At 65.3% G+C, this 56,245-nt stretch carries 53 protein-coding genes, 1 tRNA gene, 2 pseudogenes and 1 riboswitch (1 of these 57 cut by a window edge); of the genes and pseudogenes, 10 read left to right on the top strand and 46 right to left on the bottom strand.

Going from position 1 to position 56,245, the window contains the following annotated elements; translation table 11 throughout:
* The first annotated feature begins 115 nt into the window (after window positions 1-115).
* On the top strand, window positions 116-436 hold the full coding sequence (locus tag VSR72_RS29550) for a DNA-binding protein (protein WP_342955824.1): 321 nt from the start codon (window positions 116-118) through the stop codon (window positions 434-436).
* A gap of 123 nt (window positions 437-559) precedes the next feature.
* Here the strand turns inward: VSR72_RS29550 and VSR72_RS29545 are convergent, their stop codons facing one another.
* Window positions 560-1,708, bottom strand: a complete 1,149-nt coding sequence (locus tag VSR72_RS29545; protein WP_342955823.1) for a class I SAM-dependent methyltransferase — start codon at window positions 1,706-1,708, stop codon at window positions 560-562.
* 259 nt (window positions 1,709-1,967) lie between these two features.
* Here VSR72_RS29545 and VSR72_RS29540 point away from each other — a divergent pair, with 259 nt between their 5' ends.
* Together VSR72_RS29540 and VSR72_RS29535 are read left to right on the top strand one after the other, a co-directional pair.
* Complete coding sequence (locus VSR72_RS29540; RefSeq protein ID WP_342955822.1) at window positions 1,968-4,736, top strand: N-6 DNA methylase; 2,769 nt, start codon at window positions 1,968-1,970, stop codon at window positions 4,734-4,736.
* 69 nt (window positions 4,737-4,805) lie between these two features.
* Window positions 4,806-5,756, top strand: coding sequence for a cation transporter (locus VSR72_RS29535; RefSeq protein WP_342955821.1), 951 nt, complete (start codon window positions 4,806-4,808; stop codon window positions 5,754-5,756).
* A 69-nt stretch (window positions 5,757-5,825) separates the two neighbouring features.
* Here VSR72_RS29535 and VSR72_RS29530 read toward each other — a convergent pair.
* From VSR72_RS29530 to VSR72_RS29500, 7 genes are all read right to left on the bottom strand, one after another.
* Window positions 5,826-5,901: transfer RNA gene (locus VSR72_RS29530), tRNA-Thr, on the bottom strand.
* A gap of 18 nt (window positions 5,902-5,919) precedes the next feature.
* Window positions 5,920-6,426 (bottom strand): ClpXP protease specificity-enhancing factor, encoded by a 507-nt coding sequence (locus tag VSR72_RS29525; RefSeq protein ID WP_342955820.1) that lies wholly within the window; start codon window positions 6,424-6,426, stop codon window positions 5,920-5,922.
* A 79-nt stretch (window positions 6,427-6,505) separates the two neighbouring features.
* The gene (locus VSR72_RS29520; protein ID WP_027797364.1) at window positions 6,506-7,117 is read right to left on the bottom strand and encodes a glutathione S-transferase N-terminal domain-containing protein; all 612 of its coding nucleotides are present in this window, start codon (window positions 7,115-7,117) and stop codon (window positions 6,506-6,508) included.
* A 114-nt stretch (window positions 7,118-7,231) separates the two neighbouring features.
* Entirely contained in the window at window positions 7,232-8,035 is an 804-nt protein-coding gene (locus VSR72_RS29515) for a cytochrome c1 (RefSeq protein WP_342955819.1), read from the bottom strand.
* On the bottom strand, window positions 8,036-9,424 hold the full coding sequence (locus VSR72_RS29510) for a cytochrome bc complex cytochrome b subunit (RefSeq protein ID WP_342955818.1): 1,389 nt from the start codon (window positions 9,422-9,424) through the stop codon (window positions 8,036-8,038).
* The gene (gene petA / locus VSR72_RS29505) at window positions 9,424-10,044 is read right to left on the bottom strand and encodes a ubiquinol-cytochrome c reductase iron-sulfur subunit (RefSeq protein ID WP_342955817.1); all 621 of its coding nucleotides are present in this window, start codon (window positions 10,042-10,044) and stop codon (window positions 9,424-9,426) included. The genes VSR72_RS29510 and petA overlap by 1 nt, the downstream gene beginning before the upstream one ends.
* Before the next feature lie 237 nt (window positions 10,045-10,281).
* On the bottom strand, window positions 10,282-11,028 hold the full coding sequence (locus VSR72_RS29500) for a Nif3-like dinuclear metal center hexameric protein (protein ID WP_342955816.1): 747 nt from the start codon (window positions 11,026-11,028) through the stop codon (window positions 10,282-10,284).
* 19 nt (window positions 11,029-11,047) lie between these two features.
* Between VSR72_RS29500 and VSR72_RS29495 the strand changes: the two genes are divergently transcribed.
* Entirely contained in the window at window positions 11,048-12,262 is a 1,215-nt protein-coding gene (locus tag VSR72_RS29495; protein WP_342955815.1) for a Do family serine endopeptidase, read from the top strand.
* A 106-nt stretch (window positions 12,263-12,368) separates the two neighbouring features.
* On the opposite strand, the gene tatC is transcribed toward VSR72_RS29495, so the two are convergent.
* From tatC to VSR72_RS29355, 28 genes are all read right to left on the bottom strand, one after another.
* The gene (gene tatC, locus VSR72_RS29490) at window positions 12,369-13,151 is read right to left on the bottom strand and encodes a twin-arginine translocase subunit TatC (RefSeq protein WP_342955814.1); all 783 of its coding nucleotides are present in this window, start codon (window positions 13,149-13,151) and stop codon (window positions 12,369-12,371) included.
* Window positions 13,152-13,196: 45 nt separating this feature from the next.
* Window positions 13,197-13,757 (bottom strand): Sec-independent protein translocase protein TatB, encoded by a 561-nt coding sequence (tatB, locus tag VSR72_RS29485; protein WP_342955813.1) that lies wholly within the window; start codon window positions 13,755-13,757, stop codon window positions 13,197-13,199.
* Between the two features lie 95 nt (window positions 13,758-13,852).
* On the bottom strand, window positions 13,853-14,086 hold the full coding sequence (tatA, locus tag VSR72_RS29480) for a Sec-independent protein translocase subunit TatA (protein ID WP_342955812.1): 234 nt from the start codon (window positions 14,084-14,086) through the stop codon (window positions 13,853-13,855).
* Between the two features lie 141 nt (window positions 14,087-14,227).
* The gene (locus VSR72_RS29475) at window positions 14,228-14,596 is read right to left on the bottom strand and encodes a histidine triad nucleotide-binding protein (protein ID WP_342955811.1); all 369 of its coding nucleotides are present in this window, start codon (window positions 14,594-14,596) and stop codon (window positions 14,228-14,230) included.
* Between the two features lie 43 nt (window positions 14,597-14,639).
* A complete protein-coding gene (locus tag VSR72_RS29470; RefSeq protein WP_342955810.1) occupies window positions 14,640-15,032 on the bottom strand; it encodes a hypothetical protein in 393 nt (130 codons plus the stop codon).
* A gap of 45 nt (window positions 15,033-15,077) precedes the next feature.
* The gene (locus tag VSR72_RS29465) at window positions 15,078-15,446 is read right to left on the bottom strand and encodes a phosphoribosyl-ATP diphosphatase (protein WP_028206578.1); all 369 of its coding nucleotides are present in this window, start codon (window positions 15,444-15,446) and stop codon (window positions 15,078-15,080) included.
* The gene (gene hisI / locus VSR72_RS29460; protein WP_342955809.1) at window positions 15,443-15,868 is read right to left on the bottom strand and encodes a phosphoribosyl-AMP cyclohydrolase; all 426 of its coding nucleotides are present in this window, start codon (window positions 15,866-15,868) and stop codon (window positions 15,443-15,445) included. The genes VSR72_RS29465 and hisI overlap by 4 nt, the downstream gene beginning before the upstream one ends.
* A 4-nt stretch (window positions 15,869-15,872) precedes the next feature.
* Window positions 15,873-16,646 (bottom strand): imidazole glycerol phosphate synthase subunit HisF, encoded by a 774-nt coding sequence (gene hisF, locus VSR72_RS29455; RefSeq protein ID WP_342955808.1) that lies wholly within the window; start codon window positions 16,644-16,646, stop codon window positions 15,873-15,875.
* A gap of 223 nt (window positions 16,647-16,869) precedes the next feature.
* Window positions 16,870-17,622 (bottom strand): 1-(5-phosphoribosyl)-5-[(5-phosphoribosylamino)methylideneamino]imidazole-4-carboxamide isomerase, encoded by a 753-nt coding sequence (gene hisA, locus VSR72_RS29450; protein ID WP_342955807.1) that lies wholly within the window; start codon window positions 17,620-17,622, stop codon window positions 16,870-16,872.
* Between the two features lie 174 nt (window positions 17,623-17,796).
* Window positions 17,797-18,438: an imidazole glycerol phosphate synthase subunit HisH gene (hisH, locus tag VSR72_RS29445; protein ID WP_342955806.1), complete on the bottom strand. Its 642-nt coding sequence runs from the start codon at window positions 18,436-18,438 to the stop codon at window positions 17,797-17,799.
* A 258-nt stretch (window positions 18,439-18,696) separates the two neighbouring features.
* Complete coding sequence (hisB, locus tag VSR72_RS29440) at window positions 18,697-19,284, bottom strand: imidazoleglycerol-phosphate dehydratase HisB (protein WP_028206573.1); 588 nt, start codon at window positions 19,282-19,284, stop codon at window positions 18,697-18,699.
* Between the two features lie 54 nt (window positions 19,285-19,338).
* Window positions 19,339-20,415, bottom strand: coding sequence for a histidinol-phosphate transaminase (gene hisC / locus VSR72_RS29435; RefSeq protein ID WP_342955805.1), 1,077 nt, complete (start codon window positions 20,413-20,415; stop codon window positions 19,339-19,341).
* 181 nt (window positions 20,416-20,596) lie between these two features.
* The gene (gene hisD, locus VSR72_RS29430) at window positions 20,597-21,916 is read right to left on the bottom strand and encodes a histidinol dehydrogenase (protein ID WP_342955804.1); all 1,320 of its coding nucleotides are present in this window, start codon (window positions 21,914-21,916) and stop codon (window positions 20,597-20,599) included.
* A 97-nt stretch (window positions 21,917-22,013) separates the two neighbouring features.
* Window positions 22,014-22,712 (bottom strand): ATP phosphoribosyltransferase, encoded by a 699-nt coding sequence (hisG, locus tag VSR72_RS29425; protein WP_342955803.1) that lies wholly within the window; start codon window positions 22,710-22,712, stop codon window positions 22,014-22,016.
* On the bottom strand, window positions 22,709-23,971 hold the full coding sequence (gene murA, locus VSR72_RS29420; RefSeq protein WP_342955802.1) for a UDP-N-acetylglucosamine 1-carboxyvinyltransferase: 1,263 nt from the start codon (window positions 23,969-23,971) through the stop codon (window positions 22,709-22,711). Before murA ends, hisG begins: the two co-directional genes overlap by 4 nt.
* Before the next feature lie 108 nt (window positions 23,972-24,079).
* Window positions 24,080-24,319, bottom strand: a complete 240-nt coding sequence (locus VSR72_RS29415; protein WP_028206568.1) for a BolA family protein — start codon at window positions 24,317-24,319, stop codon at window positions 24,080-24,082.
* Between the two features lie 27 nt (window positions 24,320-24,346).
* Entirely contained in the window at window positions 24,347-25,102 is a 756-nt protein-coding gene (locus tag VSR72_RS29410) for an ABC transporter permease (RefSeq protein WP_342955801.1), read from the bottom strand.
* Window positions 25,099-26,025 carry an ABC transporter ATP-binding protein gene (locus VSR72_RS29405; protein ID WP_342955800.1) on the bottom strand — a complete coding sequence of 309 codons (927 nt, stop codon included), beginning with the start codon at window positions 26,023-26,025 and terminating at the stop codon, window positions 25,099-25,101. Before VSR72_RS29405 ends, VSR72_RS29410 begins: the two co-directional genes overlap by 4 nt.
* Window positions 26,026-26,303: 278 nt before the next feature.
* Window positions 26,304-26,576 carry an STAS domain-containing protein gene (locus VSR72_RS29400; RefSeq protein ID WP_342955799.1) on the bottom strand — a complete coding sequence of 91 codons (273 nt, stop codon included), beginning with the start codon at window positions 26,574-26,576 and terminating at the stop codon, window positions 26,304-26,306.
* The gene (locus tag VSR72_RS29395; RefSeq protein WP_342955798.1) at window positions 26,573-27,205 is read right to left on the bottom strand and encodes an ABC transporter substrate-binding protein; all 633 of its coding nucleotides are present in this window, start codon (window positions 27,203-27,205) and stop codon (window positions 26,573-26,575) included. The genes VSR72_RS29400 and VSR72_RS29395 overlap by 4 nt, the downstream gene beginning before the upstream one ends.
* A gap of 191 nt (window positions 27,206-27,396) precedes the next feature.
* Entirely contained in the window at window positions 27,397-28,440 is a 1,044-nt protein-coding gene (locus VSR72_RS29390; RefSeq protein WP_342955797.1) for a VacJ family lipoprotein, read from the bottom strand.
* 14 nt (window positions 28,441-28,454) lie between these two features.
* Window positions 28,455-29,045 carry an outer membrane lipid asymmetry maintenance protein MlaD gene (gene mlaD / locus VSR72_RS29385; RefSeq protein WP_342955796.1) on the bottom strand — a complete coding sequence of 197 codons (591 nt, stop codon included), beginning with the start codon at window positions 29,043-29,045 and terminating at the stop codon, window positions 28,455-28,457.
* Between the two features lie 86 nt (window positions 29,046-29,131).
* Window positions 29,132-29,908 (bottom strand): lipid asymmetry maintenance ABC transporter permease subunit MlaE, encoded by a 777-nt coding sequence (gene mlaE, locus VSR72_RS29380; protein ID WP_342955795.1) that lies wholly within the window; start codon window positions 29,906-29,908, stop codon window positions 29,132-29,134.
* Window positions 29,905-30,726, bottom strand: coding sequence for an ABC transporter ATP-binding protein (locus VSR72_RS29375; protein WP_342955794.1), 822 nt, complete (start codon window positions 30,724-30,726; stop codon window positions 29,905-29,907). The genes mlaE and VSR72_RS29375 overlap by 4 nt, the downstream gene beginning before the upstream one ends.
* Before the next feature lie 167 nt (window positions 30,727-30,893).
* The gene (gene thiE, locus VSR72_RS29370) at window positions 30,894-32,006 is read right to left on the bottom strand and encodes a thiamine phosphate synthase (RefSeq protein ID WP_342955793.1); all 1,113 of its coding nucleotides are present in this window, start codon (window positions 32,004-32,006) and stop codon (window positions 30,894-30,896) included.
* On the bottom strand, window positions 32,003-32,818 hold the full coding sequence (locus VSR72_RS29365; protein ID WP_342955792.1) for a thiazole synthase: 816 nt from the start codon (window positions 32,816-32,818) through the stop codon (window positions 32,003-32,005). Before VSR72_RS29365 ends, thiE begins: the two co-directional genes overlap by 4 nt.
* 79 nt (window positions 32,819-32,897) lie before the next feature.
* Window positions 32,898-33,095: a sulfur carrier protein ThiS gene (thiS, locus tag VSR72_RS29360; protein ID WP_028206558.1), complete on the bottom strand. Its 198-nt coding sequence runs from the start codon at window positions 33,093-33,095 to the stop codon at window positions 32,898-32,900.
* A gap of 42 nt (window positions 33,096-33,137) precedes the next feature.
* Window positions 33,138-34,286: an FAD-dependent oxidoreductase gene (locus VSR72_RS29355; protein WP_342955791.1), complete on the bottom strand. Its 1,149-nt coding sequence runs from the start codon at window positions 34,284-34,286 to the stop codon at window positions 33,138-33,140.
* A 256-nt stretch (window positions 34,287-34,542) separates the two neighbouring features.
* A riboswitch (TPP riboswitch) is annotated at window positions 34,543-34,656 on the bottom strand.
* 299 nt (window positions 34,657-34,955) lie between these two features.
* On the opposite strand from VSR72_RS29355, the gene VSR72_RS29350 reads away from it, so the two are divergent.
* From VSR72_RS29350 to VSR72_RS29335, 4 genes are all read left to right on the top strand, one after another.
* A complete protein-coding gene (locus VSR72_RS29350; protein ID WP_342955790.1) occupies window positions 34,956-36,713 on the top strand; it encodes an ABC transporter ATP-binding protein/permease in 1,758 nt (585 codons plus the stop codon).
* A complete protein-coding gene (locus VSR72_RS29345) occupies window positions 36,710-37,477 on the top strand; it encodes an SDR family oxidoreductase (RefSeq protein ID WP_342955789.1) in 768 nt (255 codons plus the stop codon). The genes VSR72_RS29350 and VSR72_RS29345 overlap by 4 nt, the downstream gene beginning before the upstream one ends.
* A gap of 259 nt (window positions 37,478-37,736) precedes the next feature.
* Entirely contained in the window at window positions 37,737-39,032 is a 1,296-nt protein-coding gene (locus tag VSR72_RS29340) for an MFS transporter (RefSeq protein ID WP_342955788.1), read from the top strand.
* Between the two features lie 49 nt (window positions 39,033-39,081).
* Window positions 39,082-40,446 (top strand): D-amino acid dehydrogenase, encoded by a 1,365-nt coding sequence (locus VSR72_RS29335; RefSeq protein WP_342955787.1) that lies wholly within the window; start codon window positions 39,082-39,084, stop codon window positions 40,444-40,446.
* Window positions 40,447-40,479: 33 nt separating this feature from the next.
* Here VSR72_RS29335 and thpR read toward each other — a convergent pair whose 3' ends face one another.
* From thpR to VSR72_RS29315, 4 genes and pseudogenes are all read right to left on the bottom strand, one after another.
* Window positions 40,480-41,049, bottom strand: coding sequence for an RNA 2',3'-cyclic phosphodiesterase (gene thpR / locus VSR72_RS29330; RefSeq protein ID WP_342955786.1), 570 nt, complete (start codon window positions 41,047-41,049; stop codon window positions 40,480-40,482).
* A gap of 156 nt (window positions 41,050-41,205) precedes the next feature.
* Window positions 41,206-42,672 (bottom strand): glutamate synthase subunit beta, encoded by a 1,467-nt coding sequence (locus VSR72_RS29325; protein ID WP_342955785.1) that lies wholly within the window; start codon window positions 42,670-42,672, stop codon window positions 41,206-41,208.
* Between the two features lie 98 nt (window positions 42,673-42,770).
* Window positions 42,771-47,471, bottom strand: a complete 4,701-nt coding sequence (locus VSR72_RS29320) for a glutamate synthase-related protein (RefSeq protein ID WP_342955784.1) — start codon at window positions 47,469-47,471, stop codon at window positions 42,771-42,773.
* A 643-nt stretch (window positions 47,472-48,114) separates the two neighbouring features.
* Window positions 48,115-48,804: pseudogene (locus VSR72_RS29315) on the bottom strand (transposase); the annotation flags it as partial.
* Window positions 48,805-48,992: 188 nt separating this feature from the next.
* Here VSR72_RS29315 and VSR72_RS29310 point away from each other — a divergent pair.
* The gene (locus tag VSR72_RS29310) at window positions 48,993-49,712 is read left to right on the top strand and encodes an OmpW family outer membrane protein (protein WP_342955783.1); all 720 of its coding nucleotides are present in this window, start codon (window positions 48,993-48,995) and stop codon (window positions 49,710-49,712) included.
* A 375-nt stretch (window positions 49,713-50,087) separates the two neighbouring features.
* Window positions 50,088-50,462, top strand: a complete 375-nt coding sequence (locus VSR72_RS29305) for a DUF883 domain-containing protein (protein WP_342955782.1) — start codon at window positions 50,088-50,090, stop codon at window positions 50,460-50,462.
* A gap of 35 nt (window positions 50,463-50,497) precedes the next feature.
* Here the strand turns inward: VSR72_RS29305 and ugpQ are convergent, their stop codons facing one another.
* From ugpQ to VSR72_RS29275, 6 genes and pseudogenes are all read right to left on the bottom strand, one after another.
* The gene (gene ugpQ, locus VSR72_RS29300; protein WP_342955781.1) at window positions 50,498-51,253 is read right to left on the bottom strand and encodes a glycerophosphodiester phosphodiesterase; all 756 of its coding nucleotides are present in this window, start codon (window positions 51,251-51,253) and stop codon (window positions 50,498-50,500) included.
* Window positions 51,254-51,302: 49 nt separating this feature from the next.
* Window positions 51,303-52,436: pseudogene (locus VSR72_RS29295) on the bottom strand (deoxyguanosinetriphosphate triphosphohydrolase); the annotation flags it as partial.
* A gap of 127 nt (window positions 52,437-52,563) precedes the next feature.
* Window positions 52,564-53,646 (bottom strand): 3-dehydroquinate synthase, encoded by a 1,083-nt coding sequence (gene aroB, locus VSR72_RS29290; RefSeq protein WP_342955780.1) that lies wholly within the window; start codon window positions 53,644-53,646, stop codon window positions 52,564-52,566.
* Window positions 53,647-53,691: 45 nt separating this feature from the next.
* Entirely contained in the window at window positions 53,692-54,246 is a 555-nt protein-coding gene (gene aroK, locus VSR72_RS29285) for a shikimate kinase AroK (protein WP_342955863.1), read from the bottom strand.
* A 131-nt stretch (window positions 54,247-54,377) separates the two neighbouring features.
* Window positions 54,378-55,991 (bottom strand): type IV pilus secretin PilQ, encoded by a 1,614-nt coding sequence (pilQ, locus tag VSR72_RS29280; RefSeq protein WP_342955779.1) that lies wholly within the window; start codon window positions 55,989-55,991, stop codon window positions 54,378-54,380.
* On the bottom strand, window positions 55,988-56,245 hold the end of the coding sequence (locus tag VSR72_RS29275; RefSeq protein WP_342955778.1) for a hypothetical protein. 618 nt of this gene lie beyond the right edge of the window; the window shows 258 of its 876 coding nt (coding positions 619-876); the start codon falls outside the window, past its right edge; it ends in the stop codon at window positions 55,988-55,990. The genes pilQ and VSR72_RS29275 overlap by 4 nt, the downstream gene beginning before the upstream one ends.

Below are 56,245 nucleotides of genomic sequence, written 5' to 3'. Positions count from 1 at the left end.
GACAGGCGCGCATTGGGAGGTCGTACCGGCACTGCCGGTTGCGATGAATCAGGCTGGCGCAGTCCTCGCTGCGCGAAGAGCGCTCGACGCTGTGCGGCCTTGCATGGGGCATGCAATGAATACGATACCTGACGGAAACGCAGAGCAAAAATTCCAGGAACTGCTTACGAAACTCGTCACGGTTCCCGACTGGACCGAAAAGCAGCAACTGGAGCTGGAAATGGCGCGTGACATCTCGGTGGAGATGCTGCGGGTCGCGGAAAGCATGCGCGACGGCCCATCGGATCTCGAGACCTGCCTGATTCTGCTGAAGTACGCGAAGGTGCTCGATTTCGTGATGTCGGCGCTGGCGTCGCGCCGTGATATCAAGCCGCAAACGCTGCGCGTGATTTTCAAGCTGGCAGGCCTCCACGTCGACGAGGCCTATCCGGGGTGAAGCCGATGTGACCCGGACACATCCGGCGCGGCAGCTACGCCGCCGACGCCGATGCTCGACACACACACGGGCCGCTAGCGGCCCGGCTCCTTTTTTTTGCTATCGCTTTAACTCGCCGCCGGCTTACTCTGCGCGCACTTTGAGGCGCCACAGCGAAGTCAGCTCGGCCGCGCGCGCACGATAGAGCGGATCGCTGGGATCCGAGGCTTTCGGGTGGCGCGGGAGAATGTCCTCCCGGCCCACCACTTCGAGTCCGGCCTGCACGATCATCTCGACGAGTGATTCGCGCGTGCGCAGCCCGAGATGCTCCGCGAAGTCAGAGAGAATCAACCAGCCCTCGCCGCCCGGCTCGAGATGATCCTTGAGACCACCCAGGAAGCCGCGAAGCATGCGGCTCTCCGGATCGAACACGGCGTATTCGATGGGCGACGCGGGACGCGCCGGCACCCACGGCGGATTGCAGACGACGAGCGGCGCCCGCCCCGGCGGGAAAAGATCCGCCTCGACGACCTCGACCTGTGCGGCGTAGCCGAGGCGCACAAGGTTCTCCTGCGCGCAGGCGAGCGCGCGGGCATCCTGATCGGTTGCGACCACGCGCTTCACACCGCGCGAGGCGAGCACGGCGGCGAGCACGCCGGTGCCCGTGCCGATATCGAAGGCCTTTTCGAGCGACGGCAACGCCGTGCGCGCGACGAGATCGACGTATTCGCCGCGGACCGGCGAGAACACGCCGTAGTACGGATGAATGCGCGCGCCGTTCAGCGCGGCGATCTCGACGCCCTTCTTGCGCCACTCGTGCGCGCCAATGAGACCGAGGATTTCACGCAGCGACACTGCAGACGCTTCGCCATCGGGCGCACCCCACGCCTCCTCGCACGCGATCCGCACGTCGGGCGCGCGGCGCAGGTCGATGCCGTAATCGCCTTCGAGCGGGATCAGCACCATGCCGAGCGTGCGGGCGCGCTGCGACTGCGCCTGGCGATGCAGATGGAACGCTTCGAGCGGCGAAGCGGGCGCGTTGGCCGGCGCGGCCTTGCGCGGCTTGCGCTCCGCGCGGCGCGCCATGGCCTGCAGCAACTGACGCGCGTTCTGAAAATCGCCGTGCCACAGGAGCGCTGTGCCTTCGCAGGCGAGGCGGTACGCGGTGTCCGCAGTCGTGCGATCGTCGGCGATGACCACGCGCTTGGGCGCCGGCATGCCAGCCTCGGAGCGCCAGCGTACGGTGCGCGGGCCTTCGGTGTCGGGCCAGGTGAGAGTGGGATGGTCGGTCATAGGTTGGATATTCGGTGCGGCGGGCCAGTTCGTCGATTCGTACCTGGCCCGCGGGTTGGCGCCGTAGGGGCGCCTCGCGCGGCGCCATCATATAGCACGGCAACGTGGCGTGTCCCTCCGCGTCGCCTGTGCAAGGATCATCGCTCAGACAGCCGAGCGCGTCGACTCGGCCAGACGGCGTAGGACGAATCGCGCGCGGGCGGCAGTAAAATGTGCGCCGACCGCGCCCCGCCAGGCCACGCCCACCCTGCACGAGACCATGACAGAAGCCACCCAGCAGACCCGCCGCGCGCGCAAACCGCGCACGCGCCGCGCCAGCGCGGGTGCTGGGCTCGACGAAGGCTTTTACGCCGAACTGCTGCATATCGTGGGTCTGAGGGAGAGCGTTTCCGGCGTAAGGCGTACCGTCGCGCGCCTCGCGCCTGCGGAGCGGTTGAGCGGCGCGCTCATTGAACTCGCACTATCGCATCTCTCGGCCCGCGAGCTGGAGGCCGACCACTTCGAAATCGCGCTGCGGCTTTGCATCGCGTGGATCAGCCGCCTCGTTTTTCTCAAGGTCCTCGAAACGCGTCTCTTGACGCTCCATGACGGCGATTCGGCCTACACGTTTCTGAACACACGGCACATCCGCTCGTTCAGCGATCTCGACGCGCTGAGCGCCGCGGTACTAGGCGCCGGTGATGACACGCCACCGGCTCGCTTCGCTCACCTTCCCCGCTTCGACGGTTCGCTTTTCGAGCCGCAAGACCTGGACCAAAGCCTGCTCGACATGAGCCCGCTCGACGAGAGCGCGACGCTCCCGCTTTTCACGGCGACCGTGATCACCGATGCGAGCGGCGAGCGCCACGTGCTCGCGTATCTGCTCGACTTTCTCGCGGCGTTCGACTACTCCGCCGGTTTGGTCGGTTCGGTCGCGCAAGCGCCAGCCGCGTCGAACCGGCGCTGCCTCGACGCCTCTGCGCTTGGTCTCGTCTTCGAAAAACTCAACGGCTACCGCGACGGCGCCTGGTACACGCCGGGCAGCGTCGCGATGCAGCTCGCGCGCCCCGCCGTCACGCATGCGGCACTGAATCGCGTGAATCGCGCCAGGGGTTGGGGTTGCACGAGTCTTGATCAGCTATCCGAATCGATCGGCGAATCGATCGAAGACCGCGACGAAGTTCGGGCGATTCTGGACTCGCTGCGCATCTGCGATCCTGCCGTGGGCTCGGGCCATTTGCTCGTTTCAGCGCTCAACGAGTTGCTCGCGCTAAAAGTGCGTCTTGGCTTGCTGCACGCGTGCGATCGCGAAGCGCTCAGCGCTTGCCGCATCGACGTCACTGCGGATCGCCTTTGCGTCACGCACGCAAACGGCGAACCGCTCACGCGCGAGCGCGACGGCGACGCCATCCGCAAGATCGAAGCCGCGCTCTTTCGCGTCAAGCGAGACATCGTCGTGCACTCGCTTTTCGGTGTGGATATCAATGCCGATTCGGTCGGCATGGCGCGCCTGCGGCTGTGGATCGAACTGCTCGAACACGCGGATTTCACCGCTTCGCTGCCGAATATCGAGACCAACCTCAAGCAAGGGAACGCGACGCTCAGCCGTTTTGACTTCGGTGCGCGCCTTCGCGACAACGCCGAACGCGTGGCGAACTATCGCGCGAGCGCGGCAAGGCTGCGGACAACGGCCACTCCTGCCGCAAAGCGCGCCGAAGCCACTCGATTCGCCCGGCTGCGCGACGCGTTGCGCGACGCCCTCGCGAACAACGCGGCCGAAACGCCGCCCGAAGAAGCCACAGCGTTCGAGTGGCGCATCGAATTCGCAGACCTCCTCAGCGACGAAGGCGACTTCGAGCGTTTCGACGCCGTCATCGCGAACCCACCCTATATCGACTCCGAGCGCATGATCAACGAGGGCCAGCGTGCGCTGCGCGAGCGGCTGGCACAGCGCTGGCCGAGCGCGCGGGGCAACTGGGACCTCTACATCGTGTTCATCGAGCTAGGCCTCGCGCTCCTCCGCCCAGGCGGCACGATGGCGTATCTCACGCCCGACAAGTGGCTCTCGAAGCCCTTCGGCAATGCGTTGCGCGCACGGCATCTGGGGAAGATCGAACGCATCGTCGGGCTCGGGCGCGACGTGTTCGAACAAGCGCGTGTGGATTCGATCATCACAGTCTTTCGCGAGTCGGGTACGCCCGCCATCGCGACTGCGCGCATCGAAGGCGATACGCTCTCCGAGCTTGCGCAGACCGACAAAGCCGCGCTCGAGGCGCCGTGGCCGCTCGACGCCTTGCTCTCGCCGCACGCCGCGTTCGTACAGCGGATCGCCCGCGCGCACCCCACGCTCGGCGCCCTGCTGCCCTGCGAAAACGCATGCGCGACGTCGGACGCCTACCGACTCGCGCCGCTCGTCGAAGAGGCCAACGGGCATTGCCTCGCGGGCCATCACTACCGCGTGGTGAACACCGGCACGCTCGGGCGCTACATCTCGCGCTGGGGCAGCAAGCCGATGACCTATCTCGGGCGGCGCTACGACGCACCCGTGGTCGAGCGCGAGCGCTTCGCCTTGACATTCGCGAACGGCTACAGCGCGAAAGCGCAGGCGAAAAAGGTGATCGTGAAAGGCCTCACACGGCTCGACGCGACACTCGATCTCGCTGGCGACACGATCCCCGGCAAGACCACGCTAGTCCTGCGCTCGGACGACGAGAACCTGCTGAAATTCGCGGCGGCGCTGCTCAACTGCCCGCTCTCGGTTTTCCTGATCCGCGCGAAGTACGGTTCGTCGAGCTACAACGGAGGCGTCGCGTTCACGAGAGCGATGATCGATGCCTTGCCCGTGCCGGGCGGCGCTTCGGTGCGCGGCGAGATCGCCGGCTGCGTGACCCGGTTGCTGCGCGCTCACCAGTCCGGATGCGCTGCCACGGAAGTGGACAACATCGCGCGCGAGATCGATCGACGCCTCTACGCAGCATTTGGCTTGTCGGCACAGGAGATCGACCTCGTGGAAGGCCGCGCAGGCTCGATTGCTCGCGCGGCAAGCTGACCGGGCAGCCGGGCGACGGCGGCGCGGCGAGTCGGCTAGTCTTGCTCATCCTCGCGCAGAGCAGACATCATGGAACGGCTCCGATTCTTCAGCACTTCCGATGAGAGCAGCGTGCTGACGCTTTCGATCGCCACGACGCTGGTGATCGCCCTCATCGGCATTCTGTTCGGCCTGATCTCCGGGTCGTTTTCCATTGTGTTCGACGGCGTGTATTCACTCGTCGATGCGAGCATGAGCGCGCTTGCGCTCGCCGTCGTGCGCCTCATCACCTCGTACGCGGTCAACGTCGACTTGCCGCGCAAATGGCGCGAGCGCTTCACCATGGGCTTCTGGCATCTCGAACCCATGGTGCTCGGCTTGAACAGCACGCTGCTCGTGGGCGTAGCCGTGTACGCGCTGATCAACGGCATCACCAACCTGCTCTCCGGCGGCCACGAACTGCACTTCGGTCCTGCCCTGATCTACGCCGTGCTCACCGTGAGCGCCTGCGTGGCGATGGCCGTGTTCGAATCGCGTGCGAACCGCCGGATCCATTCGGATTTCGTGCGCCTCGACATCAAGTCGTGGATCATGTCGGCGGGCATCACCGCGGCCCTACTTGTGGCCTTCAGCGTCGGCTATGCGATCCAGGGAACGGCGTGGGAACACCTCACGCCCTACGTCGACCCGGCGGCGCTCGTGGTGGTGTGTGCGGTGATCATTCCGATACCGCTCGCGGAAATCCGCCAGGCCCTGCTGGACGTGCTGCTCGTGGCGCCCGCGGATCTCAAGCAGCATGTCGATGCCGTCGCGAAACGCTTCGTCGAGCGCTACGCCTTCGAGTATTACCGCGCGTATGTCGCGAAAGTGGGCCGTTCGCGCGAGATCGAGCTGTATTTCGTCGTGCCGCCCGACATGCCGCCCAAGCGCATCGCCGAATGGGATGCGATCCGCGACGAAATTGGCCGGGCCATCGGCGGGGACGAGTCGCACCGCTGGCTCACGATCATGTTCACGAGCGACCCGGAATGGGCGGAGTGAGGAATTTAGCGAGAGTGGCCCAGAAAGCACAAAGGGTTACGTGAACTTCACGTAACCCTTTGTCTTGTTTGGTGCCGGCTGCAGGACTCGAACCCGCCACCTGATGATTACAAATCAACTGCTCTACCAGATGAGCTAAGCCGGCGTAGCCCGCTATTCTACTTCATTTCACGATTTTGAGGTGGCCCTTGCCGCCCTTGTTGCCGCCGTCGTCATCTTTGTCCGCAGCACGCGTCGCAACTGGCGCGAGCGGCGCAGCAGGTTCCTCGGCACGCTCGTCGCGCACTTCGTGCGCCTCAAGCGTTTCGGCTTCTTCGTGGTCCTCGGAGGACAGCACGTCGTCGGCGTCGCCGGGCGGCGATTCGACCGGGAACGCCATGCCCTGACCGTTCTCGCGCGCGTAGATCGCGAGCACGTTCGACACCGGCACCTCGATCTTGTGCGACTTGCCCGAGAAGCGCGCGTGGAACTCGATCATCTCGTTGCCCATCTGCAGCTGGCTCGTCGCCTCGAAGCTGATGTTCAGCACGATCTCACCGTCGCGCACGAACTGGCGCGGCACGCGCGTGCGGTTGTCGACCCGCACCGCGATATGCGGCGTGAAGCCGTTGTCGGTGCACCACTCGTACAGCGCGCGCAGCAAATACGGCTTGGTGGAAATCTCTTGCATCAACAATCCTTTCGCGAGGCGGCGCCCACACCCACGCTGTGTACGCCGCCTCTGTTACCTGCAACTGCCAGGATACTGCTTAACGACGCATGACCTTTTCAGACGGCGTGAGCGCTTCGATGTACGCCGGACGGCTGAAAATGCGCTCGGCGTACTTCATGAGCGGCGCGGCATTCTTCGACAGTTCGATGCCGTAGTGGTCCAGGCGCCACAGCAGCGGCGCGATTGCGACGTCGAGCATCGAGAACTCTTCGCCCAGCATGTACTTGTTCTTCAGGAAGATCGGTGCGAGCTGCGTGAGGCGGTCGCGAATCGCGAGGCGCGCCTTCTCGTGGTTCTTCTCGGCAGCCTTGCCCTTCTCGTTTTCGAGCGTGCTCACGTGCACGAACAGTTCCTTCTCGAAGTTGAGCAGGAACAGACGCGCGCGGGCGCGCTGGACCGGGTCGGCCGGCATCAGCTGCGGATGCGGGAAGCGCTCGTCGATGTACTCGTTGATGATGTTCGACTCGTACAGAATCAGGTCGCGCTCGACCAGAATCGGCACCTGACCGTACGGATTCATCACGGCGATGTCTTCCGGTTTGTTGAACAGGTCGACGTCGCGAATTTCGAAGTCCATGCCCTTTTCGAACAACACCAGCCGGCAGCGCTGGGAGAACGGGCAGGTAGTGCCGGAGTACAGAACCATCATGATTTACATTTCCTCAATAAACCCAAAAGGCCAGCGGGCGAAAAAACCGTCTGACGGTCCCTGAACCGTCAGACGGCTTCTCGTCGCACCGGCCCCACGTCGGTCAGGACGTGCCTATTTGATATCTTTCCAGTACGCGGCGTTCAATCGCCACGCGAAAAAGCTCAAGACGCCGAGGAACAGGAGCACCCACACGCCAAGCTGCCTGCGGGTTTTCTGCTCGGGTTCGGCCATCCAGCCGAGGTAGGCCACCAGGTCGGCCACGTCGGCATCATAATCCACCGGCGAGAGCGTTCCGGGCGTGACCTGCTGGAACCCGGCAAAGCGACGGATTTTTTCCCCGGTTTCCTCGTCCGTCGTGTCCTCGAACTTCGCCGTGCGTATGCCCTGCAACTGCCACAGCACGTGCGGCATGCTCACGTTTTCGAACACCAGATTGTTCCAGCCGGTCGGCCGCGTGTCGTCGCGGTAGAAGCTGCGCAGGTACGTGTACAGCCAGTCGCGCCCTTTCGCCCGCGCTTCCACGGAGAGGTCCGGCGGCGCTACGCCGAACCACGCTTTCGCGTCGTCCGGGCGCATCGCGATGGACATCGTGTTGCCGACCTTGTCGGTCGTAAACAACAGATTATCTTCGATTTGCTTCTGCGGAATGCCAAGATCCTGCAAACGGCTGTAGCGCATCAAGTTCGCGCTATGGCAATTCAGGCAATAGTTTACAAACAATTTGGCGCCGTGTTGCAGCGAAGCAAGATTCTCGCCGTTATCGGGAGCGCGGTCGAGCGGAATGTTTTCCTGCGCCGCAGCAGATCCGACCCCAAATGCACATGAGAGCGCCAGCGCAGCCAAGCCGGCCCGGACGCTCGCCTTCGCGAGCGTCGAAAACAGAGATTTTCTCGTCATATCTTCCTCGCTCGTCAATTAATGGGGCTTGAACCGCACGCGTTCGGGCGGCTGCTTGAACGTGCCAAGCCGCGTCCAGAACGGCATGCCGAGGAAGAAAGCGAAATAGACGAGCGCGCAGATCTGGGCGATCAGCGTGGCCGCCGGCGATGGCGGCTTCGTGCCGAGGAACGCGAGCGTCAGGAACGCCAGCACGAAGATGCCGAGAAACACCTTGTGGAAGAACGGCCGGTAGCGAATTGACTTCACCGGCGAGCGGTCGAGCCAAGGCAGGAAAAAGAGCGAGATCACCGCCGTGCCCATCACCACCACACCCCAGAACTTCGACTCGGTGAAGTACATGGCGAGGATCACGAGCACCGCCAGCACCGGCAGCCCCGCGCGCCACTTGCCGCGCGCACGCACGAGCGCGAGCAGCCCGAGCAGCGCGATCACGATCATCAGCACGATCTTGAACGGGTCGGTGGTGGCGCGCAGCATCGCGTAGAACGCCGTGAAGTACCACACCGGCGCGATCTCGGGCGGCGTTTGCAGCGGGTTGGCCGGCACGAAGTTATTCGCTTCGAGGAAGTAGCCGCCCATTTCCGGCGCGAAGAACACGATCGCCGCGAAGACCATCAGGAAGATGCACACGCCCATGAAGTCGTGCACCGAGTAGTACGGATGGAACGGGATGCCGTCGAGCGGCACGCCGTTCGCGTCCTTCTTCTCCTTGATCTCGATGCCGTCAGGGTTGTTCGAGCCCACTTCGTGCAGCGCGATGATGTGACAGATCACGAGCCCGACCAGCACCAGCGGAATGGCGATCACGTGGAGCGCGAAGAAACGGTTGAGCGTGACGTCCGACACCACGTAGTCGCCGCGAATCCACAGCGACAGGTCCGGGCCGATGAAGGGAATCGCCGAGAACAGGTTCACGATCACCTGCGCGCCCCAGAACGACATCTGTCCCCAAGGCAGCAGGTAGCCGAAGAACGCTTCGGCCATCAGGCACAGGAAGATCGCGCAGCCGAAGATCCACACGAGTTCGCGTGGCTTGCGGTACGAGCCGTACAGAAGCCCGCGGAACATGTGCAGATACACGACCACGAAGAACATCGATGCGCCCGTCGAGTGCATGTAGCGGATGAGCCAGCCCCACGGCACCTCGCGCATGATGTACTCGACCGATGCGAACGCGAGCGTCGCATCGGGCTTGTAGTTCATGGTGAGGAAAATGCCTGTGATGATCTGGTTCACCAGCACGAGCAGCGCGAGCGAGCCGAAGAAGTACCAGAAGTTGAAGTTCTTCGGCGCGTAGTACTCGGAAAGGTGCGCTTTCCAGGTCGACGTCATCGGAAAGCGCTTGTCGATCCAGCCCTGCAGGCCGGCCGTTTCCGCCACATCCTTTTCGGTTCCCGTCGCCATCACGCTTCTCCTTTTTCGTCCCGGCCGATCACGATCTGCGTCGGGGACGCGAACATGTAGCGGGGAATGTCGAGGTTCTGCGGCGCCGGCTTGTTCTTGAAGACGCGGCCGGAGAGGTCATAGGTGGAGCCGTGGCACGGGCACAGGAAACCGCCTGGCCAGCTATCGGGCAGGTTCGGCTGCGGGCCTTCCTGGAAGCGCGGCGTCGGCGTGCAGCCCAGATGGGTGCAGACGGCAACGGCCACGAGAATGTTCTGATGCTCGGCGCGCGAACGGAACTCGTTCATGCAGTACTCCGGCATCGGCATCGAGAACGGATGCTCGGAGTTCGGGTCGGCGAGTTCCGGATCGGCCTTCTTCACGTCGGCCATCATGCGGTCCGTGCGGTTCAGGATCCACACGGGCTTGCCGCGCCAGGCCACGGTCATCATCGAGCCGGGCTGCAGATTCGAGATGTCGGCTTCGACAGGCGCGCCGGCGGCGCGGGCTTTTTCGGATGGTGCAAAGGAACCTACGAAAGGTACGACAGTGGCCACGCCTCCAATGCCACCTGCTACGGACGTCGCAATCAGCCAGGTTCGGCGGCTGCCATCGACGCGGTCATTCTCGTTGTCTCGCATCACATCGCCCCACTTCTGAGTTGGATTTTTCCGTCACGCCAGCTTACCCGCGGTGCTGCCGAACGCTAGTTTGCTCGAATGGAGTTGGCATTTACAAGGGGCGTTCTCTAAAAAGCTTCGGAAGTCCTTGATATCTCGGGGTTTTCCCGCAGAAAAGAGGGCCACTTTCTTTTCGGTTTGTAAATGCCTCATGAATAAAACGATGCTGCACCACGACAATTTTCGCTACATCCTCAATCAAACCGGATTGTCGATGTCGATGAAAAGATGCTCGATGTTGAAGGCTTCCGAGAGGTGCGCGCCCACGGCCTGTACGCCGAAGCGCTCGGTCGCGTGGTGGCCCGCCGCGAGGAACGCCACGCCGCTTTCCGCCGAGGTGTGCGTGGTCGGCTCGGAGATCTCGCCGGTTAGGAAGACGTCGGCGCCGGCATCGATCGCGGCGTCGAAGAGATTGTGCGCCGCGCCCGTGCACCACGCTACGCGGCGAATTTGCCAGTCGGGGTCGCCGAGCACGAGCGGCGTGCGGCCGAGTGTCTGCTCGACCTCTGCCGTAAAGTGCGCGAGCGTGATGGGCATGGGCAGCGTAGCCATCCATCCGAGATCCTGTTCGCCGAAGCGTTGTTCGCCGATCCAGCCGAATCTGGCGCCCAACTGCGCGTTATTGCCGAGTTCGGGATGGCAGTCGAGCGGCAGATGGTAGGCGAAGAGATTGAGGTCGTTCGAAAGCAGCGCATGCAGACGCCGGTACTTGCGGCCCGTAATTTGCGGCGCTTCGTTCTTCCAGAAGTAGCCGTGATGCACGAGCACGGCGTCGGCGCCCCACTCTAGCGCGGCTTCGAGGAAGGCGAGCGAAGCGGTCACGCCCGTGGCGATCTTCTCCACGCGCCGCCGCCCTTCGACCTGCAGGCCATTGGGGCAGTAGTCCTTGAACCGCGCGGATTCCAGAAGATTGTTCAGATACAATTCCAGTTCGATCCGATCCATATAATCCTCTAATCTTCAGATGCTTAGACGCTTTTGGCTGTTCTTCGCCCAGGCGGTGACGGTCCTGCTGGCGTTGATGTTCATCATCGCCACGCTCAAACCACAGTGGCTGCAGCACCAGGGGCAGTTCGGCAAGCAGCTCGCCGAACCGATCGTCGCACTGCGGGAGGTGGCGCCAGGTATCGGGGGAGGCGCCGCCCAGGGCTCCTATGCGGACGCCGCCCAGAAGGCAATGCCCGCGGTCGTCAACGTGTTCTCGAGCAAGGATGGGTCGCTGCCGCCCGATCCCCGCCAGAACGATCCGCTATTTCGCTACTTCTTTGGCGATCGCAACAAAAACCAGAAGCAGCAGGAGCAGCCTGCCGCCAACCTCGGTTCGGGCGTCATTGTCAGTCCGGACGGTTACATTCTAACGAACCAGCACGTAATCGACGGCGCGGACCAGATCGAAATCGCGCTTTCCGACGGCCGCACGACCAACGCGAAGGTGATCGGCATCGACCCGGAAACCGATCTCGCGGTGCTCAAGATCAATCTGCCGAACCTGCCCACCATCACGCTCGGCCGCATGGACCAGACGCGCGTGGGCGACGTCGTGCTCGCCATCGGCAACCCGTTCGGCGTGGGCCAGACGGTCACCATGGGCATCATCAGCGCGCTGGGCCGCAATCACCTCGGCATCAACACGTTCGAGAACTTCATTCAGACCGACGCGCCGATCAATCCGGGTAACTCGGGCGGCGCGCTCGTCGACGTGAACGGCAACCTGCTCGGCATCAACACGGCCATCTACTCGCGCTCGGGCGGCTCGCTCGGCATCGGCTTCGCGATTCCCGTTTCCACGGCGCGCAGCGTGCTGGAGAGCATCATCACCTCGGGTTCGGTCACGCGCGGCTGGATCGGCGTGGAGCCGCAGGACGTGACGCCGGAGATCGCCGATTCGTTCGGGTTGAAGGAGAAGTCGGGCGCGATCGTCGCGGGCGTGCTGCAGGGCGGCCCCGCCGACAAGGCTGGTATCAAGCCGGGCGACGTCCTCACTTCGGTGAACGGCGAGGCCATCACCGACACCACGCGCCTTTTGAACGTGATCGCGCAGATCAAGCCGGGCACCGACGCGAAGATCCACCTCGTGCGCAAGAACAAGGACCTCGATCTCGACGTGCTGATCGGCAAGCGCCCGCCGCCGCCGAAACAGCCGGCCCAGGAAGACGGCGAAGGCGACGACGGAGGCTGATGTCACACCGCGGGCGGCGCGCCACGCCCTGCCCGCAACCAGAAAACGAAAAGGCCGCGAACCCAGGTTCGCGGCCTTTTGCTTTCCGGCGCTGCACCAGCGAGCGCTAGCTCGCCGCCTGACTCTCGTCCGCGGGCTCCTTCTCGCCAGTGCCGATGAAGATACGCGCCGCGATGATGCCCAGTTCGTACAGGATGATGAGCGGCAGCGCGAGAATGAGCTGCGAGAACACGTCCGGCGGCGTCACGACGGCCGCGACGATGAACGCGCCGACGATCACGTAGGGCCGGATCTGCTTGAGCTTCTTCACAGTGACCACGCCCATGCGCACGAGCAGCACGACGATGATGGGTACCTCGAAGGTCACGCCGAACGCGATGAACATGGTGAGCACGAAGCTCAGGTAATTGTCGATATCGGTCGTCATCTCCGCGCCTAACGGCGCGTTGTAGTGCGCCATCACGCGGAAGATGGTCGGGAACACGACGAAATACGCGAACGCCATACCGCACAGAAAGAGCGTGTAGCTGCTCGCAACGAGCGGTACGACGAGCTTCTTTTCGTGCTGGTAAAGGCCGGGAGCCACGAACGCCCAGATCTGGTAGAGCACGACCGGCAGCGCGATCACGAAGGCGACGAGCATCGTGACCTTCATCGGCACGAAGAACGAGCCGGTCACGTCGGTGACGATCATCTTGCCGTCTTTGGGCAGGTTCTGCATGAGCGGACGCGCAAGCAGACGGAATATGTCGGGCGCCCAGTAGACGAGCCCGATGAACACGACGATCACGGCAAGGCCCGCGCGAATGATGCGGTCGCGCAGTTCGACGAGATGGGAAATGAAGGTCTCTTCGGAGCCTTCTTCCAGTTTTTGCTGGGGGTCGCTCACACCGGCCCTCTGTTGGAAATAGTCGTGCGCAAAGGCGGATCCGCGTCAGAAGAACCGCGTGGGCCGGCGCAGGCTGGCCGGCGTGTGCTGCGCTACGCGCGCAGCGCCGGATTGCACCCGCGTGCGGCGCAGCGTGGCGCGTTTGTACCAGGCAGGCGCAGCGCTTTGCTTCACGCGCCAGTTCTTGCGCTTCGCACCGCTCGCGCCGGCTTGGCCGGTGCGCCATCCCGATTGCGTTGCGGAGCCGTCCACCACGTTGGCGGCCGCGCCTTCCACGCCGGCAGGATCCGCGCCGCCGGCAATGCTCGGCGACACCGACGTGCCTGCGTTCCACGCGTCGTTCAACTCGGTTTCATGCTTGCGCAGGTTGTCCTGAACGTTCTTTTCGACGTTCTGTGCCGCGGCCTCGAACTCGGTCTTCATGCGGCGCAGTTCGTCGAGTTCGATCTCGCGCGTGACTTCCGCCTTGACGTCGTTGATATAGCGCTGCGCGCGCCCGAACAACGCGCCCGCCGTGCGTGCAACGCGCGGCAGCCGTTCCGGCCCGAGAACGACCAGCGCGACGACGCCGATCAGCGCCATCTTGGTTAAACCGAGATCGAGCATGAATGGAGTTTTCCGTCAGCCTTGGCTGCCTTAATGGAAAAAGCTGGAAACAAGCGGGAAAACAAGTGGCGGCGAAAAAACGGCCGCCACGCGTTTTAGCGGAGGTCGGAGCGCTGCGTCTTGTCCTTGGCTTCGACGTCGACTGCACCGCCGTCGGCAGGGAGCTCGCGCTTTTGCGTGTCGGCGCCTTCGCTCTCGCGCATGCCTTCCTTGAAACCCTTCACCGCACCACCCAGATCGGTACCGATATTGCGCAGCTTCTTGGTGCCGAAGACGAGCGCAACGATCAACAAGACGATCAGCCAGTGCCAAATGCTCAACGAACCCATGATTGACTCTCTCCTTAACCCCGTCGCCGCGCGAACTGCGCGACGCGATAAATTGTGCCTGTTTGATGTTGCATGGACGTGGCGTGCGCCCCTTTAGTGCAGACCACTGCCATTTATACCGATTTTCACCGCCGCCGGCACTCAGCCCATGCGGTGCCACGGACGCGGCCCGGCCAGCAAATGCGCGTGCAGATGGTAGACCTCCTGCCCGCCGCCCGGCCCCGTATTCACCACCGTGCGAAACCCGGTTTCACCGCCCGTGTACGACACGCCCAGTTCCTTGGCAAGCCGCGCAACCAGTACAAACATTCTACCAAGCAGCGGTGCGTCGTTTTCACTGCAATCGGCAAGGGTGGGAATATGCTGGCGCGGAATCACGAGAACGTGTGTTTCGGCTGCAGGCCGAATGTCGCGGAAGGCGACGAACTCGTCGTCCTCGTACACCCGCGTGCTGGGGATATGGCCATCGGCGATCTTGCAGAAGAGACAGGTGCTGCGGTCGTGACTCATGGTGCTCCAGGTGAGCAAAGCCGCACACACGCCCCGGGGGCCTTCAAAACCAGGCGCGCGGGTTGTGCAGCGGCTTGTTGTCGTACAAGTACAGCCAGCCTTTGATGATACGGTACAACGTCCAGATTGCGACAGCCCACAATATTGGAATGCCAACCAGCACAAAGATGAGCACGCCGCCGATCAGATGACCGGCGAGGCCAAGCCAGAACGTGCGGATTTGCCACGTGAAGTGCTGCTCGTAAGGCGTGCCGAGCGCTTCGTCGCGTTTGAGGTAATTGAGGATGATGGCCACCAGCACCGAAATGCCGCCGGTGAGCCAGTACACCGCATAGAGCGCGTACAGCACGTGTGTGAAAGTACGCAGGCTGCGCAAGCGGTCCGCATCAACACCGTTGCGGTACGTAGGGGGCGGATAGTCGCCAGACGTGGACATGTTGTTCATCTCCCTCTGCAGAACGATGTGCGCAGCGCGCAACCTTCACTCGCCGCTTTCTTCGCGCTCGCGGCTCTTGCGCAGCGCCTTTTCCTCGAGACCCGAAAGACCTTCGCGGCGTTCCAGTTCCGCGAGCACGTCGGCGGGACTCAGATCGAAGTGCGAGAGCGTGACGAGGCAATGGAACCACAGGTCGGCCATCTCGCCCACCAGCGCCTTCGGTGCGCCGCCCTGGCGCACGTCCTTCGCGGCCAGCACGACTTCGGTCGCTTCTTCACCGACCTTCTTGAGCACCGCGTCGTCGCCCTTGTGAAAGAGGCGCGCGACGTAGGAAGCGTCCGGATCGCCGCCCTTGCGGCTGTCGATCACCGCCGCGAGGCGCAGCAGGGTGTCGTTGGTGTTCAGTTGCGTCATTTGTAGATGTGTTCGGGGTCTTTCAGCACCGGGTCGACGGCGACCCAGCGGCCTTCGTCGACGGTGCCTTCGAATTGCTGGAAAAAGCACGAGTGGCGGCCGGTGTGGCACGCAATGCCCGAGACCTGCTCGATCTTGAGCAGCACGACGTCTTCGTCGCAGTCGAGGCGGATGTCGCTCACGTGCTGCACGTGGCCCGATTCCTCGCCCTTGAACCACAGGCGCTGGCGCGAGCGCGAGAAGTACACGGCGCGGCGCAGCTCCACAGTCTTGGCGAGCGCTTCGCGGTTCATCCACGCGAACATCAGCACGTCGCCCGTGGTGGCTTCCTGTGCGATCACCGGCACGAGGCCGTTGGCGTCCCAGTTGACCTTGTCGAGCCAGTTGGCGTTGGCGAGGTCTTGCGTCTGTGCGTTGCTCATCGCGTCACATCCTCACCGAAATGCCCTGGTCGGCCATGAAGCGCTTCGCCTCGCCCACCGTGTGCTCGCCGTAGTGGAAGATGCTCGCCGCCAGCACGGCGTCGGCATGGCCCTTGACGATGCCGTCCGCGAGATCCTGCAGGCCGCCCACGCCGCCCGAGGCGATCACGGGAATCGGCACCGCGTCGGACACCGCGCACGTCAGGGCGAGGTCGAAGCCGCTCTTCGTGCCATCGCGGTCCATGCTCGTGAGCAGGATTTCGCCCGCGCCCAGTTCGGCCATCTTGCGCGCCCACTCCACGGCGTCGATGCCCGTGGCCTTGCGTCCGCCGTGCGTGAAGACTTCCCAGCGCGAGGGCTCGCCCGGCGCCGAAGTGCGCTTGGCGTCGATGGCGACGACGATGCACTGCGAGCCGTATTTGTCGGCGGAATCGCGCACGAGCTGCGGATTGGCGACGGCCGACGAGTTCATGCTGACCTTGTCGGCGCCGGCGTTGAGCAGGCGCCGCACGTCCGCCACGGCGCGCACGCCGCCGCCCACGGTGAGCGGAATGAACACCTGCGAAGCCACTGCCTCGATGATCGGCAGGATCAGGTCGCGCTGGTCGGAGGTCGCGGTGATGTCGAGGAAAGTGAGTTCGTCGGCGCCCTGGTCGTCGTAGCGGCGCGCGATTTCAACGGGGTCGCCCGCGTCGCGCAGTTCGACGAAATTGACGCCCTTCACGACGCGCCCGGCGGTCACGTCGAGGCAGGGGATGATGCGTTTGGGTAGAGCCATGATCTTGCCGAAGTTGCCAGTCGGTGTGTGTGCGGCGAGCGCCTTTCGCGAGACGGCCGCCGGACCCGGTTCGGGCGTGGCGCGCAGCCCATTGTCGCGCGCTTTGCGCCTTGCTTTGCGCGTTGTCGCGAAATTATCCCGCGCGAGCGCCAGCCCAGATGGAGATGGCGGCGCCGCGCCAAAAACAAAAGGCCTCCCGTTACGGAGGCCGGCGTTCGACGCGTTACGCGTCGTCCGATTCGCGCAGGCTGTCTGCGCGCGTTTGCGCAGCGGTGAAGTCGAGGTCGCCCGAGTAGATCGCGCGGCCGCAGATCACGCCCTCCACGCCTTCGTCCTCGACTTCGCACAGTGCGTCAATGTCACCGAGGTTCGAAAGGCCGCCGCTCGCAATGATCGGAATCTTCACCGCACGCGCGAGGCGCACCGTCGCTTCGATGTTGATGCCCTGAAGCATGCCGTCTCGGCCGATGTCGGTGTAGATGATCGACTCGACGCCGTAGTCCTCGAACTTGCGTGCGAGGTCCGCGACTTCGTGGCCCGTGAGCTTGCTCCAGCCGTCAGTCGCGACTTTGCCGTCTTTAGCGTCGAGGCCGACGATGATGTGGCCCCCGAATGCGGTGCACGCTTCCTGCAGGAAGCCCGGATTCTTGACAGCGGCGGTGCCGATGATCACATAGGACAGGCCGTCGTCGAGGTAACGCTCGATGGTGTCGAGGTCGCGGATGCCGCCGCCGAGCTGCACGGGGATCTCGTCGCCGACTTCGCGGATGATCTCGCGAATCGCGTCTTCGTTCTTCGGCTTGCCGGCGAACGCGCCGTTCAGGTCGACGAGGTGCAGCCGCCGCGCGCCGCGCTCGACCCAGTGTCGGGCCATAGCCGCCGGTTCCTCGGAGAAAATCGTCGCCTGGTCCATATCGCCTTGTTTAAGGCGCACGCAGTGACCGTCTTTGAGATCGATGGCCGGAATCAGCAGCATAGCTTCGGGTGTGTCTGGGAATGGGGTTGAAGTCTGGGACGCCGGCGGAAAAAAGGCCCGATCCGACGCCGTTTCGCTAGTTTAGTACAACTCTTTCGGCGGCCTTGCTGACGCAAATCGTATGCCGCGGCGCTCGTGCGCGAAGGCGGCTGCGAGCGTCAGCGCCGCAGGAAATCAAGGGTTCCAGTGGACGAAGTTGCGATAGACGCGCAAGCCCGCAGCGGCGCTCTTTTCCGGGTGGAATTGGGTGGCGAAGATGTTATCCCGCGCCACTGCCGAGGTAAAGGCCGCACCGTACGGCGTTTCGCCCACGGTGTGCACCGCATCCGCCGGAACCACATAGTAGCTGTGCACGAAGTAAAAGAAGCTCTCGTCGGGCACGCCGTCCCACAGGGCGTGCGCGCGCGCCTGGCGCACGCGGTTCCAGCCCATTTGCGGGACCTTGAAGCGCGAGCCGTCGTCCTGCAACTGACCGGCCAGATCGAAGCGCACGACCTTGCCGGGCAGCAGGCCCAGGCCCTTCGTGTCGCCTTCCGCGCTCCAGTCGAACAGCATTTGCTCGCCCACGCACACGCCCATGAGCGGCTTCGTGCGCGAGGCTTCGAGCACGGCGTCCTGCAGGCCCGACTCGGCGAGGCTGCGCATGCAGTCGGGCATCGCGCCCTGCCCCGGCAGCACCACGCGGTCGGCAGCGCGGATCGCTTCCGGACGCTCGACGATGGCCACATCGGCTTCCGGTGCGGCCTGCCTCAGCGCCTGGGCCACCGAACGCAGGTTGCCCATTCCATAATCCACAATCGCAATTGAAGTTTTCATCTCGAATCCGGCCTGCTCGCCAGGCCCTGCTCTTGGCTGTACGGGCGCCTGTGCGCCGCGCGATGTGCCCTGATCTGCCTTCGAAGCCGTCAATGTACGCCAGTCGGCGCGTGCAAGCCCATAAGCCGAACGGCTAATGTGGCGCGCATGCCGCATGTCGGCGACAGCCCCGGCGCGGCGCGCTGGGCGTCCTTCCCCGGCACGCGCCTGCACCGTGCGCGCAGCGCGGCCCGCCTGCTGGTCGGTGAAAGGCGTCGCTTAGAGGCTGCCCTTCGTCGACGGAATCTTGCCCGCCTGACGTTCGTCCAGTTCGGCGGCCTGGCGCAGCGCGCGGCCGAATGCCTTAAACACGGTTTCCATCTGATGGTGCGCGTTGAGGCCGCGCAGATTGTCGATGTGCAGCGTCACGCCGGCGTGGTTCACGAAGCCGCGGAAGAATTCGATCGACAGGTCGACGTCGAACGTGCCGATGCGCGCGCGCGTGAACGGCACGTGGAATTCGAGGCCCGGACGGCCCGAGAAGTCGATCACGACGCGCGAAAGCGCTTCGTCGAGCGGCACATAGGCGTGGCCGTAGCGGCGAATGCCCTTCTTGTCGCCAATGGCCTGCGCCACCGCCTGGCCGAGCGTGATGCCGACGTCTTCCACCGTATGGTGGTCGTCGATATGCGTGTCGCCATGCGCCTCGATGTCCAGATCGATCAGACCGTGTCGTGCGATCTGGTCGAGCATGTGGTCGAGAAACGGCACGCCGGTCGCGAGCTTTTGCTCGCCGGTGCCGTCCAGATTGAGTTTCACGCGGATTTGCGTTTCGCTGGTGTTGCGAACGACTTGCGCGACGCGCATGGCAATATCCTTCAAACAGCCCGTAACAGGAGAGTGGGAGAACGAAGCATCGGCTTAACGGAGCACGAGCTTCAGGGCAGCGAGCAATTGCGCGTTTTCGTCGGGGGTGCCAACGGTCAGGCGCACACAGTTCGCAAGCAATGGGTGCATTTTACCCACGTTTTTGATCAGGATCCGGGCAGACAGCAGCGTGTCAAAAACCGCTGCCGCGTCGGGCACGCGCACGAGCAGGAAATTGCCCGCGCTTTCGAACACTTCTGCGCCTGGCAGCTTCGCCACTTCGGCCGCCAGCGCCGCACGCTCGGCGCGCAGTTGCGCGGCCTGGGCGTCGAGCACGTCGACATGGTCGAGCAGCAGATCCGCCGCCGCCTGCGTGAGCACATTCACGTTATACGGCGGACGCACCTTGTCGAATTCGTTGAGCCACGACGGCCGGCCGGCCAGGTAGCCGAGGCGTATGCCCGCGAGTCCGAGCTTCGACATCGTGCGCATCACGACCACGTTGTCGAACTCGCCTGCGCGCGGCATCCAGCTTTGCATCGCGAACGGCTGGTAGGCCTCGTCGATCACCACGAGGGACTTCGCCTGCGCAGCCGCCGCGATCACGCGCTCGATGTCGGCGTCGTCGAACAGCGTGCCCGTGGGGTTGTTCGGGTACGCCAGCCAGATGACGGCCGGCGTGTGTTCCGCGATGGCTGCGAGCGTCGCCTCGAGGTCGAGCGTGAAGTCGGTCTTGAGCGGCACGCCGACGAACTCAAGCTGCGCGAATTTCGCCGACATCGCATACATGACGAAGCCCGGCACCGGCGCGAGCACTTTCGCGCCCGGCTTCGCGCACGCCATCGTGATCATGCTGATGATCTCGTCAGAGCCGTTGCCGAGTAGCACGTCGCAGTCGGCCGGCACGCGCATCGTCTGCTTGAGCTTCGCGATCAGCGCCTCGGGGCGCGGCGCGGGATAACGGTTGAGTGCGACCGCAGCTAGCCGTTCGCCCAGAAGCGCGGCAAGGTCGGCGGGCAGTGCAAACGGGTTCTCCATGGCGTCGAGCTTCACGAAACCGGAAGCGTCGGGCACGGGGTAACTCGTCATCGCGAGCACGTCGCGACGGATGATGTCTTGTGGTGTCGTCATGTCGAAAGGCGGCTCGCGAAAAGCTGGGCCGCCGGCACGGACAGCTCGGCGAGCCGGCTGCCCTGGTTATCGTCGTGGTCTCTGCTGCGTGTGGGTCAATCTGCGGGGCTCACCGTCGCGCGACGTCTCCATGCTGCGCGGCGGCTCATTCAAACAGTTTCTGCAAGTTGCCAGGCGTGCTTTACACCTGCTTCATGCGGAATTCGGCGCTGCGCGCGTGCGCTTGCAAACCTTCGCCATAGGCCAGTTCGGCCGCGATCTCACCGAGCGTTTGCGCGCCTTCCGCACTCACCTCGATGAGGCTCGAACGCTTGATGAAATCATAGACGCCAAGCGGCGAGGAGAAACGTGCGGTACGAGACGTAGGCAGCACGTGATTCGGCCCCGCGCAGTAGTCGCCAAGGCTCTCGCTCGTATAGCGGCCAAGGAAGATCGCGCCCGCGTGGCGGATTTCGGCGCCCCACTTCTGCGGCTCCAGCGCCGAGATTTCGAGGTGCTCCGGCGCGATCTCGTTGGCGATGGCGCAGGCTTCCGCCATGTCGCGCACCTTCACGAGCGCGCCGCGGTTGGTGAGCGACGTGGCGATGACTTCGGCGCGCGGCATGGCGGGCAGCAGCTCGGCGATGGCGTCTTCCACGCGCTTGATGAACCCTGCGTCCGGGCACAGCAAGATCGACTGCGCGAGTTCGTCGTGCTCGGCCTGCGAGAACAGGTCCATGGCGACCCAGCGCGGGTCGGTCGTACCGTCGCAGATCACGAGGATTTCGGAGGGACCCGCGATCATGTCGATGCCGACCGTGCCGAACACGCGGCGCTTGGCCGAAGCGACATAGGCGTTGCCCGGCCCGCAGATCTTGTCGACGGGCGGAATGGTGTTCGTGCCGTACGCGAGCGCGGCCACGGCCTGCGCGCCGCCGATCGTGAACACGCGATCGACACCGCCGAGCAGCGCCGCCGCCAGCACGAGCGGGTTCTTCACGCCGTCGGGCGTGGGCACGACCATGATGATTTCGCGCACGCCCGCCACCCGCGCGGGAATGGCGTTCATCAGCACGGACGACGGATACGCGGCCTTGCCGCCGGGCACATAAAGGCCCACGCGGTCGAGCGGCGTGACCTTCTGGCCGAGGACCGTGCCGTCGGATTCGGTGTATTGCCAGCTATGCGAGCCGCATTCGATGCGCTGCTTCTCGTGGTAGCCGCGCACACGCGCCGCCGCCGCTTCGAGCGCCGCGCGCTGCTTGGGCTCGAGGCTCTCCAGCGCCGCTTCGAGTTCGCTGAACGGCAATTCGAGCGCCGCGACGCTCGTGGCGGAGAGGCGGTCGAAGCGGTTCGTGTAGTCGAGCACGGCGGCGTCGCCGCGCGCCTTCACGTCGGCGAGAATCTGTGCGACGGAGCGCTCGATGGCCTCGTCCTCGCTCGCCTCGAAGGCGAGCACCGCGTGCAGCGCCTTCTTGAAGCCTTCGGCGCTGGAATCGAGTTTGCGCATCGTGATAGCCATGCTGGTATCCATCCGTTACGTTGTGCGCGCCGTGCCTTTTGAGATGCACTGCGCGCGAGGCGGCGCGTCATTGCGCCTGCCCTTTGCTACTACTCTGTCAACTCGCCTGCGTGCCGCGTGAGGCGCGTTCGAACGCGTCGATGATTGGCCGCAGCGCGGCGCGCTTGAGCTTGAGCGCCGCCTGATTTACGACGAGGCGCGACGAAATCTCCATGATCTCTTCGACCTCGACCAGATTGTTCGCGCGCAGTGTGCCGCCCGTGCTGACGAGGTCGACGATCGCATCGGCGAGACCGACGAGCGGCGCGAGTTCCATCGAGCCGTACAGCTTGATCAGGTCGACGTGCACGCCCTTGGCCGCGAAGTGCTGACGCGCGGCTTCCGTGTACTTCGTGGCCACGCGCAGGCGCGCGCCCTGGCGCACCGCATTCGCATAATCGAAGCCGCCCTTCACGGCCACCGAAAGACGGCAGCGCGCGATGTCGAGATCGATCGGCTGATACAGGCCGCCGCCACCGTGCTCGTTGAGCACGTCCTTGCCCGCCACGCCGAAGTCGGCCGCGCCGTACTCCACGTAGGTCGGCACGTCGGTCGCGCGCACGACGATCACGCGCAGGTTCGGGTCGGTGGTCGGCAGGATGAGCTTGCGCGAGGTTTCCGGGTCTTCGGTCACATGCACGCCGGCCGCGGCGAGGAGCGGCATCGTCTCTTCGAAGATGCGGCCCTTCGAGAGCGCGAGCGTGAGCGGCGCGCTAACCGCGGCCGCCGGCGTGGGCTTGGACTCGACCGTGCTCATGCCGCGCTCCCCTTGATCCGCTTCACGTTCGCGCCGATCTTCGTGAGCTTCTCTTCCATGCGGTCATAGCCGCGGTCGAGGTGATAGATGCGGTCGATCAGCGTTTCGCCATCGGCGCACAGGCCTGCGATCACGAGGCTCGCCGATGCTCGCAGGTCGGTTGCCATCACCTTCGCGCCCGAGAGCTTCTCGACACCGGCGACGAGCGCCGTCTTGCCGTCGATCGTGATGTGCGCGCCCAGGCGGTTCAGTTCCTGCACGTGCATGAAGCGGTTTTCGAAGATGTTTTCGACCACTTGCGAGGTGCCGTCGGCGATCGTGTTGAGCGCCATGAACTGCGCCTGCATGTCGGTCGGGAACGCCGGGTATTCGGAGGTGCGCAAGTTCACGGCGCGCGCGCGCTCGTTCATGCGCACGCGCATCCAGTCGTCGCCCTCTTCAATCGTCACGCCGGCTTCGCGCAGCTTGTCGGTGACGGCGTCGAGGATGTGCGGACGCACGTGGCGCAGCGTGACGTCGCCGCCCGCGGCCGCGACCGCGCACAGGAACGTGCCCGCTTCGATACGGTCGGGAATGACGGTGTGGTGCGCGCCGTGGAGCTTGTCCACGCCTTGAATGACGAGGCGGTCCGTGCCGATACCTTCGATCTTCGCGCCCATCGCCACGAGCAGGTGCGCGAGGTCGCCCACTTCGGGCTCGCGCGCGGCGTTCTCGATCACCGTCTCGCCATCGGCGAGGACGGCGGCCATCAGCAGGTTCTCCGTGCCGGTGACCGTGATCATGTCGGTGACGATGCGCGCACCCTTCAGGCGCTTCGCACGCGCCTCGATGAAGCCGTGCTCGATGTTGATCTCGGCGCCCATCGCCTGCAGGCCCTTGATGTGCTGGTCCACGGGGCGCGCGCCGATCGCGCAGCCGCCCGGCAGCGACACCTTCGCCTCGCCAAAGCGCGCGACGAGCGGCCCGAGCACGAGGATCGAGGCGCGCATGGTCTTCACGAGCTCGTACGGCGCGACGAGGTTGTTCACCTTCGAAGCGTCGAGCTGCACACGGTGGCCGTCCTGCTCGGTACGCACGCCCATCTGGCCGAGCAGCTTGAGCGTGGTGCGCACGTCCTGGAGGTCGGGCACATTGTCGAGATGAACGGGTTCGGCGCTCAGAAGGCCCGCGCAGAGAATCGGCAATGCAGCGTTCTTTGCACCGGAAACAACCACTTCCCCTGCGAGCTTCTGCCCGCCGACGATGACGAGTTTATCCATGCCTGAGGTTTCCTGATCGGTGCGGCCGGCTTGCGGGGTCGCTTGATGTTGAGCTGCGCCGCTCGCGGCGGCGTCTTTGTCCTGGGTAATTCGCACTGAGATTCCAGATTATGCGTTCTGCCATTCGGCGGGCGTGAGCGTCTTCATGCTGAGCGCGTGGATTTCCTCGCGCATGCGGTCGCCGAGCGCCGCGTAGACGAGCTGATGGCGCTGGATCAAGCGCTTGCCGTCGAATGCTGAAGAGACGATCGTCGCGAAGAAGTGCTGGCCATCGCCTTCGACTTCGAGGTGCTCGCACGCGAGACCTGCCGAGATGTACTGCTTGATCTGTTCCGGAGTCGGCAACATGAGTATGGCTCCTGCCTGATATTTCACTTAGTGGCGCAGCTTGTACCCGCTCGCGAGCAGACGCATGGCGAGCGTGGCAAGCGCCACGAAAAACACGAAAACGATCGAAAGGCTCACAAGCGGGTTGATATCGGACAGGCCGAAGAACCCATAGCGGAAGCCATCGATCATGTAGAAGAACGGATTAAGCCGCGACACCTCGCGCCACACCGGCGGCAGCGAATGCGTCGAATAAAACACGCCCGAAAGAAACGTGAGCGGCATGATGAGAAAGTTCTGAAACGCCGCGAGCTGGTCGAACTTCTCCGCCCAGATCCCGGCGATCAGGCCGAGCGTGCCGAGGATCGCCGAGCCGAGCACCGCGAAAGCGAGGATGTAGAACGGCGCGGCGAAGCTCATCGGAATGAACCAGATCGTCACGACGAACACGCCCGCGCCAACGGCGAGGCCGCGCACGATCGAGGCGAGCACGTAGGCTCCAAACATCTCCCATGCGGCGAGCGGCGGCAATAGAACGAATACGAGATTGCCCGTGATCTTCGACTGGATCAATGAAGACGAGCTGTTCGCGAAGGCGTTCTGCAGCACGCTCATCATCACGAGGCCGGGAATCAGGAAGCTCGTGTACTCCACGCCGGGGTACACCTCCACGTGGCCGCGCAGCGCGTGGCCGAAGATCGTGAGATAGAGCAGCGCGGTAATGACGGGCGCGAGCACGGTCTGGAAAGCGACCTTCCAGAAACGCAGCACTTCCTTGTAGAACAGCGTACGAAAACCGCTCATGCGAGACCCTCGACCACTTCAGGACCGTTCATCACCTGCACGAAGACATCCTCCAGATCGGCCTTGCGCACTTCCACTTCTTCGAGCTTGCAGCCGTTCGCGCGGCACTTTGCCAGAATGCGCTCCACGTCGTCGTAACTCGCGAGGCGCAGCAGATGCTGGTGCGCGTTGGCGTTGGACGGATCGACTTCGAGTGCACGCAACTCGCTCGGCAGCACGCCTTCGGAGAAACGCAGGAACAACTGCGTGCCCGCAAAGCGCTGCAGCAGCGTGCTTGTGCGCTCGAGCGCGACCATCTCGCCGCGCCGCAGCATGGCGATGCGGTCGCACAGCTGCTCCGCTTCTTCGAGATAGTGCGTGGTGAGCACGATGGTGTGCCCTTCGCGGTTCAGGCGCGCGATGAACTTCCAGAGCGTCTGGCGCAGTTCCACGTCCACGCCGGCAGTGGGCTCGTCGAGCACGATCACCGGCGGACGGTGCACGAGCGCTTGCGCGACGAGCACGCGGCGCTTCATGCCGCCGGACAGCGCGCGCATGTTGACGTCGGCTTTCTCGGTGAGATCGAGATTGGCCATGACTTCGTCGATCCACGCGTCGTTATTGCGCAGACCGAAGTAGCCGGACTGGATGCGCAGTGTCTCGCGCACGGTGAAGAACGGATCGAACACCAGTTCCTGCGGCACGACGCCGAGGCTGCGGCGCGCATTGCGGAAGTCGGAGACGACGTCGTGGCCACGCACGGCGATCGAACCCTCGTCCGCGCGCGCGAGGCCGGCAAGAATGCTGATGAGCGTCGTCTTGCCCGCGCCGTTCGGGCCGAGCAGCCCGAAGAACTCGCCGTCTTCGACCGTGAAGCTGACGCCCTTGAGCGCCTGAAGCGACTTGTAGCGCTTCTTGACGTTGCGGATTTCTATGGCTGGCATGACTAATACGCCGCCCGTTTGCGAACGGCGCGGCTCAAGAGTGCATCAATGCTGCGGGGAAGACCGGAATTGGGGACGGCTTACTACGCCGTCTTTGCTGTCTCAGTGCACGCTTTTTTCATACCAAGCGATGCTTTTTGCGCTGAGGCAGCGCCCAAAAAACGGTTGATTATAGGCCAAGTCGGAAAGCGCGGCCTGGCCTTGGAGGGGGAACGGCGTCGGCCCGGCTGCGCGGCGTAGTGCCGCTCGAACGCAATGGTTCGGCCAGGCGACGCGGGTCAATGTCGCTCGTTGAGGAGCGAATCGACACCGTAGGCGCGCGCGAGAGCGGCGAGCGCGGGGGGCAAATTGATTACGGCGAGGGAGGCGCCACGCTCACGCGCGGCACGCTGCCAGGCGATCAGGACGGCGAGCGCCGACGAATCGAACTGGGTGAGCGCCGCACAGTCCACGGCGGTTGCGCCCGCCGAGATCTGCGCGAACCCGGCCGAAAGCGCGGCCTTCGCGCTCTCGTGGGTCAGGTTTGCGCCGGTGGCGAAGCGCTCGCTCACGAGGTCGCCTTGCCCGATGCGAGTTGCTGGTTACGCTGCGTGAGGAACTGGATCAGGCCGTCCACGCCGCCTTGCTGGATCTTTTCCTGGAACTGCTGCTGGTACGCCTGGATGAGCCACGCGCCAAGCACGTTGATGTCATACACGCGCCAGCCTTCCGGCGTCTTGTAGAGGCGATAGTCGAGCTCGATCGGCTGGCCGCCGTTCATGACCGTCGAACGGACCACGACGTCGGTGTCGTCCGGGTTCGCGCGGAACGGCTTGTACTGGATCTGCTGGTCGCGCACCTGGGCGAGCGCGCCCGAGTACGTGCGGATGAGCAACGTCTTGAACTGCTCGATGACCTGTTGCTGCTGCTCCGGCGTAGCCGTGCGCCAGTTGCGGCCCATCGCGAGCTGCGTGGTGCGGCGGAAGTCGGTGTACGGCAGGATCTTTTCGTTGACGAGCTGCGTGATCTTGCTGATGTCGCCGGACTGGATGGTCTTGTCACCCTTGATCTGGCTCATGACCTGCTGCGTGACCGTCTGGACCATCGCGTCAGGATTGCTGGTGTCTACCGTCTGGGCGAACGCACTGCCGGCAAACGAAAGAAACATGGCGAAAAACGGGTACAGAAAGAATTTCTTCATATCGAGTCCTGCAAGTTGGGGGACATCGCCCCGTTGGAGCCAACGATATCACGCGAGATCTATCTCGCTATGTCAAAAACTGCCAGCAAAGTGCGACAAGCGTTTCTGCTTGTTACGTCAGACGTTTATGTCGGACGCCGTTGCCACAGGATCGCTCCGGCGACGCGTTGCGCCATACCGGAGCGCGGCGCTCAGCGCAGACGCAGCATGCTCGGGAAGCCGATGCGCGCCGGCGGGATCATCTGGTCGCCCGGCACCGTGGTTTCCGACGCGCCCACCGGCGCCGCGGCGCCAGCCGGGCCTTGCAGCGTGGCCGGAGCGGCCGTTTCGCCGTTGGGATACGCAGGCGCCATGCTGGCTGCGTTCGGCGTGGCCGCACGCGCAGTGCCCGAGGCGGGGATCGCCGCACCGGCAGTCGTACCAGCAGCCGCACCCGAAGCGGGGACCGCTGCACCGGCGGCCGCGCCAGGCGCCGCGCCCTCGTCGGTGTCGTCGTACTTCGGCAGCGGCGCGCTATCGCCGTAATCCGGCAGATTGCTGTCAGACGACGCGTGTCCATCCGAAAGCAGATAGCGACGGCGCTGCAAATAGGCGTTGCGGATGAACGAGTACTTGTCGATCGCCGCGCCTTCGAGCAGGTCGCTCGCGCCCAGCAGGTTGGCGCGCGTGCTCACCACGTTCAGGCCGTAAAGGCCCCACGAGAGCGCGGCCGGATCCACATAGGTGAGCGGATTGATGAAGTAGTTAGGCACGAGGCCCACGCCGTCGCGCACCGTGCTCGGACCGAACAGCGGCAGCACGAGGTACGGGCCGGGCGGCACGCCATAGTGACCGAGCGTGAGGCCGAAGTCCTGGTTGTGCTTGGGCAGCTTCGCGAGCGTTGCGACGTCGAAGAGACCGCCGACGCCGAAGACCGTGTTGATCACGATCCGCATGATGTCCGAAACGCCGTCGGCGATCTTCAGTTGCAGGAAGTTGTTCGCGGCGTTGTACACGTCGCCGATATTCGCGAAGAAGTTCGTCACGCTGTCGCGCACGGGTTGCGGCGTCACCTTCACGTAGCCCTGCGCCACCGGCTTGAGCGCATACGTGTCAACCGTGTCGTTGAACGTGTACACGGTGCGGTTGAAGCCTTCCCACGGATCGTCTTTGGACGGCGTCTGCACCGTCGAACAGCCCCCGAGTGCAAGCGCTGCGACGCCGAGCGTAATGGCGCGCATGCGTATGGTCGTCATTCTTTTTCTCCTTCTTATTGGGCCGCCGAAGCCGCCGGTGCTGCCGAAGCCGCCGGCGCAGGGGCCTGAGCCGGTGCGGGCGCGGGTGCCGCAGCGGGCGCCGGCGCTGCATCCGCGCTCGCGCCGCTGGACGGCTGCTTCGCGGCGCCCGAATCGGCCGCCTTGCTATAGAGGAACTGGCCGATCAGGTTTTCGAGCACGATCGCCGACTGCGTCATCGAGATGGTGTCCCCAGCCTTGAGCATTTCCGAATCGCCGCCCGGCTCGAGGCCGATGTACTGCTCGCCGAGCAGGCCGGACGTCAGGATCTTCGCCGACGTGTCTTTCGGAAACTGGTACTGCTGGTCAAGGTTGATCGTCACCAGCGCTTGGTAGGTGTTGGAGTCGAAGCCGATCGAGGCCACGCGGCCCACGGTCACGCCCGCGCTCTTCACCGGCGCGCGCGGCTTGAGGCCGCCGATATTGTCGAACTTGAGCTTCACCGGGTAAGTGGACTGAAACGACAGCGAACTCATGTTGCCGGCCTTCAGCGCAAGGAACAGCAGCGCAATAAAGCCCAGCACCACAAACAGGCCGACCCAGAAGTCGAGAGCATTCTTTTTCATCGTCATCCCAATGAGAATCCGTTGCGGCGTCGCTCATGCGCGCGCCGCGCCGCCGGGTCGCTGCCCGGCGTCTTTAGCTGAACCGTTTAGCTAAACATCAGCGCGGTGAGCAGGAAGTCGAGGCCGAGCACCGCGAGCGACGCGTACACGACCGTCTTCGTGGTCGCGCGCGACACGCCCTCGGGCGTGGGCTTCGCCTCGTAGCCCTGATAGAGCGCGGTGAACGTCACGGCGAAGCCGAACACGATGCTCTTCATCACGCCGTTGCCCACGTCTGTCCAGACGTCCACGCCGCCCTGCATTTGCGACCAGAACGCGCCGGCATCCACGCCGATCAGCAGCACGCCCACCACGTAGCCGCCCAGAATGCCGACCGCGCTGAAGATGGCCGCGAGAACCGGCATGGCGATCACGCCCGCCCACATGCGCGGCGCGACCACCACGCGCACAGGGTCCACGGCCATCATCTCCATGGCCGTGAGCTGCTCGCCCGCTTTCATGAGGCCGATCTCGGCCGTGAGCGAGGTGCCCGCGCGGCCCGCGAACAGGAGCGCGGTGACGACGGGCCCGAGCTCGCGCACGAGCGAGAGCGCGACCAGCAGCCCGAGCGCCTGCTCGGAGCCGTAGCGGTTGAGCGTGTAGTAGCCCTGCAGGCCGAGCACGAAGCCCACGAACAGGCCCGACACGGCAATGATCAACAGCGAATAATTACCGACGAAGTGGATCTGCTTCGTGACAAGGCGCGGCCGGCGCAGCAACGGGAAGAATTCGAGGACGAGGCGCACGAAAAAGCGCGTGGCATGCCCCGCGCGCGCGATCGTTTCGAGCACGGTGCGCCCGACCGAGCTGATGGCGCCGATCATGAGCGGCCTCCGCCAATGCCGAAGTCCGCTTCGAGCGGCTGGTTCGACGGGTAATGAAACCGGAACGGGCCGTCCGGCGCGCCGTCGATGAACTGGCGCACGATCGGGTCGGTCGAGGCGCGCAGTTCGTCGGGCGTGCCCTGCGCCTGCACGCGGCCGTTCGCCATGAAATACACGTAGTCGGCGATCGCGAACGACTCGGGCACGTCGTGCGTGACGAGGATCGAGGTCGCGCCGAGCGCGTCGTTGAGCGTGCGGATGAGGTTCGCCGTTATGCCGAGCGAAATCGGGTCGAGACCCGCGAACGGCTCGTCGTACATCATGAGCTCGGGGTCGAGCGCGATCGCGCGGGCGAGCGCCACGCGGCGCGCCATGCCGCCCGAAATTTCCGAAGGCGCAAGGTCGCGTGCGCCACGCAGGCCGACGGCGTTGAGCTTCATGAGCACGAGGTCCCGGATCAGCTCTTCAGGCAGATCGGTGTGCTCGCGCAGGGCGAAGGCGACGTTCTCGAACACCGACATGTCGGTGAAGAGCGCGCCGAACTGGAACAGCATGCCCATCTTGCGGCGCAGGGCGTAGAGCCCTTCGCGCGATTGGGCGCCGACGTCCTGCCCGCCGAACAGCACCTGGCCGCGCTGGGCGCGAACGAGGCCGCCAATCAGGCGCAGCACTGTCGTTTTTCCGCCACCGGAACCGCCCATGACTGCCACTACCTGACCGCGCGGGAAGCGCATGTTCAGGCCGGACAGGACGAGCCGGTCGCCGTATCCGAAGTCGACGTCGCGCAGCTCCAGCAGGGTCTCAGAGGTTGAGGGCACGTGGCAGACAGTCCATTTACACGAAGGCGGGATTATAGGGCCATCGTGGAAAACCTGCCGTGACGCACCCTGGCCCATTGATGTAAGCCGCAACACCTGCTAGCGCGGGTTGCAGCCCCTCCTGGCCGGGGTCGCGCACGCGGCGCGGCCCTGGCCAGGGCGGACCATTATTGCGTAAACGCGTTGCGCAGTGCAGCAACCGCGGCAGCCGGGTCGGCGGCCTCGGTCACGGCGCGCACCACCGCCGCGCTGCCCGCGCCCGTGGCGAGCACCTCGGGTAGTACGTTGCCGTCGATGCCGCCGATCGCCACCATCGGCACGACGCCGTCCAGCAGCTTCACGTAGCGGGCGAGACGCGCGAGGCCCTGGGGCGCCGTAGGCATCGCCTTGGTCGTGGTGGCGAAGACTGCACCGCACGCGAGGTAGCTCGGGCGGAAATGGAGCGCCGTCAGCATCTCGAAGTAGCCGTGCGTCGAGAGGCCGAGACGCACGCCCGCCGCCGCGATCGCGCCGAGATCCGCTTCGCGCAGATCTTCCTGGCCGAGGTGCACGCCATAGGCGCCGGCCGCGACGGCCTCCTGCCAATGGTCGTTGATGAAAAGCTGCGCGTCGTGCTTGCGGCCCGCCGCGACGCAGCGTTCGATTTCGTGAGTGAGCGCCGGCGATTTCGGTTGCTTGCTGCGCAACTGCGCCGTCTTGACGCCGTAGTCGAGCACGCGCTCGACCCAGTCGGCCGTGGGCAGCACCGGATACAGGCCAAGCTTTGCGGGGCACGGCGCGAACGGCTGCGCGGGCGCGGCGGGCAAGCCCAGCACGCGCGGGAAACGCTCGATGTCGACTGGCCAGGCGTCGGCCTGCTGCTCGTCGCCGTCGCGCCAGGCGAGCGCGAGCACGAGCGCGTCGTGCGGATCGAAGCCGCAGTCGAGGAACGCAGCCAGCGCGGGAATCCAGTCCTCCGACAACTCGCCTTCGAGCGCGTAACGCTCGCCGCCCAGATGCAGCGTGGCGCGCGCCGCCTTCGGGTTTTCGCCCGCGGCTTCGATCACGCCCGCGCCACCCGTCATCCAGCGCGCGATGTTGGCCAGATGCGGCGCCGCGTCGGTCACGACGATCAGATCGCCGCCGTTGGGCGCGTCAGGCGGCGTGAGACAGATGCGCCACGGCGCATGCGTGGGCTGCCAGTCGCCCAGGCGCGCACGGATGCGCTCGGCCGTTTCGGTGAGTTCGTCGGCGGGCGGCCAGAACAGTTCGCGGTCCTGCAGTCGCAGCGTTTCAGTCATCGTTTGTCTCCGTCCTGGTGCCAGAAGGGCATGCCGACCACGGGCGTGCTCGCGACCGCCGCTTCGCGCTCGGCCATCGGCCCGGCGAGATAGGCGGCGCGCCCCGCCTCGACGCCCAGCGCGAACGCACGCGCCATCGCATCGGGGTGCGTGGCCTGCGAAACGGCCGTGTTGAGCAGCACGCCGTCGAAGCCCCACTCCATCACCTGGCAAGCATGCGAGGGCACGCCGAGACCCGCATCGACGATGAGCGGCACATCGGGCAAGCGCTCGCGCAGCACGCGCAACCCGTATGGATTGATCACGCCCTTGCCGGTGCCAATCGGCGCGCCCCACGGCATCAGCGCCTCGCAGCCCGCATCGAGCAGACGCCGGCCGATCACGAGGTCCTCGGTGCAGTACGGCAGCACCTTGAAGCCGTCCTTGATGAGCCGCGCAGCGGCTTCGATCAGGCCGACCGGGTCAGGTTGCAGCGTGTAGTCGTCGCCGATCAGTTCGAGCTTGATCCAGTCGGTTTCGAAGACTTCGCGCGCCATGTGCGCCGTCGTCACCGCCTCGTTGACGGTGAGGCAGCCGGCCGTGTTCGGCAGGAGCGGTACGCCGTGGCGCTTGAGCAAGTCGAAGAAGCCCGCTTCGGCGGTGCCTTCGTTCATCTGGCGGCGCAGCGCGACAGTGATCATGCCGGGGCGCGCGGCGGCCATCGAGTCGGCAAGCGACTGCAGCGACGGATAGCGCGACGTGCCGAGCAGCACGCGGCTCGTGAAGGTTTCGCCGTAGAGCGTGAGCGCGTCGGCGGTGGAAGTGGTGGTCATGGGTTGGAATCCTTGGCGGAGTCGTGAAAGCGCTCGCCTTGAAAGCGACGCGCAACCGTTGGCTTTGGGCGAGCGAGGCTCAGCCGCCAGCCACGGGGCTCACGACGTCGAGGCGGTCGCCCGCCTGGAGCGAGCGCGCGCCATGCTGGGTGCGCGCCACGAAATCGCCGTTCAGCGCGACGGCGAACGGCGGACGCGCGCCAAATGCGGCGAGCGCATCGGCGACAGTCGCGCCCTCGGGCAGCGTGATCGGCTTCTGGTTGATATGAATGTCCATGGCAAATACGTTCTCAGACTGCGGATTGTTTCTGGTAGAGCTTCAGGCCGGCACGTGCGCACCCTGCGCATGCAGCATCTCGCCCCATCGCGACGCGCGGCGCAGCGACTCGAAGGAGTCGGCGTCGTTCACACGGGAGTCGAGCAGCGCTTGTGCGAAGCGCGCGGCTTCGTCGGCGACTTCCGGCGCGATCATGAAGCCGTGCCGGTAGAGGCCGTTCACACGCAGCGTGGTCTTGCCGTCCCAAATGAGCGCCGGGCGATGGTCGGGCAGCGTCGGGCGGCACTGCGTGTTCAACTCGAGAATGCGCGCCTCGCCGAACGCCGGATGCACCGCAAACGCCGCGCTCAGCAATTCGAGCGCCGAGCGCACGCTCACGGGCGAACGGTCCTCGCCTTCGATCTCGGTCGCGCCGATCACAAAGACGTCGTTCTCCTTGGGCGCGATATAGAGCGGATAACGCGGATGCAGGAGCCGCACCGGACGCGTGAGCGTGATGCCCGGCGCGTGCACGCGCGCGACTTCGCCACGAATGCCGCGCAGGCCTGGCAGCGCGGGTTTGGCGCCCAGTCCGCGGCAGTCGATCGTCACACGCGCGGGCGGCGGATTGGCCTCGTCGACCGTGGTGTGCCAGTGGGTTTCCACTCCGCGCTCGGCGAGCCCCGCCGCCAGCGCGGCCAACGCCTGGCGATTGTCGAGCTGGCCCTCGCCCTCGAGCAGCCAGCCGCGCGCGAAGCGCCCGGCGAGCGCTGGTTCGGCCGCGTCGAGCTGCGCACCCGCGAGCGCGACGAAGTTCGCATCGGCGAGCGAACGCGGCGCGTTGGCGCGCACGCGGCGCTCGAAGAGCGGGGCTTCGGTGCGATCGGCGGTATGCCAGACCACGAGCGTGCCGTTGCGCTGGAAGAACACAGGCTCCGGCAACTCGGCCAGGATGCGCGGCCAGGTCTCGAGCGACGCGACGCCAAGCTCGGTGATCAGCAGTTCGGCGACAGCGGCTTCCGCGAGCGGCGCGAGCATGGCCGCCGCGACCCAGGCCGCGGCCTCGCCGCCTTCGGGGCCGCCACGCTCGTAAAGCGCGACGCGATGGCCCTCGCCGGCGAGACGCCATGCGACGAGCCGGCCGCTCAAGCCGCCGCCGAGCACGGCGAAGTCGGGCACGCTGCCCACGTCAGGGTTGCGCGCGCGAGTCATGACGGCGCTCCGTCACGCGAGGCGAACGCGATAAGAATCGGGGAACAAAGAGAATAGGCGGTCATCGTATCCTTTCCGTACGGCAGCAGCAGACGTACCCAAGGACGAAACCGGCTGGCAAGGCCGACCGTGGAGGCTATGCGGCGCAAACGGCCCAATACAAAAATCGCGAAATTCGCGGAATGTGTACGAACCCATGCGCCCAAAGCGCAGCCCGGCGGGAATCCTGGCGCCCTGCAAATGCTGGGCGCTCCGGCAAGACTTTCTGGAAACTTCCCGCGCCGGTATTACCCGGATCGGGTGCGAAGGGTCTCTCTCAGCCTCAGTACGGCATGCCCCGCATACCGGTGAAGCACCCCTGTTTCGTCAAGGTCGATTAGACCACAAAAGGCGCGCGGCCCGCAAACCTCGGCAGAGCGGGACTTCCGCTCTGGCACAATGCCCTGAGCCCGCCTCTTTCGCCTCGCAAGCCCGCGCGGTGAGACAATGGGCGCCACGCTACGGCGGCGCCGGCGTGCGCTTTTGTCTCCGCGCCTGGCGCCGCTTTTGGCCCGTTAAGACTCACTTAAGCGCCCGACGACAGAATCGCTGCAAAAATCGTTGCACCGCTGCCGCCATGCGGCGCGCAGCGCATGCCCCCCAGCGGGCCGCCACATCTTCAGGACGCACATGACCAACCAACCTGCCCGCGCCACGCCCGATCAGAACGAGCATCAGAAGATCACCGCGTGGAGCCTGATCAAGCCCTACTGGGTCTCCGAGGAACGCTGGATCGCCTGGGGGCTGCTCGTCGCGATCATCGTGATGAACCTGCTCGTCGTGTGGATCAACGTGCGCCTGAACGGCTGGAGCGCGGAGTTCTACAACGCGTTGCAGGCCAAGGACGTCAAGCGCTTCCCGCCACTCCTGATGACCTTCACGGAACTGGCGTTCGGCTTCATCATCCTCGCGGTGTACGGTCGGTATCTGCGCCAGATGCTCGGCTTTCGCTGGCGCCAGTGGCTCACCACGCGCTTTCTGAGCGAGTGGCTCGGCAAGGGCGCGTTCTACCGCATCGAGCGCGACCGCCTCGCCGACAACCCCGACCAGCGGATCAGCGACGACCTCCAGTCGTTCGCCACGACCACGCTCTCGCTCACGCTCGACCTGCTTTCCACGGTCGTCACGCTCGTCTCGTTCATCACGATCCTGTGGACGCTCGCGGGCGCGCTCACGGTCACGCTGGGTGGCCATCCGCTCGCAATTCCGGGCTACATGGTCTGGGCCGCCGCGCTCTACGCCGTGTTCGGCTCGATCGTGATCCAGAAGGTCGGCCACCCGCTCGTGTCGATCAACTACCAGCAACAAAAGGTGGAAGCTGACTTCCGCTTCGGCCTCATTCGCCTGCGCGAAAACGCCGAGCAGATCGCGCTCTACGACGGCATGGACACCGAGCGCGGCAACGCGCAGGGCCTCTTCCAGCACATCCGCGAGAACTGGTGGCGCGTGATGAAGTACACGAAGCGCCTCACCTTCGTGCTGAGCTTCTACGGCCAGATCGCCATCATCTTCCCGCTCGTCGTGGCCGCGCCGCGCTACTTCGCTGGCGCCTTCACGTTCGGCGTGCTGATGCAGATCTCGCAGGCGTTCGGCACCGTGAGCGACTCGTTCTCGTGGTTCATCAACAGTTACTCCACGCTGGTCGAATGGCGCGCTACCGTGAATCGTCTGCGCGAATTCGTGCGTGTGGTGCACTCGCCGCGCCTGAAGGAGTCGGTCTCGCCCGCCACCGAGCACGGCGGCATCAACCTGCACTTCATCGACAGCAACGAACTCGCCACCGAACACCTCAAGCTCGCGCTGCCCAACGGCATGCCGCTTTCCGAAGTGCGCGACATCGCCATCAAGCCGGGTTCGCGCTGGCTCGTGCGCGGCCCCTCGGGCGCCGGCAAGAGCACGCTGATCCGCGCGCTCGCGGGCCTCTGGCCGTTCGGCGAAGGCTCGATCGACGCGCCCGTGGATGCGCGCATGATGTTCATCCCGCAGCAAAGCTATCTGCCGATTGGCACGCTCAAGGCGGCGCTCACCTACCCCTCGCCCGCCGACGACTATAGCGACGAAGACTGCCGCGAAGCGCTGCGCGCCTGCCGCCTCGAAGAGTACATGGATCGTCTGGCCGAATCGGCGCACTGGTCGCGCGTGCTCTCGCCGGGCGAGCAGCAACGCCTGGCCGGCGCGCGCGTGCTGCTGCACAAGCCCGACTATCTGTTCCTCGACGAAGCGACGAGCGCGCTCGACCCCGACAACGAAAGCCGTCTCTACAAGCTGTTCGTGGAGCGCCTGCCCAAGTCGGCGATCGTGAGCGTCGCGCATCGCGAGTCGCTTGCGGCGTACCACCACGAAACGCTCGAAATCGAGCGCATGCCTGAAGAACGGGTTGCCGCGTGAACGCGAGCGCCGCGCGTGTCGTGCTGATCACGGGCGCGGGCTCGGGTATCGGCGCGGCGCTCGCGCGCCGTATCGCAGCGCCTCATGTGGCGCTGATGCTGCATGCGCGCGGCGCCGATGAAGCGTCGCGTGCCCGGCTCGCCGCCGTTGCCGCCGAGTGCGAACAGCGCGGCGCGGCCTGCGCCACGGCTTGCGGTGATCTCGCCGAGCCGGGCAATGCGCAGGCGCTCGTGGAGGCCACACTCGCGCACTTCGGCGCGCTCGACCAGATCGTCGCCAACGCCGGGCATGCGCAGCGCCAAACACTCGCCGCGCTCGACGCCGCGTCGCTCGAAAGCGCATTCGCGGCCATGCCCGCCGCGTTCGCGGCGCTCGTGCAGCGCGCGCGTCCCGCGCTGGAACGCTCGGCGCGCGCACGCGTGGTCGCGCTGAGTTCGTTCGTCGCGCACCGCTACCGCGCCGGTGCGCCGTTCGCCGCCACTGCTGCCGCGAAAGCCGCGCTCGAATCGCTGGCGAAGACCGCCGCCGCGGAACTCGCGCCGCACGGCGTGACCGTGAACTGCGTCGCGCCCGGCTACACGCGCAAGGACCAGGGCCCGACGCCTGAAAACGCGCCGGTGTGGGAGCGCGCGGCGCAGGAAACGCCGCTCGGCCACGTGGCCGATCCCGCCGATGTCGCCGAACTCATCGCCTTCCTGCTTTCGGACGCCGCGCGCCACATCACCGGCCAGGTGATCCACGTCGATGGCGGACTCACGCTCTAGCGCCATCGTTCGCTTGCTATCGAACTAAACATCGGAATACAACGATAGCGCGCGCCCCAAATTGCCCCTCGCCTCAGCACGGTTTCGCACCGTAAAATACGCATCCAGCACACCGGAGACGGGCGGCGTTGCACCGCGCAACCCGTCAGCGTCGAGCGCACACGCCACCCAGGGCGTTTGCGCCAGCCGGGTCGCAAGCGCCGCACACGCCGCTCACCCGGTTCGTTGCGCGCACAACAAATATGGGGGAAGACACGCGATGGGCTACTTTCACTGGTTCACCGAGTTGAACGCGCGCGAGCGGCGCACGCTCTACGCGGGGTTCGGCGGCTACGCCGTCGACGCGTTCGACTTCATGATCTACTCGTTCCTGATCCCGACGCTCATCGCGACCTGGGGCATGACCAAGAGCGAGGCCGGCATGATCGCGACCAGTTCGCTGATCTCGTCGGCAGTCGGCGGCTGGCTCGCTGGCATCCTCGCCGACCGCTACGGCCGCGTGCGCGTGCTCCAGTGGACCATCGCCACCTTCGCGGTTTTCACCTGCCTCTCCGGTTTCACGCATTCGTTCTGGCAACTGCTCGCCACGCGCACGCTGCAGGGCATCGGCTTTGGCGGCGAATGGACGGTCGTCACAATGATGATGGCCGAGACGATCCGCTCGCCGCAGCATCGCGCCAAGGCCGTGGGCACGGTGCAGAGCAGCTGGTCGTTCGGCTGGGGCGCGGCGGCCATCCTGTACTGGGCTTTCTTCGCGCTGCTCCCCGAGGAATACGCCTGGCGCGCGTGCTTCTGGATCGGCATCGTGCCTGCGCTCTGGATTCTCTATGTGCGCCGCAACGTGAGCGACCCTGACGTGTTCGTCGCCACGCGCCGCGCACGCGAAAGCGGCGCGATGCAAAGCCACTTCATGCAGATCTTCGCGCCCGCACATCTGGCCACCACCCTGCTCGGCAGCGCGCTGTGCACCGGCATGCTCGGCGGCTACTATGCGATCACCACCTGGCTGCCCACCTACCTGAAAACGGTGCGCCACCTTTCGGTGTTCAACACGAGCGGTTATCTGATCGTGCTGATCGTCGGCTCGTTCACGGGCTACATCGTCGGCGCGATCCTCTGCGACAAGATCGGCCGGCGCGCCTCGTTCATTCTGTTCGCCATCGGCTCGTTCGCGCTCGGCATGGCCTACACGATGCTGCCCATCACCGACACCGCCATGCTCCTGCTCGGCTTTCCGCTCGGCATCGTCGTGCAAGGCATTTTCGCGGGCGTGGGCGCGTATCTTTCGGAGCTCTACCCGAACGCGATCCGCGGCTCGGGCCAAGGCTTCTGCTACAACTTAGGACGCGGTCTCGGCTCGTTCTTCCCCATTCTCGTGGGCACTTTCGCGCAAACCACTTCGCTCGTGAAGTCGATCGGCATGGTGGCCGGCGCGGGCTATCTGCTCGTGATCGTCGCCGCGCTCTGCCTGCCGGAGACGAAGGGCAAAGTGCTGACCGAAGAAACGCCTGTTGCTGCGGGCGAGCGCCCGTCTGCGGAGTCCACTGCACGATGAGCACGAACATGCTGCAATACCGACCGTCCCTCCCTGTTGTGCGACCGGCATGAAAACGATCGTCCTCGGCGCCGGTGTGATCGGCGTCGCTACTGCGTACTATCTGAGCGAACGAGGCTGCGACGTCACGGTCGTCGAACGGGAACCGGGCGTCGCGCTCGGCACGAGCTTCGGCAACGCCGGTGTCATCGCGCCCGGCTATGTCACGCCGTGGGCCGCGCCCGGCATGCCCGCGAAGCTCATCAAATATCTGCTCAAGCCCACTTCGCCGCTCATCTTCCGGCCCACGCTCGACGCCGCGCAGTGGCGCTGGATCGCGCGCTGGCTGCGCGAATGCGATCTCGCGCGCTTTCGCGTGAACAAGCAGCGCATGCAGCGCATCGCCTATTACAGCCGCGAGTGCCTGCACGCGTTTCGCGCCACGCACGCGTTCGAGTACGGGCGCAGCCAGGGCTATCTGCAACTCTTTCGCAGCGAGTACGACCTCGAACTCGCGCAACCGGCGCTCGGCGTGCTGCGCGATGCGGGCATCGTCTATCGCGAGCTCGATTCCGCCGCGTGTGCGCAGGTCGAGCCGGGGCTGGCCTGGTCCCGCGTGAAACCGGTCGCGGGCGTCTATCTGCCCGAAGACGAGGCCGGCGACTGCGCACGCTTCACGCGCGAACTGCGCTCCGTATGCGAAGCACGCGGCGTGACGTTCATGTTCGATACCGAAGTGCTCGCGCTCGAAGCCGCCGGCGGCAAGGTGAACGGCGTGCGTGTGCGCGCGGTGCCCGGCCGCCGCAAAGCGAACAACCGCAAGGACCGGCGTGAGCAGCGCCGCGCGCCGGCCGAGGTGCTGCGCCCCGCCGAGCGCAGCGAGCCCACCGACGACACGCCGCACACGCTCGCCGCCGACGCCGTGGTGGTCGCGCTAGGCGTGGAGAGCGCGGCGTTGGTCGCGCCGCTAGGCGTGCGCGTGCCGCTGTATCCGGTGAAGGGCTATTCGGCCACGCTGCCCGTGGTGGACGATCAGAAAGCTCCGCGTGCCGCGCTCATGGACGAGTCGCTCAAGACGGCGATCACGCGCTTTGGCCCGTATCTGCGTGTGGCGGGCACCGCGGAACTGGGCGACCACCGCGCGACGCTGCGCGAGCAGGCACTGCATACGCTCATGAAGGTGCTCGACGACTGGTTCCCGCATGCGGCGACGCCTTCGTCTGCGCAATTCTGGGTAGGTCGCCGGCCGATGGTGCCGGACGGCGCGCCGCTGCTGGGCACATCGGGCGTGGACGGGCTGTGGCTGAACGTCGGGCACGGCTCGACGGGCTGGGCGATGTCGATGGGCTCGGGCCGCGTGCTCGCGGACCTCGTCACGCAGCGTACGCCGGAAATCGATCTCGATGGTTTGACGCTGGCGCGATATCGGCACTAAGCAGCGGCTGCGACTGCAACGCGTCTCGACGACTCAACCGAGCGCGACGCTCGCCAACGCCTCGTAGCGCGCGCCCTGCTTCGCGAGCGTGCTCGAATACAGCACCAGCGACTCGAAGCTCAACGGCGGCAGCGCTTCACCGCCGCTTGCCGCGGGCGCGCCCACGGCGTCGCGCGCGAAGCGTGCGAGCGTCACGTGCGGGCGGAACTCTCGCGCGTCGAGCGGCAATCCCACGTCTCCCATCAGCGAGCGCACGCGCCAGTCGAGCGCCGTGAACGCATCCGACATCGCGAGCACGGCCACCATGAGGCGCGGATGCGCGCGTCCCGGCCAGCTTTCGATATGTGTGACCGGCGCGGGCGGGATGAGCGGCGCGTGCTCCGCGAGAAGCCGTTTGAGCATGTCGCCCTGGTCGAACGACATCGCGCCGATGAAGGTCACCGTCAGATGCAGTTGCGCGTAGGGCACGCGCCGCGCGTTGGGCGGCACGTCTAGCGCGGCGAGCGCGTCGCGCGACGCCGCAGTGGGCGCAAGCGCGATGAAGCAGCGCCGCCATTGCTGTACATCGCCATCGGTGCGATCGGTCTCGCGGGCTTCGGACATGATCGGCGGGCCTCGTTCGGTCGGGCAATCGCGTCATGGTAACCCTCTCGGGCGTGGACGTAAAAAAGCCGGGTCACCCTCGCGGGTGCCCGGCTTCTGTCGTTGCGTCTCCTGCCGTCTCCCGTGCGCCCCTACGAATCGAGGGACGCACCGGATTTAGCGCGGCAGCTCCGAGCTGCCCATCAAATACGCATCGACGGAACGTGCGCATTGACGGCCCTCACGGATCGCCCACACCACGAGCGACTGGCCGCGGCGCATGTCGCCTGCCGTGAAGACCTTGTCGACCGACGTGTAGTACGCCTTCTCGCCTTCGGTCGAGGCACGCACGTTGCCGCGCGCATCCTTTTCCACGCCGAATGCTTCGAGCACCGGCGAAACCGGCTGCGTGAAGCCCATGGCGAGGAGCACGAGATCGGCCTTCATTTCGAATTCCGAGCCCGGCACTTCGACCATCTTGCCGTCCTTCCACTCCACACGCGCGGCAATCAGCTTCTCGATCTTGCCGTTCTTGCCTTCCAGACGCTTCGTGGCGACCGACCAGTCGCGCGAGCAGCCCTCGTCGTGCGACGACGACGTGCGCAGCTTGATCGGCCAGTACGGCCACACGAGCGGCTTGTTCTCTTCCTCCGGCGGCTGCGGCAGCAGTTCGAACTGCGTCACGCTCTTCGCGCCGTGGCGGTTCGAAGTACCCACGCAGTCGGAACCCGTATCGCCGCCGCCGATCACGACCACGTGCTTGCCCTTGGCGAGCAACTGGTTCGGCAGCTTGTCGCCGGCGTTGACCTTGTTCTGCTGCGGCAGGAAGTCCATGGCGTAGTAGATGCCTTCGAGCTCGCGGCCCGGCACCGGCAGATCACGCGGCGTTTCCGAGCCACCAGCGATCACCACGGCGTCGAACTGGTCCTTCAGTTCGTCCGGCGAGATCGTTTCCTTCGCCGTGTTGCCGATGTACGCAGGCAGTTCGCCCTTGCCGATGAACACGTTGGTGCGGAACGTCACGCCTTCGGCTTCCATCTGGCGCATGCGGCGGTCGATCAGCCACTTCTCCAGCTTGAAGTCGGGGATGCCGTAGCGCAGCAGGCCGCCGACGCGGTCGTTCTTCTCGAACACGGTCACGTCATGACCGGCACGCGCAAGTTGCTGCGCGGCGGCGAGGCCTGCAGGGCCCGAACCGACCACGGCAACCTTCTTGCCCGTCTTGTGCTTCGCGACTTGCGGCGCGACCCAGCCTTCGGTCCAGGCCTTGTCGATGATCGCGTGCTCGATCGACTTGATGCCGACGGGATCGTCGTTGATGCCGAGCGTACACGCCGCTTCGCAGGGCGCCGGGCAGATGCGGCCCGTGAACTCGGGGAAGTTGTTCGTGGAATGCAGGACGTCGATCGCGCTCTTCCAGTCCTGGCGGAACACGAGGTCGTTGAAGTCCGGAATGATGTTGTTGACCGGGCAGCCGTTGTTGCAGAACGGGATGCCGCAGTCCATGCAGCGTGCGCCCTGGACCTTCGCGTCGGCGTCGGAGAGCGCCGCCACGAATTCCTTGTAGTGCTTCACACGCGTGAGCGGTGCTTCGTACGCCTCATGCTGGCGCTCGAACTCGAGAAAACCGGTTGCCTTACCCATAGGGTTCTCGTCTATCTCTATCTATTCGGTGAGGGGACCGCGCCCGCCGCCGCTTCAGTGAGCGCGGCGGGCGCTTCGTCTTTGAGTCGTTTCGACGCTTAAGCGGCCAGTTCTTCCTGGTTCGCCTTCTTCGCGCCGAGTTCGCCCAGTGCGCGCTTGTATTCCGTCGGGAACACCTTCACGAACTGGCGGCGCGCCGCATCCCAGTTTTCGAGCAGCGCCTTGGCGAGCGGCGAGCCCGTGAACTGGAAGTGACGCTCGACGAGTCCCTTGAGCAGCGCTTCGTCGGTCTGGCCCGTGTGCCACAGTGCGCGGTCCACGGTGCGCTCTTGCTCGGCCTGTTGCAGGACCGGGTCGAGCGCGACCATCGACTTGTTGCACTTGCCGGCGAACGTACCGTCGGGGTCGTACACGTAGGCGATACCGCCCGACATGCCCGCCGCGAAGTTACGGCCCGTTTCGCCGAGTACGACCACCGTGCCGCCCGTCATGTATTCGCAGCCGTGGTCGCCCGTGCCTTCGACGATCGCCGTCGCGCCCGAGTTACGCACCGCGAAACGCTCGCCCGCCACGCCGCGCAGGAAGGCTTCGCCTTCGAGTGCGCCGTACATCACCGTGTTGCCGCAGATGATGTTTTCTTCGGACTTGCCGCGGAAGTCGTTGGTCGGACGGATGATGATGCGGCCGCCCGAGAGGCCCTTGCCGACGTAGTCGTTGCCGTCGCCAACCAGATCCAGCGTGATGCCGCGTGCGAGGAACGCGCCGAAGCTCTGACCCGCCGTGCCCTTCAACTGGATGTGGATCGTGTCTTCCGGCAGACCGTCGTGCCCGTACTTCTTCGCAACGACGCCCGAGAGCATCGCGCCGACCGTGCGGTTCACGTTGCGCACCGGCTGGATGAACGAGACGTGCTCGCCCGTTTCGATCGCGGCCTTTGCCTTCTCGATCAGCGTGTGGTCGAGCGCGCGGTCCAGACCGTGGTCTTGCGTGTCGACGTGCTTGCGCGCGACTTCCTCACCAACCGACGGCTGGTAGAACACGCGCGAGAAGTCGAGACCCTTCGCCTTCCAGTGTTCCACGCCACGGCGCGTGTCGAGAAGGTCCGCGCGGCCGACCAGATCGTCGAACTTGCGGATGCCCAGTTGCGCCATGATTTCGCGCACTTCTTCAGCGATGAAGAAGAAGAAGTTGACGACGTGCTCAGGCTGGCCCGAGAACTTCGCGCGCAGCACTGGATCTTGCGTAGCAACGCCGACCGGGCAGGTGTTCAGGTGGCACTTGCGCATCATGATGCAGCCCTGGACGACGAGCGGCGCCGTCGCAAAGCCGAATTCGTCCGCGCCGAGCAGCGCGCCGATCACCACATCGCGGCCCGTCTTCATCTGGCCATCGGCCTGCACGCGGATACGGCCGCGCAGCTGGTTCAGCACCAGCGTCTGCTGCGTTTCCGCCAGACCCAGTTCCCACGGCGTGCCAGCGTGCTTGAGCGACGAGAGCGGCGACGCGCCCGTGCCGCCGTCGTGACCGGCGATCACGACGTGGTCGGCCTTGGCCTTCGCCACGCCCGCTGCCACCGTGCCCACGCCCACTTCCGACACCAGCTTCACCGAGATCGACGAAACCGGGTTCACGTTCTTCAGATCGTGAATGAGCTGCGCCAGGTCTTCGATCGAGTAGATGTCGTGGTGCGGCGGCGGCGAGATGAGGCCCACGCCCGGCACCGAGTAACGCAGCTTGCCGATGTACTCCGAAACCTTGTGGCCCGGCAACTGACCGCCTTCGCCCGGCTTCGCGCCCTGCGCCATCTTGATCTGGATCTGGTCCGCCGACGACAGGTACTCCGCCGACACGCCGAAGCGGCCCGACGCGACCTGCTTGATCTTCGAGCGCAGCGAGTCGCCATCCTTCAGCGGGATGTCCTTGATGACTTCTTCGCCGATGATCGAACGCATCGTGTCGCCGTTCTTGATCGGAATGCCGCGCAGTTCGTTGCGATAACGCTTCTCGTCTTCGCCGCCCTCACCCGTGTTCGACTTGCCGCCGATGCGGTTCATCGCGACGGCGAGCGTGGCGTGTGCTTCGGTCGAGATCGAGCCGAGCGACATCGCGCCAGTCGCAAAGCGCTTGACGATTTCCTTGGCCGGCTCGACGTCGTCGATCGAGATCGCGCGCGCCGGGTCGAGGCGGAATTCGAACAGACCGCGGAACGTCATGTGGCGCTTGGTCTGATCGTTGATCAGGTGCGCGTATTCCTTGTACGTCTGGTACGAGTTGCTGCGCGCCGAGTGCTGGAGCTTGGCGATCGCGTCCGGCGTCCACATGTGGTCTTCGCCGCGCACGCGGTAGGCGTACTCGCCGCCTGCGTCGAGCATGTTGGCGAGAACCGGGTTGTCGCCGAATGCGTCGCGGTGCATGCGAATCGCTTCGTCCGCGACGTCGAACAGGCCGATGCCGCCGACCTTCGAAGCCGTGCCCTTGAAGTACTTGGCGATAAGTTCGTCAGCGAGACCCACCGCTTCGAAGATCTGCGCGCCCGTGTACGACATGTACGTGGAGATGCCCATCTTCGACATCACCTTGAGCAGGCCCTTGCCCACCGCCTTGGTGAAGTTGTAGACGGCCTTCTCGCCCGACAGATCGCCCTTCAGGCCCTGCGCCATCTGCGCGAGCGTTTCCATCGCGAGGTACGGGTGCACGGCTTCCGCGCCGAAGCCCGCGAGCAGCGCGAAGTGGTGCGTTTCACGCGCCGAGCCCGTTTCCACGACGAGACCCGTGCTCGTGCGCAGACCGTGCTGCACGAGGTGCGAGTGGATCGCCGAGGTAGCGAGCAGCGCGGGAATAGCGACGTTGTCGCGGTCCGCGCGGCGGTCCGACACGATCAGGATGTTGTAGCCCGACTTGACGGCATCCACGGCTTCCGCGCACAGCGACGCGAGACGCGCTTCGATGCCTTCCTTGCCCCAGGCCACCGGATAGCAGATGTTCAGCTCGTAGCTGCTGAACTTGCCGCCCGTGTACTGCTCGATCGCGCGGATCTTCGCGATGTCCTTGAAGTCGAGCACCGGCTGCGACACTTCGAGACGCATCGGCGGGTTGATGTTGTTGGTGTCGAGCAGGTTCGGCTTCGGGCCGATGAACGAGACGAGCGACATCACCATGTTTTCACGGATCGGGTCGATCGGCGGGTTCGTGACCTGCGCGAACAGCTGCTTGAAGTAGTTGTAGAGCGTCTTGTTCTTGTTGGACATGACCGCCAGCGGCGAGTCGTTGCCCATCGAGCCGACGGCCTCTTCACCCGACATCGCCATCGGCGCCATCAGGAACTTCAGGTCCTCCTGCGTGTAGCCGAACGCCTGCTGACGGTCGAGCAGCGCGGCGGCTTCGGCGCGCGCCGTTGCGACGTCTTCCGCCTTCGGCTCGATCTCGTCGAGCTTGATGCGCACGGCGTCGATCCAGCTCTTGTACGGCTTGGCGTTGGCGAGGTTGTCCTTGAGTTCCTTGTCGTCGATGATGCGGCCGTGTTCCATGTCGATCAGGAACATCTTGCCCGGCTGCAGACGCCACTTCTTGACGATCTTCGACTCGGGGATCGGCAGCGTGCCGGCTTCCGAGGCCATGATGACCAGGTCGTCGTCCGTGACGATGTAGCGCGCCGGACGCAGACCGTTACGGTCGAGCGTCGCACCGATCTGGCGGCCGTCGGTGAAGGCGATCGCAGCGGGGCCGTCCCACGGCTCCATCATCGCAGCGTGATATTCGTAGAACGCCTTGCGGTTCTCGTCCATCAGCGTGTGCTGTTCCCAGGCTTCCGGGATCATCATCATCATCGCGTGGACGAGTGGATAGCCTGCCATCACCAGCAGTTCGAGACAGTTGTCGAACGACGCCGTGTCCGACTGGCCCGGATAGATCAGCGGCCAGAGCTTCGGCAGGTCGTCGCCGAGCACGTGCGAGGCGATCGCGCCGGTACGGGCGTTCAGCCAGTTCACATTGCCCTTCACGGTGTTGATTTCACCGTTGTGAGCAATCATGCGGTACGGGTGAGCCAGTTCCCACGCCGGGAACGTGTTCGTGGAGAAGCGCTGGTGCACGAGCGCCAGTGCCGACACGACGCGCTCGTCCTGCAGGTCGCGGTAGTACACGCCAACCTGCCCCGCCAGCAGCAGACCCTTGTAGACGACCGTGCGCGCCGAGCACGACGGCACGAAGTATTCCTTGCCGTGCTTGAGCTTGAGCGCCTGAATACGGTGGCTCGCGGTCTTGCGGATGATGTACAGCTTGCGCTCGAGCGCGTCCGTGACCATCACGTCCTTGCCGCGACCGATGAAGATCTGGCGGATCAGCGGCTCGCTCGCCTTCACGGTGGGCGAAATCGGCATGGCGTGGTCGACCGGCACGTCACGCCAGCCCAGCACGACCTGGCCTTCGGCGCGCACCGTGCGCTCGAGTTCCTGCTCGCACGCGAGACGCGAGGCGTGTTCCTTCGGCAGGAAGATCATGCCGACGCCGTACTCGCCGAACGGCGGCAGCGTCACGCCCTGCTTGGCCATCTCTTCGCGGTAGAACGCGTCCGGAATCTGGATCAAGATGCCCGCGCCGTCGCCCATCAGCGGATCGGCGCCTACGGCGCCCCGGTGGTCGAGGTTTTCGAGGATCTTCAGGCCTTGCTGAATGATTTCGTGGCTCTTCTTGCCCTTGATATGGGCGACGAAGCCGACGCCACAGGCGTCGTGTTCGTTTTGCGGGTCATAGAGACCTTGCGCGGCGGGCACCGCGGCGCGCTGCTGGTGATCGTTCATGGGGACACCGTCAGAGTGGGGCTGTTGCCAGCCGTTGTGTTCTTGATTTAACGCCGCTTGCGTGACCGCTGTACGGCGTTGCGCGGGGTGAAACGTGCTTCCCGCGTTATGCGCCCAGGAGAGCCGAAAGGCGAATATACGCGACGAATCAAGGGGATGCAAATAAAACGTGATGTTTGAACCCCAATTATCGTCTTGGTGCATTCGCACATTTTTTTAATGGTGCCATAACAAATTGGAGCAAAAGAAAACGGCATCCGCAGATGCCGTTTATCTCGTAAACATTTGATCCGAAAAGCAATCAGTGGGTGCCGGTGCCCGGTTTGCGCTCCTCGTGCTCCGAACTCGAACCGGAGGAGCCACCGCCACCGGAGCCTTGCGAGCCGCTGGAATGGTCCGCCGAGCCCCCCGGACTTCCGCCCGATGTTGTAGCTGAACCACTCCCAGTGTGCCCAGCCCCATGCGTCGAGGTTGAGCCAGCTGGATTGGCGGCGGCGTGTGAGGTTGAATGGGGGCCAGATTGACTGACACCATGTCCGGCTGGCTGGCCGCCGCCGCCCGACCCGACCGCGGGCGCAGAAACCGCGCTCGCCGTCGCCGCCGCGCCGATTGCGCCCGGCGCTGCCGAAGGCGCGCCTGGCGCTTCGCGCACCTTGCGCGGCCGCCCGCGCGGCAGCGGCGAGACGCGCCGGTTCGCCGTGCGCGAGGCCCAATCGCGGTAGGTGTCGCTGCCGAGCACCCAGCCTTTGAGCGTGGCCTGCATGAGCTGCGTGGTTTCGCGTTCGTCGAGCGCCTGCTCGCAGAGTTCGCGATACGCGCGCTGACGCTCGAACGGCGTATTGCCGAGCGCCCAGTACAGCGGATGGTCGGTGATGAGGCTGTCGACGGTCAGGCCGATGTGATGCCGGTAGCTCGACCATCGATAGTCTTCGGGCGCCGTCACAAGATGACTGCGCACCGGTGCGAGCTCGACGACGCGGCTCGCCAGCAGGAAGAAGCGCTCGCCTTCGATGACCGTCGCGCGATAACGCCCCTCCCAGAGCGTGCCGCGACGCGCATAGCGCCGGTTGAAATGCGCCACGTAGCGCCGGCCGACCGCCTGCATTGCCTTAGGCAGGCTGGATTCGTCGGAAGGCGTGACGAGCAGTTGCACCGCGCCGGGCATCAAAACCCACGCATGAACCGCCAGATGATGATCGCGCGCCGCGGCCTTCAGGCAGTCGATGAACAGTTCGTAGTCCTGGTCATCGACGAACGCGGGCTGCTGATCGAGTCCGCGCAGGATCACATGCTGCGGCTGATCGGGAACATAAAGACGTGCAAGCCGTGCCATGCTCGATTTTCCTGGTTCCGTTGGTGAATACCCGCAGACCCGCCAGGCCCCACCAGCGCTAGTTCTCGCTGGCATGCGGCTTTGGCGGAAAGCTCGCGGCGCCTAGTAAAAAAGCTCTAACGGTCGCGTATGGTTTGTTGCAAACGTTCTGTTCATAATGAGCGGGCCTTTCATGGAGGAGCATTAATATGAAATTAAAACAGGCGCTGGCAGGGGTCGCCGCGCTCGCCAGTTTCTCGGCAGCACACGCACAATCCGCAAACACGTTCTACGTCACCACCGGCTGGTTCCGCTTCATGCCCCAGGACACCAGCGACCCGCTGAAGGTCCTTAGCTCCGGCGGCTCGCCCGTGAACATGGCCATCCCGAACACGGGCGCCAGTATCGGTACGGCCGACACCGTGGGCTTCTCCCTCGGCTACTACATTACCGATCACTTCGCCACCGAAGCCGAACTGGGCATTCCGCCGAAGTTCGATATTTCCGGCGGCGGCACCTTCAGCAGCTTCGGCAAGGTCGGCCAGGCGAAACTCTGGAGCCCTGCGCTGCTGTTCAAGTACTACTTCAACAGCCCTGACGCAAAATTCCGTCCTTACCTCGGCGTTGGCGTGACCTACGCCTGGTTCACCGACGCGAAGATCACCAACGGCGCCTTCGAACAGGGCGTGCTTGGGGGTCCGACCAGTGTTTCGACGGATCGTTCCTGGGCCCCCGTGTTTAACCTGGGCTTCAACTACAACTTCACGAAGCACTGGTTCGCGGGTTTCTCGCTCTCGTACATTCCGATCAACGTGACCGCCACGTACAACATCAGCGCAGCCAACCAGCTCGGCACGCAACGCGTCGCGGAATCGAAGATTCACCTGAACCCGCTCGTGACGTACCTGAAGGTCGGCTACAACTTCTAACGCGCCCCGGCGCCCCGCATTACCTCGCGCCGGCCCTTCGCCTCGCCCCTGCGGCATCAGGCGAAGGGCTGCGTTTTCCGCCCCGCCGTTGCCTTCCCGCCTTAGCGTCTCCATCGAATTTTCCCCGCTTGTCGCATGGGCTTATCCTGATTCTATGCCTCTGCGAAAAAGCGTGCTGTCCCCGTAATCACCTGTTTTGTCACCAGAGAACGAAGCCCCGTCTGGCGGGCGTTTGCGCCCAGCTCGCTGCGCTCGTTCAACTCTTGGGCACCGGAATTGCGCAATACTTGCACTCCGGTCCTCGCCCTTCCGCGCCCTTTTTCGTGCGCGCCGCGGCGAGCCTTTACCTGTGACTTTTCAACGACGGAGCCATACATGAGCGCCTTTCCGAACACGCGAGAAGCCCTCGGAGATTCCTGGACGCGCACGAGCCGCCACGCGCGGCGCATTGCGCGCCGCGGCCGCAGCGCCGCCGCCGATATCACCGACGAGTTGCGTGATCTGCTCGCCGAGCTGGAAAACACGCTGGGCGAAGGAACCCAGGCCGATGCCGCCGCGTTGCGCGCCGACATCCGCAAGCGTCTCGACGCCGCCCGCGAGCGGCTCGAAGTGGCGCGCGCCACCGCGCGCGAGCACACTGACGCGGCCATCGCCAGTGCAGACGACTACGTGCACCGCAATCCGTGGCAGGCTGTAGCGATCGTCGGCGGTGTGGCGCTGATAGCGGGCGCGCTCCTCGCGCGCCGCTGAACGAGGATCCGGGCGCTGAGCGCCCGGCTTGGGCCTCAGGCGTCGAGCGCGTGCGGCCCGATCAGGTCGATACGGTCGGTGCAGATCGTATCGACGCCCCAGCTCACGAGCTGGCGCGCGCGGTCGAGGTCATTCACCGTATAGGCGAGGATGAAGAGCCCCGCCGACTTGATGCGCGCGACGAGCGCCTCATCCAGATGGCGATGGCTCGCGTGGAGCGACACGCAGTCGAGCGCCGCGGTCTGCTCGCGCCAGTCGGCCGGCACGTGCTCGAACAGCAGGCCGCGCGGCAGGTCCGGCGCGCGCTCGCGCGCCGCCTCGAGAGCGGCATAGGAGAATGACGAGAGCAAGGGCGGCACCGCCTGTGCTTCCTCCTCCCATAGACGCGCAGTCTCCGCGCCCACCATGCGCCCTGTCTCCACGTCGCGGCCCTCGCAGGGCTTGATCTCCACGTTCGCCGCGAGTCCCAGTTCACGACAACACGCTGCGACTTGAGCAAGCGTAGGCATCGGCTCGCCCGCGAAGCGCACATCCCGCCAGCTGCCGGCGTCCAGCGCGGCCAGTTCCGCATAGCGCATGGACGCCGCCGCGCCGTGCCCGTTCGACGTGCGGTCGACCGTGTCGTCGTGCAGCAGGAAGGCGACGTTGTCGGCGGACAACTTGGCGTCGAACTCGACCATCGTGTGGCCGAGGCTCGCGCCAGTGCGCAGACCCGCCAGCGTGTTCTCAGGCGCGAGCGTGCCGCCCCCTCGGTGCGCGGCAACGCGCGGATACGGCCAGGACTTGATCAAATGGGCTCCCGAAATCGGCAGGGGCAGTGAGGTGGAACGAGCCGCGCGTTCAAACGTCGTCGGCAACGACGAAGAGACGGCGGTACTCCTTCAAGGCATAGCGGTCGGTCATGCCCGCGATGTAGTGCGCGATCAGGCGCGGCTGCAGGGCGGCGTCCTGCGTCTGGTACGGCGGAGGCAACAGGCGCGAGTCTTCGCTGAACGCATCGAACAAGCCCTTCACCACGCGCCGCGCCTTGTTGGCCATGCGCATCACGCGATAGTGGCGGTACAGGTTGCGGTAGAGGAAGCGCTTGAGCGCAGCTGCCTGCGCGGCCACGCGCTCGCTGTGCGCAACGAGCGCAGGCGCCGCGCGCACGTCGTCGAGCGACTGCGGCGCGCACTCGGCGAGGTTGCGCTGCGTCTGCCCGATCAGATCGACGATCAGCGTGTTGATGATGCGCCGCACCGTCTCGTGAATCAGCCGGCGGCCTTCGATCTGCGGATATTCGGCGCGCGCGGCGTCATAGTGCGTCTGCCAGAGTTCGACCTCGGCGAGCTGCTCGATGGTGAGCAGGCCCGAGCGCAAGCCGTCGTCGACGTCGTGGTTGTTGTAGGCGATTTCGTCGGCGATGTTGGCGATCTGCGCTTCGATCGACGGCTGCCGCCCGAGCAGAAAACGCTCGCCCAGATCGCCAAGGCGCCGTGCATGCTCGCGCGAGCAGTGCTTGAGAATGCCTTCGCGGGTCTCGAAGCACAGGTTCAGGCCGTCGAACGCGCCGTAGTGCTCTTCGAGCTCATCCACCACGGCGAGGCTCTGCAGATTGTGTTCGAAGCCGCCATGCTCGCGCATGCACTCGTTGAGCGCGTCCTGGCCCGCATGGCCGAACGGCGTATGGCCGAGGTCGTGGGCGAGCGAGATCGCCTCGACCAGATCCTCATTCACACGCAGGTTGCGGGCGACCGAGCGGGCGATCTGCGCGACTTCCAGGCTGTGCGTGAGCCGCGTGCGAAAGAGATCGCCCTCGTGGTTCACGAAGACCTGGGTCTTGTATTCGAGGCGGCGAAACGCCGTGGAATGGACGATGCGATCGCGGTCGCGCTGGAATTCGCTGCGCGCGGCAGGCGGCGGCTCGGGATAGCGCCGCCCGCGCGAGCGCGAGGCGTGCGCCGCGTAAGGCGCGAGGCCCGCCTCGAACGATGCGACCAGCGCGGCGCTGGCGTCACCGCCTTGCGCATCGCTACGCTCTTGAACACTACGGGGATCACTACGGCTGTCGCTGCGGGTGTCGCTCACCGTTCCTCCGTGAGGGGTTATCGCCGGCGGTGCGTCAGCTCTGCGTCGCGGCGGCGAGCGTGGCCTGCACGGCTTCGTCGGGCGCACGGCCGATGTGCGTCTCGCCAAAGCGCTTGAGCAGGATGAACTTGATCGCCCCGCCCTCGGCCTTCTTGTCGACCTGCATCAGTTCGACGTAGCGGTCCGCGCCGAGCGCGGGCGCGCGCACCGGCAGCTTTGCGGCCTCGACTACGCGCACGAGCCGCGCGCGCGACGCTTCGTCCAGCATGCCCATGCGCACCGAGAGATCAGCCGCCATCACCATGCCGCAGCCCACGGCTTCGCCGTGCAGCCACTCGCCGTAGCCGAGCCCGGCTTCGATCGCATGGCCGAACGTATGGCCGAAGTTGAGGATGGCGCGCAGGCCGCCTTCTCGCTCGTCGGCGGCCACGACCGATGCCTTGATTTCGCACGAGCGCTTGACTGCGTGCGCCAGCGCTTCGGGCTCGCAACGATTGAGCGATTCGACGTTGGCTTCGATCCAGTCGAAGAATTCGGCGTCTGCAATCGCGCCCGTCTTGATGACTTCCGCAATGCCCGCCGCCAGTTCGCGCTCCGGCAGCGTGGCAAGCGCGCCGATGTCGGCGATCACGGCTTGCGGCTGGTAGAACGCGCCGATCATGTTCTTGCCGAGCGGATGATTGATACCCGTCTTGCCGCCCACCGACGAATCGACCTGCGAAAGCAGCGTAGTCGGCACCTGGATGAACGGCACGCCGCGCATGTAGCAAGCGGCCGCGAAGCCCGTCATGTCGCCTGTCACGCCGCCGCCCAACGCGATGAGCGTGGTCTTGCGGTCGGCACGCGAGGTGAGCAGCGCGTCGAAGATCTCGTTGAGCGTTTCCCAGTTCTTGTGCGCCTCGCCGTCGGGCAGCACCACCGTGTTGACGTCCTTGCCGAGCGGCGCGAGCGCGGCGCGCAGCCTCTCGCCGTAGAGCGGATCGACGACGGTGTTCGTCACGATCGTCACCGACTTGCCGGCGATATGGGGTGCGAAAAGCGCCGTCTGGCCGATCAGGCCGGAACCGATATGGATGGGGTAGGCGCGGTCGCCCAGTTCGACGTTGACGGTAATCATGCTCTGAATCTAGTGGGTTGCTGGTGCGCTACCTGATCCTGCGCGCTACTCGCGCGCCGTGGCCCGCGCGACGCCGGCCATGTCGAGCTGCATCAGCACCATGTTGACGAGTCCGTTGACCGAGGGCCGGCCCGTTTCGATCACGAAGTCCGCGACTTCGCGGTAAAGCGGGTCGCGCACTTCGTAAAGCGCTTCGAGCCTGGCCTTGGGGTCTTCGGTTTGCAGGAGCGGGCGGTTCTTGTCGCGCCGCGTGCGCAGCCACAGGTCGTGAGGATGCGCCCGCAAATACACGACGAAGCCGCGCGCCTTGAGCGCCGCGCGATTCTCGGGCCGCAGCACCGCGCCGCCGCCGGTCGCGAGGACGATGTTATCGCGGCCCGTGAGCTCCTCGATCATCTGGGCCTCACGGTCGCGAAAGCCTGCTTCGCCTTCGAGTTCGAAGATCACCGGGATGCGCGCGCCCGTGCGCGCCTCGATCTCGTGATCGGAGTCGAAGAACGGACGCTCCAGCCGGCGCGCGACCGCCCGGCCCACGGTCGTCTTGCCGGCGCCCATGAGCCCTACGAAAAATACATTGGCGTTTGCGTCCCGCACTTGCAGCGTTTCCTACGAAAGGTTGGTGCCGCAGCTTACTGGCAAAGCGGCGGCGTTGTCGAGCCTGCGGCCCCGGCGATCCGGCCCCGCAAGCACGTTGGTACAGGTTGACCTCCGATTCGCTCGACGAATGAGGGTCAATTCGACTCCACGACACGCGGCGTGATGAAAACTACCAGCTCGCTGCGCTGATCCCGATGCGCGCGATGCGAAAAAAGCGCGCCCAGAACCGGTATTTTGCCCAGGAGTGGCACACGCGTCACATCTTCGCGATCATCGGTCGCGTCAATGCCGCCGATCGAGACCGTTCCGCCGTCCTCGATTTCGACGCGCGTCTGCACGTGTTTGGTGTTAATCGCAGGCCCAGCGGCCGTTTGCTCGCCGACACTGTCCTTCGCCACGTCGAGGTCGAGAATCACGCGGCCATCAGGGGTGATCTGCGGCTCGACTTCGAGTTTCAGGCTTGCGCGCCGGAACTGCACGCCGGAAACGCCCTGCCCGACCTTGGCCTGATAGGGCAGCTCCGTGCCCTGCTCGACGACGGCCTTCGTGCGGTCGGCGGTGACGACGCGCGGACTCGACACCACACGCCCGCGCCCTTCGGCTTCTAGCGCGCTCAACTGGATGTCGAGCAGGCGCGTGGCGCGTGCGGCCAGCAGCGTGAGCCCGAGGCCTGCGGCCTCGAAGCCCGATATCGGTCCCGCCGCGAGGTCGAAGACCGTGCCGTCCGCTCCCGTGGTCATGCCGCGGGCCGTCGTGCCGTCCACGCTCACCGGCGTCACGCCAAGACGCACGCCCAGCTCGCGCGACAGCCCTTCGTCTCCTTCAACGATGCGCGCCTCGATCAGCACCTGGCGCGCAGGCGCATCGAGCCGCCGCACAAGCTCGCCGATCTGGTCGAGCCGCGCCGGCAGGTCGGTGACAAACAAAAGGTTGGTGCGCGCGTCAGCCACCGCCGCGCCGCGCTTCGAAAGTGCGCGCTGCGTCCCCGAGCCAGTCAGGAACCGGCGCAAATCCTCGGCGCGCGCGTAATGCAACTCGAACGAGCGGCTTGCGAGCGGCTCCAGCTCTGCGGCCCGAGCGTGCGCCTCGTAGCGCTGCCGCTCGCGCGCAGCCACCTCCGCGGCGGGCGCAACCCAGATCACATCGCCGATGCGCGACATCGCGAGGCCGTTTGCCTCCAGCAGCAGGTCGAACGCGGTGCGCCACGGCACGCGGTCGAGGCGCAACGTCACCACGCCGCGCGCGTGATCGCTCGCGACAATATTGAGCTTCGTGAACTGGGCGAACGCGTGCAGAACGGCGGTGAGTTCCGCGCGCTGGAAGTTGAGCGTGATCGGTCGATCCGGCGGCAAGCCGTCGTTTGCTGCCGCGGCGTCGCCAAGACGCAGCGGCGCGCGCATGGGTACGGGCGGCCCTTCGAGCGGCGCGGCCGCCGGTGCGTCGCCGCCGGGTTCGCGCGATGGTTGGGGAGCAGGCGGCGTCGCGCTAGCGTCGTCGTCCGCATTTGCCGGCGAGAGGAATTCGGGCGCAGGGGCGTCGCTGCCTCCCGTGAATGGATTGGCGATCCACTTTGCTGCCGCGGGCTCCCCCGCCCCATCGGGCAACGGCGGCGCTTCGTAGCGCGCGAGCGCCACCGGCGAGCGCGCCCATGCGGGTTGCGGCAACGGGACCACGGCCCATGCAACGCACGTGACAACACTTGCCATCGACGCGACGAGGACAGCAACGCTCCACTTGAGCGCGCTCATTTCGGCGCCTCCGCCCAGCCGAGCGCGCGAGCCGTCCCACCCGCCGCGACGACAACCCGCGCCGGCCCGATTTCCACCACGCGAGCGTCGCCGATCGCCTCGCCCGCCCGCGCGGTCACGACACCCTCAGGCGTTTCGACGAGCGCAATGATGCGCTGCCGATCCTGGAGGATGCCGGCGAGGCGCCACCCGTCGTCCGCCTTCCCGCCCGCAGCCGCGTGCGCGAAGGGATCGCGAGCCGCCGCTCCCGGAGC

Origin of the sequence: Paraburkholderia sp. JHI869, from assembly GCF_038900775.1 — a bacterium.
Classification (GTDB): Bacteria; Pseudomonadota; Gammaproteobacteria; order Burkholderiales; family Burkholderiaceae; genus Paraburkholderia.
Note: the sequence above shows the minus strand (reverse complement) of the source record. Positions and strands in the feature narration are given on the sequence as shown.

Bases quoted from the DNA above. Each gene is read 5' to 3' on its own strand.
- VSR72_RS29335 (WP_342955787.1), top strand. From the start codon at position 39,082: ATGAAAACGATCGTCCTCGGCGCCGGTGTGATCGGCGTCGCTACTGCG.
- VSR72_RS29355 (WP_342955791.1), bottom strand. From the start codon at position 34,286: ATGACTCGCGCGCGCAACCCTGACGTGGGCAGCGTGCCCGACTTCGCC.
- VSR72_RS29395 (WP_342955798.1), bottom strand. From the start codon at position 27,205: ATGAAGAAATTCTTTCTGTACCCGTTTTTCGCCATGTTTCTTTCGTTT.
- VSR72_RS29535 (WP_342955821.1), top strand. From the start codon at position 4,806: ATGGAACGGCTCCGATTCTTCAGCACTTCCGATGAGAGCAGCGTGCTG.
- VSR72_RS29320 (WP_342955784.1), bottom strand. From the start codon at position 47,471: ATGAACGATCACCAGCAGCGCGCCGCGGTGCCCGCCGCGCAAGGTCTC.
- mlaD (WP_342955796.1), bottom strand. From the start codon at position 29,045: ATGAAAAAGAATGCTCTCGACTTCTGGGTCGGCCTGTTTGTGGTGCTG.
- hisH (WP_342955806.1), bottom strand. From the start codon at position 18,438: ATGAAAACTTCAATTGCGATTGTGGATTATGGAATGGGCAACCTGCGT.
- hisC (WP_342955805.1), bottom strand. From the start codon at position 20,415: ATGACGACACCACAAGACATCATCCGTCGCGACGTGCTCGCGATGACG.
- VSR72_RS29305 (WP_342955782.1), top strand. From the start codon at position 50,088: ATGAGCGCCTTTCCGAACACGCGAGAAGCCCTCGGAGATTCCTGGACG.
- VSR72_RS29340 (WP_342955788.1), top strand. From the start codon at position 37,737: ATGGGCTACTTTCACTGGTTCACCGAGTTGAACGCGCGCGAGCGGCGC.
- VSR72_RS29550 (WP_342955824.1), top strand. From the start codon at position 116: ATGAATACGATACCTGACGGAAACGCAGAGCAAAAATTCCAGGAACTG.
- thiS (WP_028206558.1), bottom strand. From the start codon at position 33,095: ATGGACATTCATATCAACCAGAAGCCGATCACGCTGCCCGAGGGCGCG.
- thiE (WP_342955793.1), bottom strand. From the start codon at position 32,006: ATGACTGAAACGCTGCGACTGCAGGACCGCGAACTGTTCTGGCCGCCC.
- hisI (WP_342955809.1), bottom strand. From the start codon at position 15,868: ATGAGCAACGCACAGACGCAAGACCTCGCCAACGCCAACTGGCTCGAC.
- VSR72_RS29470 (WP_342955810.1), bottom strand. From the start codon at position 15,032: ATGTCCACGTCTGGCGACTATCCGCCCCCTACGTACCGCAACGGTGTT.
- tatA (WP_342955812.1), bottom strand. From the start codon at position 14,086: ATGGGTTCGTTGAGCATTTGGCACTGGCTGATCGTCTTGTTGATCGTT.
- VSR72_RS29325 (WP_342955785.1), bottom strand. From the start codon at position 42,672: ATGGGTAAGGCAACCGGTTTTCTCGAGTTCGAGCGCCAGCATGAGGCG.
- VSR72_RS29510 (WP_342955818.1), bottom strand. From the start codon at position 9,424: ATGGCGACGGGAACCGAAAAGGATGTGGCGGAAACGGCCGGCCTGCAG.
- VSR72_RS29390 (WP_342955797.1), bottom strand. From the start codon at position 28,440: ATGACGACCATACGCATGCGCGCCATTACGCTCGGCGTCGCAGCGCTT.
- tatB (WP_342955813.1), bottom strand. From the start codon at position 13,757: ATGCTCGATCTCGGTTTAACCAAGATGGCGCTGATCGGCGTCGTCGCG.
- VSR72_RS29500 (WP_342955816.1), bottom strand. From the start codon at position 11,028: ATGGATCGGATCGAACTGGAATTGTATCTGAACAATCTTCTGGAATCC.
- VSR72_RS29310 (WP_342955783.1), top strand. From the start codon at position 48,993: ATGAAATTAAAACAGGCGCTGGCAGGGGTCGCCGCGCTCGCCAGTTTC.
- hisF (WP_342955808.1), bottom strand. From the start codon at position 16,646: ATGGCTCTACCCAAACGCATCATCCCCTGCCTCGACGTGACCGCCGGG.
- VSR72_RS29410 (WP_342955801.1), bottom strand. From the start codon at position 25,102: ATGAGCGGTTTTCGTACGCTGTTCTACAAGGAAGTGCTGCGTTTCTGG.
- VSR72_RS29525 (WP_342955820.1), bottom strand. From the start codon at position 6,426: ATGCAAGAGATTTCCACCAAGCCGTATTTGCTGCGCGCGCTGTACGAG.
- VSR72_RS29520 (WP_027797364.1), bottom strand. From the start codon at position 7,117: ATGATGGTTCTGTACTCCGGCACTACCTGCCCGTTCTCCCAGCGCTGC.
- VSR72_RS29465 (WP_028206578.1), bottom strand. From the start codon at position 15,446: ATGACGCAACTGAACACCAACGACACCCTGCTGCGCCTCGCGGCGGTG.
- VSR72_RS29415 (WP_028206568.1), bottom strand. From the start codon at position 24,319: ATGTTGCCGACTCCGGAACAGATCAAGCAGTACATCTCGGCAGGTCTC.
- pilQ (WP_342955779.1), bottom strand. From the start codon at position 55,991: ATGAGCGCGCTCAAGTGGAGCGTTGCTGTCCTCGTCGCGTCGATGGCA.
- murA (WP_342955802.1), bottom strand. From the start codon at position 23,971: ATGGATAAACTCGTCATCGTCGGCGGGCAGAAGCTCGCAGGGGAAGTG.
- mlaE (WP_342955795.1), bottom strand. From the start codon at position 29,908: ATGATCGGCGCCATCAGCTCGGTCGGGCGCACCGTGCTCGAAACGATC.
- hisD (WP_342955804.1), bottom strand. From the start codon at position 21,916: ATGGCTATCACGATGCGCAAACTCGATTCCAGCGCCGAAGGCTTCAAG.
- VSR72_RS29365 (WP_342955792.1), bottom strand. From the start codon at position 32,818: ATGACCACCACTTCCACCGCCGACGCGCTCACGCTCTACGGCGAAACC.
- hisG (WP_342955803.1), bottom strand. From the start codon at position 22,712: ATGAGCACGGTCGAGTCCAAGCCCACGCCGGCGGCCGCGGTTAGCGCG.
- VSR72_RS29350 (WP_342955790.1), top strand. From the start codon at position 34,956: ATGACCAACCAACCTGCCCGCGCCACGCCCGATCAGAACGAGCATCAG.
- VSR72_RS29495 (WP_342955815.1), top strand. From the start codon at position 11,048: ATGCTTAGACGCTTTTGGCTGTTCTTCGCCCAGGCGGTGACGGTCCTG.
- thpR (WP_342955786.1), bottom strand. From the start codon at position 41,049: ATGTCCGAAGCCCGCGAGACCGATCGCACCGATGGCGATGTACAGCAA.
- petA (WP_342955817.1), bottom strand. From the start codon at position 10,044: ATGCGAGACAACGAGAATGACCGCGTCGATGGCAGCCGCCGAACCTGG.
- VSR72_RS29405 (WP_342955800.1), bottom strand. From the start codon at position 26,025: ATGCCAGCCATAGAAATCCGCAACGTCAAGAAGCGCTACAAGTCGCTT.
- VSR72_RS29540 (WP_342955822.1), top strand. From the start codon at position 1,968: ATGACAGAAGCCACCCAGCAGACCCGCCGCGCGCGCAAACCGCGCACG.
- aroB (WP_342955780.1), bottom strand. From the start codon at position 53,646: ATGATTACCGTCAACGTCGAACTGGGCGACCGCGCCTACCCCATCCAT.
- VSR72_RS29545 (WP_342955823.1), bottom strand. From the start codon at position 1,708: ATGACCGACCATCCCACTCTCACCTGGCCCGACACCGAAGGCCCGCGC.
- hisA (WP_342955807.1), bottom strand. From the start codon at position 17,622: ATGCTGCTGATTCCGGCCATCGATCTCAAAGACGGTCACTGCGTGCGC.
- hisB (WP_028206573.1), bottom strand. From the start codon at position 19,284: ATGCGCGTCGCGCAAGTCGTTCGCAACACCAGCGAAACGCAAATCCGC.
- VSR72_RS29475 (WP_342955811.1), bottom strand. From the start codon at position 14,596: ATGAGTCACGACCGCAGCACCTGTCTCTTCTGCAAGATCGCCGATGGC.